Below are 57671 nucleotides of genomic sequence, written 5' to 3' on the forward strand. Positions count from 1 at the left end.
GTGGTTTAGCAGTAATGAAAGCAAAAGAAGAAATAGTAGCTGAAATAGAACAACGATGGATTGCAAACATAGGTGCAGAACGAATGCAAATGCTTAAAGAAGATCTAACAACATTCGTTACTAAAGAAAATACAGGAAAATTATCATCGAGCATACGACCTGTTTGGTAAACAAAAACTCCATATAAAAAACGAATCCACTTTGATTATTCTTTTTCAAAATGGATTCGTTTTTTACAGCTTTATTAAAATCATTGATTCCTTTAAATTTTGTTTTAAATATATGGGATACCCATATTTTATACATTATATAATTCCGTAACTCTCTGCACGATCAGCTCTGCCGTATTCTCCTCTGGCGGCATCAACAAGTTTGTAACTGGCCCATACACAACAGGATTTAATTCCACTTCATATCCACCATATGCATACTCCTCTTTTGTCGGTAAGTAACCAATATATCCATTCGTATAGCCACCAAAGAAAGCTAGTTCATTTTGAAGACTCTCTTTCATTTCTAAAGCATTTTCTGAAAAAGGTTCCATCGGTATTCCAGAGAATATACCATCATTAATTTGAAACAATTGAATTTCTAAATCGATACTTAAGTGCCTAATGTTTTTCCTATGCTTATCTAAAACAATAGCAAGCCATTCGTCAGTATTCACACCCCACTGCTTCTCAGCTAATTGGGCCATTCTTTTTATCTCTTCAATTTCTGGAATATCCTTTAACTTCATTTGCATCATCGTCGAAATAGTTCTTAGATTTACAATTGTGCTATATGTAACTGTTGGTAATATCGTTAATACATGTCCGCTAAGTATGTAAGCCATTTGTGTTAATGCTTCTCTTGAACCGCGATAATTTGCATTTACATTACCAGTAGCACCTTGAACAATAATAACAGGACAGTTTACTATCTTCTCCAGAATCTCTCTCGTCATTCCAGGATAATCCGCTGATAATACATCGCTATCCCCTTTTAAAACATTCGGATGAGCAGTACAAAATACAACAATCCCAGCTAACTCCTTTGAATCAGCATGTCTCATTGCTAAAACACCAATTCGTTTATCTACAATACCCTCTATATTTATGCCCATCTTTGCTTTTCCATCAGGTGTCCTCTCTCTTCGGTTTACTCCAATATCGCCTGTCGTAACACCCCAACCAACTTCACATAAACGCATATTATTATTCGCAGTAATAGCACCCTGCACTACATTATTTAGTAAAATCGTTTTATATGACTTTACTAAAGGATGATCACCGACTGTTTCCGGACCAGAATGAGTATGTGTATAAACGACAGTTATTTGCTGCAACGGTACATTAAGCTCACTAGCTACTCGTTCACGAATCATCGTCGTATCTTCTACTAACATTCCGATATTATCAATACTTATAAACACAGTTTTCATTTCATCTTTTTCAAATACAAAAATTGTCCCATAAATGTGCTCTTCAATATTATTAATCCCTGTATCTCTATGATATCCGATAAAATCAATACCTATAGGCGGCGTAATATCCACCTTGCATACCCCTACTTTGCTCATTTGAATCGCTCCATTTCTCTATGTAACTCCCTCTCTTCAAGAATAGCATATTTACCATTTTCAAAATAAAAAGAACGGACAAGAAATCCTATGTCCGTTCTTTTCATCACACATACTTCCGATGCACCATCTTCCCATCATAAGAAAACACAACGCCCTTACTTTCCACAATGGACTCCATATGCACCGTTCTACCCCATAACTGATGCAGATAAGGTAATACCTTTTCTAAGTATTTTAAATCGAGCTCAATTCCTTCGTAACTATGTTTAATGTACAATTCACCATTCTTTAAGTAGTCTCCATCTTCTACTACTAAGTACGGGAAACCTCCATTTGTGCGCATATTTACGAGTTGATCGCGTACATGCTCCCATTCTTTATCAATTACTTTATATTCTTTTCCTTGGCGCTGGAATAAGTACATATCTTCTCTCATTACAAGTTTTTTATTTAAATAGTTTCTTAGGAACGATACATCCCATTCAATTTCCCGTACTTCAAAGATTTTGTCACGACCAGAACCAGGTTTCACACCGCGTCGTTTCATTTCTTCTGTCGGGTTGTTATAGCGCTCTTCAATATCTTCGAACATTTTAATACCGAGGTAGTATGGATTAATACTTGTTTTTGATGGCTGTACGACACCTGCATTTAATTTCGCAAATTCAATTGCTTCACCAGATGTTAAGTCCATTTCACGAAGTATGCGTTGATGCCAGAAGGAAGCCCAACCTTCATTCATAATCTTCGTTTCAAGCTGTGGCCAGAAGTATAACATTTCTTCACGCATCATCGTTAATATGTCGCGCTGCCACTCTTCTAGCTCACGGCTATATTCTTCAATAAAGAGGAGTAAATCTTTTTCTGGCTGCGGTGGGATTTTCTTCTTTTTATGCATATTAGGTCGTTCTCTCTTTTTGTTTCGATCATCTAAATTCCATAAATCATCGTACTGTGATATCTTTTTCTTTTCTACATCCTCTTCTAAATCTTCAATACTCCATGCAAGTTTCGGACGCATAAGCGATGGATCAATATGTTCTTGAATGGCAAGTACGGCATCTAAAAATGTTTCTACCTCTTCTCTTCCATACTTATGTTCATACGCCTTCACACGATCTGCTGTCGCTGCCATACTCTCCACCATATCGCGCTTCGTATTAGAAAAACGAATATTATTTTTGAAGAAATCACAATGTGCTAAAACGTGCGCCACGATTAATTTATTTTGAATTAAAGAATTCGTATCTAATAAAAAGGCGTAACATGGATTAGAGTTAATAACGAGTTCATAAATTTTACTAAGTCCTAAATCGTATTGTAATTTCATTCTGAAAAATTGCTTTCCAAAACTCCAATGCGAAAACCTCGTCGGCATCCCATATGCACCAAATGTATAGATAATTTCCGCTGGACATACTTCATAGCGCATCGGATAAAAATCAAGACCAAATCCAGTCGCAATTTCCGTAATTTCAGCAATCGCATATTGTAGTGCTTTATCATCACTTGCTCTCATTATTTTCCCTCCTTACACTTTCCCTTAAGAAAGTGTATGATGAGGAACAAGCTTTCATGAGGATTGATTGCATAATAAAAAGACACCCTCTTAAAAAACGAGAATGCCTCTTTCTAATTAACCTTCAATGATCTCCATCTTCTCCGTAATCGGTGTACGAGCTTTTCCTTCTGGTGCTTTATCGAAATAGCCGATATGAAGAATTCCAATGATGCGTTGGCCTCGTGTTAAACCAATTCCTTCTATAAATAGTGGATTATAGTTTAATCCACCTGATTTCCAAACACAGCCTAATCCGCGTTCCCAAGCAAGTAATTGGAAGTTTTGCATAAATGCACATGTTGCAGCGTAATCTTCGTCACGTGGAATTTGACGCGGATCTTCATTAATGTAAACAACGATTTGTGCAGGCGTACTTAAGAAACGATCAGATAAAGTTTTGCCGCGTTTTGCTCTTTCTTCTTCTGTGAAAGAGTTTAATACTGCGTCTACTAATTTCTGACGGCCTTCTCCAATGTATAATTTACAATTCCATGGCTCACGATGTTTATGATTCGGTGCCCATGTTGCGTCGTTTAATAGTTCAATTAATAGCTCTTTTTCTACTGCTTTATTTGTAAATGTACGAACAGAGCGTCTTTCTTTAATAACATTTGCGATGGAAGTATATGTAGTCATATTTTTCTCTCCCTTATTTTTATCTATATGTATAATTCCGTTATTGATATTGATTTTCAATTTCGATTATAACCTAGTTTTTCACTATTAATCAATGTTTTATGTTGGAAAACCATGAAAAACTTCTTTTTATACTGTGAATAAAAAAACTTAACTTGTTCACAAGTTTTTCACATTTTATGGAAATGATATGTGTAAGTTTTCCACATTACCCATCTAGGAGGAGTTTATATGTACAAGAAAATCGCAGTAAGTATGACTATGGCAGCATTATTGTGCGGGATATCTGTCTTTCCTGCTTCCGCTGCCACGCCAAAAGAAGTAACAATGCACCATCATAAGCCTATTTCAGAAGAAGAAATGCAGTCGCTCGAAAAACTCGGCTATAATAAACATGAAATTTGGAAAGCTGCCCACATTGCAAGAATAAGTAAAAAAGAAATTAAGGACGTTTTAGCTTACTATAAGCAAAATAAATCTTGGGAGAAAACAGCACAGCATTTCGGTGTAGACCCAAGTAAATTGAAAAAGCATCATATGAATAAAGAAACGAAAAAAGCACTACTGCAAAAATTAGCAAATATGCAAAAGTCCACACCAGATGGACTGAAACAAAAAATGAAAGAATATAACATCGGCTTACGCCAACTTACCGTGTTAACAATCATCTCTCAAAAAAGTAATACCCCTCTTGACGATGTACTAAAAATGAAAAAAGATGGGATGGATATTAAACAAATTGCGGAAAAATTAAATGTTAAAAAAGAAGATATACGGGCAGAAATGATTAAATTAGTGAAGTCTATTAAAGAAAAGAAAACAAATTAGCCTGTCAAAAAGGAAGAGATATTCAATACTCTTCCTTTTCTTTATCCCGCTATTTGTGGGTAGTAAAACTCCCACCTCAAAATTCGGCTGGAGCAAAAAAGTTAGGTGGGAGTCGTGCTGCCCGTAAAATCCAGATTATTAGCCTTCACTTTATGAACTTTCAATTTTCAAGTATAAATTCCCGTCTTTCCCAAAAACTAACACAAGTAAATGATGTGTGTAAGGGGTGAGGAAATGTTCCGTGTATCATCTAAAAAGAAGAAAAAAGCACTCTGTTCTATTCCGGAGTTTATCCACACTATGAAAGAATCCAGTGATTTCGTGTCTTATAACGTAGTAGACGATGGAACATTGTGTTTGTTTTATTATAAATCTACAGCTGAATCACTCCTCATTAATCGATTCATTTTAACACCTATTAAAAGAGAATTAGATCACATTGAAAATATAAGTGATATAGCAAATATCGTAACACTTGAGGAGATTATCACCAATCCTTCTATTGATGATATCCGTGAAAAACTGTTAGGTGGATATGTACTTTTGCAGCTAACAGTTAATTCCAAAACAGCCGAATATGCACTTCTTCGCGCTGAAAGTTTAGCTTTAGGTACACGGTTATATAACGATACAGAGAATGAATATAGTGTCATCGGTCCAAAAGTCGGCTTCGTTGAGAATATCGATACAAATATACACTTACTTCGGCGAAATATCGTAACAGAACAATTAGTTTTCAAAGAAGTTATAGTTGGTTCTATATCAAAAACAAAGGTCGTAGTTGCTTACATCGAAGGCATTACAAATGATCAGCACGTCAATACTGCAATGCAGCGCCTACAAGGCATTGACTTTGATGTTCCTTTCGATGCGACTATGATCGAACAATTTATTAGCGATAATAGTAACTCTCCCTTCCCTGTTTTACTACCTACAGAGCGCTTAGATCGTTCTGTTTATGCACTCATTAATGGTGGTGTTGTCATTTTAACAGATGGTTCTCCTTACGCATTAGCTGGCCCGGCGACGTTACTCGATTTTTTTGTCTCTCCAGAAGATTATTATTTACCATGGATAGCAGGCTCATTTCTTAGATTGGTTCGTTTTTTCGGAGCAGCATTCTCTCTATTTTCATCAGCTATTTATACAGCTGTATTAACGTATCACTATCAAATGATTCCCGCAGATTTACTTGGACCAATTATTTATTCCCGAGCCAATGTACCATTTCCACCTGTTTTGGAGGCACTTTTTTTAGAAATTACAATCGAATTACTGCGCGAGGCTGGAGCTCGTTTACCGACTAAAGTTGGTCAAACGATTGGTATTGTTGGAGGAATTGTCATTGGCCAGGCATCTGTTGAGGCTGCTTTAACGAGTACTATTTTATTAATTGCGGTTGCGTTATCTGCACTTGCTTCTTTTACAACACCAACAGTAAAAATGTCTTCCACTATCCGGATATTACGATTTCCTCTCATCATTTTAGCTGGAGCATTTGGAGGTGTAGGGCTAATCGTCGGATTTGTATTCATATTAGCTCATTTAATTCGCTTAAAATCACTTGGATCACCTTATTTATTACCTTTATATCCATTTCGCGGGTTAGGTACAGCTGAGGGGCTCCTTCGTCTTCCATTTAGTCAAACTGCAGGACGGGCTTCTTTTCTAAGACCAAAGAAGAAATGGCGCTATGATCCAAACCAAGCGAAAGAAAAACGCGACGGTGAGGAAAAATGAAAGATATTTTATTACGCTCTTCCATTATCATTTTAATTTTTCTATCCGGCTGTACACAATCTAACATAGTAGATACACAGCGGATTATTCATGTGGGTGGATTCGATATAACGAAAGAGAAGAAATTTCGTGGGACGATTCTCTATCCAGATTACACAAAAGGAGTGCAATCAAAACCAGAAACTCAATCCACTACCGCTGGTACCATTGAAACAATCTCTTCACTTCTAAACGCAAAATCACCACATACGATTGCTGTAGGTCAAATGCGCGTTGTCCTATTTGGAAAATCATTCGGTGAACGTGGAATCGGAGATATTATTAACAACTTACAACGTGATCCTAACATTGGCCGAGATGTGCAGCTAGCGCTTGTAGACGGTTCAACAGAAGAATTACTTAAACATGTCAAAACAAATGGATCGCTATATCTATCTGATTTATTGGAGCAAAATATAGAAACGGAGACAATCCCTCGGATGGCTTTAAATATTTTTCTATATGATTTTTATTCATCTGGCTGTGATCCATTTCTTCCTTACATTCAAGTTGCAGAAGACAAGTCTGCTTCCATTAAAGGACTCGCTTTTTTAAAAAAGGATAAAGTAGCTATGTATACAGATAAAACAGGATCTTTTTTATTTAAATTACTCATTAATCCAACTAACAATGGACGTTACGAAGTTCCGATACGTCAAGGTAAACATAAAGGCTTAATCGCAACCCAAAACTTATCTGGAAATAGTGTTTGTTCCCTTTCCGACGCCGGTGACATTCCGAAAGTTCACATTCGACTGAAATTAAATGGACTTATAAAAAATGCCCCTGACTGGCTTGATTTATCAAAGAGCGAAAATGTAACTTACGTAAAAAAACATGTAGAAAAGACACTTGAAAAACATTTAAACGAATTAATAAAACAATTCCAAGAAAAAGAAATCGATCCGATAGGTATACAAGAAGAAATTCGTAGTCATTCAAGAAAATGGACTATAAAACAAATTCAAGAAATGTACCCTAATGTAGACGTTGCTGTTCATGTGCAAATCAATGTCGTGCAATCTGGTATCGGAGAATAGTGAGGTGCTGTAATGGCTGGACAAGATAAAACACATACTGTTTCCCCTTATTTCACATTTCTTCTATTACACTCCCTTCAAATTGGAGTAGGTGTGTTAGGATACCAAAGGATTATTGCGCAATATGCCGGTTATGATTCTTGGATTTCTCTTATTGTTGCGGGCATTGCAACTCATATCGTGCTATTTTGCATGCTTAAAATGTTAGAAAAAGATAATGATTTAATGAATATTCATACGACATGTTTCGGAAAGTGGATTGGAACATTTTTGTCCGTATGCTTTGCTGCATACCTTCTATTATTTTGCCTTACTGTCCTTCGTACATATATTGAAGTCATTCAAGTTTGGGTCTTCCCTACAATTAAACCGTGGAAATTAACTTTATTATTTTTACTTGTGACTTACTACGTAATTAAAGGTGGTTTTCGCTCTGTAACAGGAATATGTTTTTGGGGCGTCGTAATACCGATTTTCGTCCTATTTTTCTTAGTTTTCCCAATGAAATACGCGCATGTCCGTAACATTCTCCCAATTCTAACTCATTCACCTTTAGAAATTCTAACTGCAGCGAAATCATCTGCATTAGAATTTCTTGGATTTGAAGCAATTCTTGTTTTTTATCCATTTATAAAAAAAGAAAAATCATTAAATAAATGGGCGCACGGTGGTATTGCTTTTACAACAATTCTATACGTAATACTAGCCATTGTTTCCCTTATGTACTATAGCCAAGGACAACTACATCATACAATTTGGCCAACATTAACAATGCTAAAAATCATAAAGATTCCTTTTATCCAAAGGTTTGAGTACATCATTATTTTCATGTGGTATCTTATTATTTTACCTAATCTTTGTTTAACAATTTGGTCTTCTTGTTGCATTAGTAAAAGGTCTTTTCACGTACCATTTAAAATTACACTTCCATTTTTTATTGCAGCTATATTTATTTCATCCTTATTTTTCACAAACCGTGAAAGTATCAATACATTAAATACAGTACTGTCTCAAGCTGGTTTATATATTGTATACGCTTATATCCCAATTTTATTTCTATTCCATTCACTACGATGGCGCTTCAAAAATCAGTCGAAAAAATCTTCACCCGACACACCATGATATTTGATACAATTTGGTTAATACATTTGTAAAGGGGACAAGCGAATGAAAAAGTATGTATTTTCTTTACTTGCAGTACTGAGCCTAATTCTCGTTGGATGCGGGAGTACTAGTACAAATGACAAAAAATCTTCTGAATCAAAAGAAGAGCATGACCACGCATCACATACTCAGCAAGCTGATATTCAAGAAAAGACAAAAGGAGTCGACACACTCCCTACCTTCCTAGACAAGCTTGATCCGCAAATGAAAGATATCTACACTGTCGCTGGACAAAATGCAGAGCTATTAGATTGGATTCCATGTTACTGCGGTTGCGGTGAGAGTGTAGGACATAAAAACAATAAAAACTGCTTTATTCGTGAAATTAAAAAGAATGGTGAAGTTGTTTGGGATTCCCACGCAACAACTTGTGTCAACTGCCTAGAAATCGCGGTTGAATCGGCTTCCATGAAACAAAAAGGAAAATCAACGCTCGAAATTCGTAACTATATCGACAATAAATACAAAGAAGGGTATGGCAAGCCAACACCTACGCCAATGCCAAAAGCATAAAAACGAGGAAATCCCTCGTTTTTCTCTTTTCATTCACCTTTTTTCTTAACAAATTCTTTCAAGTGTATTTCTCCTTACTTGTCACACACTATATATAACTCCTCGGTAAGGAGGGTACACAGTGCAAACATATAACGACTATGATAAAGCTCTCTATTACACGTATTGCTGTAATTGGGATAAATTACTCGTTCTCATGGTTCAAACGAACGATCAATTATTTTCTAAGCGTATTGAGCATTTTTTACACGCTTATCAATACAGTAAAGAACTACCAGAAGTTGATAAACAATTGCAGCTCCTATTTCAATATATTGACCACGCATCCCAAAAGTCACATGTAGAAGAAGTAGAGCAAATTCAAATGTAAAATATAGCGCTATTCTCTTTATGAGAATAGCGCTTTTTTAAAATGTTTATATCAATAAAAGTTTCTCCTTATAAAACTTTTATTGATAAACATATTTTTTCTTTCTTTTCCCTACCACTTCATACTATAATTTAGTATGTAACTATTATAAGTGAGGTATAAAATATGGGACGAGAAAAAAAGCAAGAGTATGCTTTATTTGCTGCATGGGGAGCTTCGTTTATTGCTACATTAGGAAGTCTATACTTTTCCGAAATTATGAAATTTGAGCCTTGTGTCCTTTGTTGGTATCAACGTATTTTTATGTATCCATTTGTTTTATGGCTCGGTATCGCTGTAGTAAAGAAAGACTATCGCATTGCAAGTTATTCTTTACCAATCGCAAGTATTGGTGCTTGTATTTCTTTATATCACTATGCAATTCAAAAAATCGCAGCATTTTCAGCTGCTGGGGCAGCTTGCGGCCGCGTACCTTGTACGGGAGAATACATAAACTGGTTCGGCTTTGTGACAATCCCGTTTTTAGCACTTATCGGCTTTATCACAATCGCTGTTTGTAGCTTCATCGTAATTAAAAACAAATAAGGAGATGAAAGAATGAAAAAAATGCTTATATTTGGCGGTATTATTATCGCCTTGTTTGCAGCAATTTTCGCTGTAACACAAATGGAAGAAAAAAATGCTTCAACAAGCCAAAAAATTGATAATGCTACTAGTCAAACAGATGGTTCTGACTACTACACAAATAAAATCTCTCTTTCAGATCTCCAAAAGAATTTAAAAGAGAAAAAAGAAGAAACAGTATACTTTTATCAAACATCTTGCGTTCATTGCCAAAAATTATCTCCTATCGTAGTACCAATGGCTAAAGACTTGAATGTTGATATGAAAGTTATGGATATTGAAAAATTAGATGCTCCTTGGGATGAATATAAAATTAAAGGAACTCCAACAATCATTCATTTTAAAGACGGTAAAGAAGTGAGCCGTATTAGCGGCGAACAACCGGAAGACAAATTAAAAGAGTGGCTTGAGCAAACGAAAAAATAATAAGAAAAGGAAACTCCTTCTATACATGAAATGGGCGTAAAATCCCACACTAATGTATGAGGAGGGGGTTTTATGCCAGAAGTGAAATGCTCTGTTTCCAATTGCTCATTTTGGGGACAAGGTAACCTTTGTCAAGCAAGTGCAATCGTTGTTCAACCTGATGCACAAGAAGCAGGTCAAATTGAAAACAGTTCATATACAAACGCTACTTTAACAAACGAGACGCTTGAAAGTTCTGTAACAGCGAGTGTAGAAACGTGTTGTCATACATTTAAACCGAAATATTAAACGTAAAAGCATACGATTAGTCGTATGCTTTTTTACATTCCTCTCCAAACATCATGCATCATAAAAAAGTACAAAATAACGAGAAGGACCGTCCCGCATAAAGTAATGCGCCGATATACACTCTTCTCCCCTTCCCTCGCTTTAACAAATGCCCAAATAAATCCAACGAACAATATTAAATCAATATATGGAACATAAAAGGAGAAGACGAGTAACGCATATAAATACACGATAAATAAACAAGTCGTGATTAAGAAAATTTTAAATGCAAATTCACTTTTCATAATGTGACCGCCCCCCAGTCTGTACTGTATTATATTCAGCAAAACATAATAGTTGCTGTTTCAATTTTTTTATCTCACTATTTACAGGCGCGCGATTGGTATGAAATCATTAAAACCAACTAAACTTCATCACAAATAAGCTACCGCCTATACACGGTAGCTATTATGGAACATTATATTTCCTTTTATATATGTTACTTAAAATCGAATAAGGTAATTGCTCATAACGAATTTTTTCTCCCGTTACATCTACAATATACAAATTGTTTCCTATATAATAGGTTCCATCTTTTCGTTTTGAATACACTGTATATTTTTCATTTGGCAATACCGTTTTTACTTTCGTCAATTGTCCATTTGGTTCTTGCCAATATATATTTACACGATCTACTAACGTAAGCATTCCAATTTGTTCTTCTTCTACTTTACGACCATTCCAACTCACAACCCGATAACCAAGCTTATACGCTTCATATTCGGGACTCGTATGAAAACGAGAAATAATTACTTTCGTCTGTAATTGTACCCGGTCGTATAACCATTGTATGTCCCGATCGTGCATGCGAATACAACCATTCGACTCCCTGCTTCCAATCGTCCATTCCCGATTTGTTCCATGAATTGCATATTCCTTTTTATCTAGACCTAACCACCTCGTACCGAGAGGGTTATTCGGAGCACCCCCAGCTATTTTTTTACGATGGTATTCTTTATTTTTATATTTAGTTATAATACAAAAATTACCCTCAGGCGTCGGGGTCCTGTCTTTTCCTGTCGTTATCGGAAATGTCTTAGTATAGTTTCCATCTTCAAAAAAAGACAGCTGATTCGTCGTAAGGTTAACTAATATTAAATGATCTGTATTAGCAAAAACGCTAGCTGGCAGGCAGAAAAATAGGATTACGATAAACCATACTTTCTTCATCTAAATCCTCCCTAGCACTAACATCATAATAAAGTGAAACTTTACTCGTTGGGGGATTTTGTCCATCCCCACTGAGGATTAGCCTTCACCAATCGAGCATTTACGGACATTTATCTCCCACCTAACTTCCTTGTATTCACCGAATTGTTAGGTAGGAGTCTTACTGCCCGCAAATAGCGGGATAAATACAATTAACTTTACTTTGCTCTTATAAATGAAAACTATCCATTCACAATTACTCCACCATTTACATGCATCATCTGTCCCGTTACATATGCCGAATCACTAGACGCTAAATATACATATGCAGGCGCTAATTCATACGGCTGACCAGGCCTTTGCATAGGAACATTACTCCCAAACTGTGATACTTTTTTCTCATCAAAACTGGATGGAATAAGCGGTGTCCAAATTGGGCCTGGTGCAACACCATTTACACGAATTCCCTTTTGTACTAACGACTGAGATAGCGATCTTGTAAAAGCGACAATCGCTCCTTTCGTTGCAGAATAATCAATCAACGTTTCATTTCCTTCATACGCAACGATAGATGCCGTGTTTATAATTACATCCCCTTGCTTTAAATGAGAGAGGGCTGCTTTTGTAACATGAAAATAAGAAAAAATATTAATACGGAACGTTTTTTCTAGCTGTTCCGCTGTAATATACTCTAGTCCTTGCTGCGGATATTGCTGTGCGACGTTATTCACAAGAACATTTAGCCCCCCTAGCTGCTGGGCGGTCTCTTCTACAATCTCTTTACAATGTTGTTCATTACTCAAATCTCCCGGCAATAATACACAATTCACGCCTTCTTTTTCCACAAGTTGTTTCGTCTCAGTTGCATCTTCGTCCTCATCTAAATAAGCAATCGCAATATTTGCTCCCTCTTTTGCAAAAGCGATAGAAACAGCTCTTCCAATCCCGCTATCTCCTCCTGTAATTAATACATTCTTTCCTTTTAACTTTTCACTTCCTTTATAATTTGGATCTTCAAACTTTGGAAGAGGATTCATTAACGATTCAATACCAGGTTGTTTATTTTGATGTTGTGCTGGCATTGTTAAAAAGTTTTTTTGCTGCGGCATAACTTCCTTCAACTCCTTTCCCCTTATAATGCGCACAATAAAAAAAACTACTTACACATTAAAGAACCGCAATGCACACACAGTTTTACGATTAATATTCGAATTTACGACATAAAATATGAGTTGTTCTAAAGTTTTTATGCAAAACTATTGCAAAATAGTTAAAAAACGAATATTATATATAACTGTTGTGAAAATTATTCGTAAAAAGAAAGGATGTTTATATGTTTAACCTTTCAAAACATAAAACTTCTATTAAAACTGAAATTATGGCAGGTATTATTACCTTTTTAACAATGGCATATATCATTGTCGTAAACCCTGTCATCCTTGGGGATGCAGGTGTTCCGTTTGAACAAGCATTTACAGCTACAATTATCGCTGCTGTTGTCGGAACATTATTTATGGCGATCTTTACTAATTTACCAATCGCAATTGCACCAGGTATGGGATTAAATGCTTACTTCTCTTATTCTGTTGTAAAAGCCCATGAAGGCATGACTTTCGCAATTGCATTCTCTGCTGTATTCGTAGCAGGTATGATTTTAATTTTGTTATCATTCACATCTTTCCGTACGAAATTAATGGAAGTAATTCCTGAGAACTTAAAACATGCACTTACTGCTGGTATCGGTCTTTTTATTGCTTTTATCGGTTTGCGCTTAACGGGAATTGTTACAAAAAATGATGCAAACTTAGTTGGGCTTGGCGATCTTCACTCTGCTCCAGTTCTACTAGCATTAGCTGGCCTTGGAATTACAATTATCCTTATGTCTTTAAATATAAACGGGGCACTATTTATCGGAATGTTATTAACTGGTATTATCGCTTACTTCACAGGTCAATTAACATTCTCAAGCGGCGTTACATCAATGCCTGGATTACCAGAAGGAATTATCGTTTCAAATCCAATTACTGCTGTATCTGATGTAATTAACTACGGATTATACGGCGTTGTCTTCTCATTCTTCCTTGTTACACTATTTGATACAACAGGTACACTACTTGGCGTTGCACAACAAGGTGGATTTATGAAAGATGGAAAGCTTCCAAAAGCAGGACGAGCTCTTCTATCTGACTCATTCTCAGCAACAATTGGAGCTATGTTCGGAACAACACCATCAACAGCTTACATTGAATCATCTGCTGGTGTTGCAGCTGGTGGTCGTACTGGTTTAACAACTGTTACAGTAGCTGTTCTATTTGCATTAGCAGCATTCTTCGGACCGTTAGTGAGCGCTGTTTCTGGCGTTTCAGCTATTACAGCACCATCACTAATTATCGTTGGTAGTCTTATGATGGGCTCAGTTCGCCACATCGATTGGGATACATTCGATGAAGCATTCCCAGCATTTTTAGTAATCTTAAGCATGCCACTTACATCAAGTATCTCAACAGGTATTGCACTTGGATTTATTTCATACCCACTTATGAAAGTGGCAAAAGGACAATTCCGTGCTGTTCACCCACTTGTGTATTTATTCGGGATCTTGTTCGCTTATCAATTAGTTTTCTTACCACATTAAAATCCCTCGTTGTGAGGGATTTTTTATTTACAAAAAAACATTTGACAACAGCATACACTTATGGAATAATTCGAAATAGTTAAATATTCGATGTCTTATCAAGAGCAGGTGGAGGGATGAGCCCTACGAAGCCCGGCAACCGACCCATTTATGGGCACGGTGCTAATTCTTACAACACATTGTGTTGAAAGATAAGAGTAATATGATAAGACGTCTTTTCTATATGAAAAGACGTTTTTATTTTCACTCCCTCCTCTCTTTTCTTAATTTAGGAGGGATTTTTTTATGAAAAAATTATGTTCCACCGTACTCATTATTCTCTTACTCGCATTAACAGCTTGCACAAATGAACAAGATGCTATCTCTTCACAAAAGCAACAAACGGTGAAGAAAGAAACTACTACAGCAGCAAATCATTTACAAACAGAAATTCCAAGCCAAGTAAAAAAGCCATTAAAAATCGCATTAATTATGCAAATGTCCATCGGAACTTTTTCCTCTCAATATATTGAGGGTGTCAAAAAACAAGTCGAGCTATTCGGCGGCAGTGTGCAAGTCTACAATTCTGATAATGATTTAGCAAAAATGGCAGCAAATCTAGATACTGCTATTAATTCAAAAGTTGATGGTATTTTAATTGATCACGGTCGCTCTGAAGCACTAAAACCCGGAGTAGAAAAAGCATTACAAGCGAATATTCCTGTAGTTGCATTTGATAACGACCTACGCTTACCAGGCGTAACGATTATTGATCAAGATGACTATAGTCTTGCATGGAAATCATTAAAAACGTTAGCGGAAGATCTGAATGGACAAGGGAATATCGCCGTCGTATGGGTTGGCGGATTTGCTCCAATGGAACGTCGCAATGTTATCATTGATGCTTTTTATAAACGTTATCCAAATATAAAAGAAGTTGCACGCTTTGGTACCGCTAGTAATAACACACCACTTGATACGCAAACACAAGTAGAGGCTTTACTAAAAAAATATCCGAAAAAAGGTGATTTACAAGCTATTTTCGCTTCGTGGGATGAGTTTGCTAAGGGGGCCGTCAAAGCACTCGAACAAGCTGGTCGTACAGATATAAAAGTATACAGCATTGACTTAAGTAATGAAGATTTACAACTCATGCAAAAAGAAAATTCACCTTGGACTGCTACGGCTGCAACCGATCCAGCTGAAGTCGGTAAAGTTCAAGTGCGTTTCTTATACAAGAAAATCGCTGGTGAACAAACGCCAGATATTTATTCACTAGAACCTTATTTAGTAAAGAAAAATAGTTTGCCACAAGAAAATATAACGATGGATCAATTATCAAAACATATAAACGGTTGGGGAGACTCGAAAGATGCATATTCACCTTGGATGAAAAAATTAGAGAAGGAGAAAAAATGATGACATTCTCTCTTCAAAACATTACACATTCTTATCACATCTCTACCCCTGTACTAGAAAATGTTTCTATTAACATACAAAAAGGAAAAGTTCACGCTTTACTAGGAATGAATGGTGCAGGAAAAAGTACTTTACTAAAAATAGCAACTGGTGAAATTCAACCAGTTGCTGGGAATATAAAAATTGATAATCAGTCTATTTCCTTTACTTCACCACGCGATGCAAAAAAACATGGTATTTCTTTCGTAACACAAGAAGTGGATCACGGACTTATTCCTGGATTATCTGTATTAGAAAATGTACTAATCGATCATTTAGCAATGCAAAATAAAGTACTATTTTCAAAGTCAAAATTAGTCTCACTCGCTAAACAACATTTGCAAACTGTACAGGCTGATTTAAATGTTTCGGAAGATGTTTCAAACTGCTCATTACATGAAAAACAATTACTTCTTATCGCAAGAGCTTTATCCAACAATACAAATTATCTTTTATTAGATGAGCCTACTTCTTCTCTTGGACCGAAAGAAGTTGAAACCTTCGGGCAACTATTAAAAGATTTAACATTGAAAGGAATTGGCATCATCTTAATTTCTCATCGTTTATCAGAGATTCGAAATTTCGCGGATGATGTAACCGTATTACATAACGGTAAAGTTGCACTTTCTGAAGCGATCACAAAGGTTACAGATCAACAAATTGTGGAAGCGATGACTGGAAAACAACTTACACTTCCTATTAATACAGCGCCAAAACGAGGGAGCGAAGAATTATTTAAAGTACAAGAACTTCCATTACACAAAGACCATTGTCCCCTTTCTCTCACCGTACGGAAAGGTGAAACTGTTGTGATATACGGATTAATTGGCAGTGGCAAAACAACACTTGCTGAAACGTTATTTGGTACTCGTCATACTTATCACGCAGAAATAGATGGTCAAACAATAACAATTAAAACACCGCGAGATGCGATTAAAGCAAAGATCGCACTTGTACCAGAGGAAAGAAGAAAACAAGGCGTATTTCTTTCGGAAGATATTATAAGCCACACTAATTTACACCAATCAGGTTGGAGACGAAAGCAAACCGAAGTAAATAATGCTACTACAGCAATTTCTTCTTTCAGCATTTCACCCAATGACCCAAAAGCATTTATTCATTCACTTAGCGGTGGAAACCAGCAAAAAGTCTCCATTGCAAAGTGGCATGGATTCAAACCGAATCTATTTCTTTTGGACGAGCCAACTAAAGGTGTAGACATAGCTGCAAAACAAGACATTTTTCAATTCATTCGTAACATTACTGAAAACGGAAGTTCCGTAATTTACTTCACAGGAGAACAAGATGAAGCACTACATATCGCTGATCGCATTCTTATACTCGCAAACGGAGAATTTGTAGGTGAATACTTACCAGACGAACTATCTCCTGAACAGCTTTTACATTTATCTGAAGGGAGTTATTCCATTGAATCTCGTTCATAAAACAAAAACTAAGAAACTATATTTACCTACTCATCTTTTTTATCAATTTAGTACGATTGCTATCATTATAGGTGTTACAATTTTCTTCTCTATCGTCAACGATTCTTTTTTAACATACAACAATATTAGTGATATTTTACGTTCCATTTCTATCGTAACGTTACTTGCAATTGGTGTTACCTTTACATTAATTGTAGATGGATTTGATTTATCAGTCGGCTCTACCGCTAGTTTAGCAACTATTGCCGCTGCTTCCTGTCTCATTTTATATCGACAAGAACTATTAGTCACACTCCTTGTTCCTATTCTTTGTGGGCTATTAGTTGGATTATTAAATGCACTACTCGTTATCCGAATTAAACTACCAGATTTACTAGCTACATTAAGTATCATGTATATCGTGAATGGACTACACTTAACATTTTCAAAAGGATCTTCTATTTATGAAGGAATGTCTGGTGCCAAAGGACATTTTATTCCATCCTTTTTATTTATCGGTCAAGGTTCTGTGTTAGGAATTCCAGTCCCTGTCATTATCATGCTTATCGTCGTTTTAATTGCATATGTATTTTTAGAAAAAACAACGTACGGTCGTTTCTTTTATATGACAGGTGGGAATCGAGAAGCTGCTAGACTAGCTGGTATTCCTACTGATCGTTACCGTGTATATGCTTATATGATTAGCGGTTTACTTGCCTCTATTGGCGGTATTATTCTATGTAGCCGCGTTGGAACAGGACAAGTTTCAGCTGGCGCCCCATTATTAATGGATGCAGTTGCAGCTGCCTATATCGGTTATGCAATGTTCGGTGCTAAGAAACCAAATGTCATCGGAACATTTCTTGGTTCCGTATTAATTGGAATCATATTAAACGGCCTTACAATGATGAACGTTCCTTATTATGCGCAAGATATCATTAAAGGCAGTATTTTAATTGCAGCTTTAGCCTTTTCATTTATTAAAAAGAAGCGTAAATAAAAAAGTAGCGCATCGAATTCCGATGCGCTACTTTCCTTTTGCAACAATCACACGAACTACTTTCAACGCAAAAAGCAAAAGACCGTTCGCTATTGCTGTAACACCTAAGAAGATTGCTATCATAAGCTCTCCCATTCCGTTATTAAATATAAAAATAATAGAAGAAATGAAAGCCAAAATAAACAATATGAACGCTGGTATATATTTAATAAAAGGCTTCTCAAATGATCTTTTAGAAAGAAGAAATGTAATTAACAATGTCATAATAAAAACAAAATATACCGCAAATAAAAAAGTCATATGAAAGCCTCCTCTACGACCAAACTACTTAAAAGAGGTTAGAAACCTTTAATATTTCTCATTTACCTGCAATTCTTTACTATACTTTTGAATGAACACTGATGAAATAACCATTACCATTCCTATACTAAAACCAATAAGCTGATCTAATAACATTTCATCATGAATGAACCAGCGCAGTAGAAATACGCCACCAAAAATAAGCAACATTGTAAATCCAGTATGTCTAAGCCCTTTATATACATTTTCCATATGTATCACCTCTCTACATACTTTTATCCATATTATACCATAATCCCAAAATGTATATAACCAACATTCGGTATTGAAACCAATAATAAAAAAGGCTGCAGAGAACTCCTTCTCCACAGCCTAATTATTATTTTTGCAAAAACGCCTGTAAATCTGCAAATTGTCTCTTTGCATCTTCATAGCCTTGCTCATATAAACTTTGTAATTTAGCCGTATCCTTTTCCATACGATCTACTTGAAGCGGCACTTCTGGGCGAATAACAAATAAATTACCAGCTTGCTCTTCTTTTTCAATGTAGTGAAGTGTTTCATTATACACTTCATAACGATTCAGCATCGTATTTACAAGGTTTGGATACTTCTTATAAGCCTTTGCTGCAATCCAACCAAATTTTGATTTTTTCTTCGCGTAACCATGATTTCTCGTCAAAATAACGACTGATTTTTTAAATCCATCTTCCTGTGCTTTACGAACTGGAATCGGATCTGAAATCCCGCCATCTAACAATTGCTTACCTCGGTAGTTTACTGCCGGTGCAATGAAAGGTAATGAACTAGATGCTTGCAATAAATTTAGTGCATCATCATTCGTTCCCTCTTTTTCAAAATAAACAGACTGTCCTGTTTCACAATCAGTTGTTCCTACAAGGAAACGCTCTGGACTATTAAAGTATGTTTCAAAATCAAACGGTACATGCTTTTCTGGAATTTCATGAAAAATGAATTCCATATCAAATAGCTGACGTTTTTTCCACAAGTTTTTATACGATAAATACTGCGGATGTGATGCATAATCAATATTTACTGTTTTATTTCTATTTCTTTGTCTGGAAAGATACGACGCTGCATGACAAGCACCAGCTGATACACCAATTACATATGGAAAATATAAATCTTGTTCCATAAAATATTCTAATATCCCGCCCGTATATACACCACGCATACCGCCGCCTTCTAATACTAACCCCGTATTTTCAAGCATGTTATTCTCTCCTCTTTATATATATTGACTCTTTAATTATTCACTATGTTAAGTATCTTTTTCTATTATATATGAGTTCTTTCAGAAATTATATTGAAAAGGCTTGAAATGGAGGGGTTTTTTCTTCCAATTATATTTCCAAATGACCAGAGACATCCTTTATAAACCTTTGAATAAAATCTTGCTCTTCTTTCGTATATCCATCTAAAAGTAACAGCCACTTTTCTTCAGCTTGTTTATGCAATTTTTCATGAGCTTTATATATTTCATTTCCTCTTTCCGTTAAGCGGAAGAAAATTTCTTTTTGATTATCTAACATTTGCATTTTCTCAACGAATTGCTTTTGAAACAACTTTGTACAAATTTTAGAGATTGCGCCTTTCGTCATTCCCATTTCTGTTGCAATAGCAGTTACATTCATCAGACCATTTTTTCCGATACACTCGATAACATGTAACTCAGATAAAGACATACCACTTACACCTGTCTCACGAAGAAACTTCTCATTATTTTCTTTCAAATGCTCTTCTTTTTTATGAAAAAGTGTACGAATATCCGATAGTATTTCCATTTGTTTCGCTGTACGTTCCAATCCATTCGCCTCCTAAGTTTCCAAAGAAACAATTTAACTATATACCATTTTAAAATCATTTTTTCATCTTTACAAGTGAGAAAATCATGTTAAAATTAATTTAGTTTCCAAGGAAACCAAATGACAAGGAGGTTAACATTATGGAAAAAACCAAACTGAATTTCATTTTATATGTTGTCTGTATGAGTGCCTTACTCGGTTCCTTCGCTCAAAATATTTATACACCTATCTTGCCGAGGATTCAAAATTCGTTTCATACTTCTCTTTATCTTGTAAATTTAACCGTTTCACTTTTCACATTCGTTCTTGCGGTTATGCAGCTCATATACGGACCTTTAATTGATACAAAGGGAAGAAAATCTGTCCTTATCCCTAGTTTAATCATTAGTACAATCGGCTCAATTGGTTGTGCTTTCTCACCGAACATTTACTTATTTCTATTTTTTAGAGCTGTTCAAGCTATAGGAATAGCGGCTATACCTGTAGTTGCAGCAACGATTATCGGTGATTTATTTGAAGGAAAAGAACGCGGAGAAGCGATGAGCCTTTATCAAATGTTACTTGCTCTCGCACCTGCAATCGGTCCTCTCATAGGTGGCTATCTCGGCAGTATAAATGGCCACTTATCTGTATTTCTTTTTTTATCTACAATTGGCATCATCTTATTAATTATAAACATTTCACTACTTCCAGAAACAAAACCAAATGTAATTGAGAAACCTAAAGCAAAAAAGAATTACTGGCTTATCTTAAAAAATAAAACTGGATTTTCCATTACACTTATTGGCTTTATTCAATTTTGTATATATTTCTGTTTCCTCGTTTTTTTACCTAGCATATTAACAAATATATTTCATCTAAGCGCAAGCGAAATTGGTCTTATGTTTGTACCGATGTCCCTTTCTCTTATGTTAGGAAGCTATTGCTACAAATTTTTGCAAAAACATTTCACAACAAAGCAGGCTTTATTCATCACTAGTTTCTTCAACATTATATGTGTCACTTTATTCTCTTTCACATATAGCATCAATACCCCATCCGTAATTATCGTTACCTCTTTATACGGTTTTAGTATGGGACTTTCTATGCCGACTCACACTACTTTATTAACGGAAGAATTCGTACAAGAACGCGCAACTGCCATCGGTATGTACAACTTCATTCGCTATCTTGGTATGGGTACAGGGCCTATTGTAGGTGGGTTTCTTTTATTTAATCAAAATTACTTTTGGATTTTCTTCCTAGGGGCAATTATATTTCTACTTATAGTTTTACACGCAATGAAAATGCTACATTCCCATGCTGCACAAAGAGCTTAAGAGACCTATAGATGGTCTCTTAAGCTCTTTGATCAGCAACGATATGAATATCAATATACTTCGTTTGTCTCATAATTTCATTTACAATAGAACCTTTTCGTATTTCTTCCCACCGTGTTCTCGCCGATTGCCCGAGTAAAACTTGTGTCACCTGTAGTCTTTTTGCAACTTCAATAATAACATCAGCGGGCTTTCTTCCCTTTGCTTCTTCTAATACAAAGCTCGCATCAAATTGATTCGTTAGCGATTTCCATTCTTCAATCGTTTGCTTTTTGCCAGCTGAAATAGAATCTATATTTTCTCTTTCAACGTTTAACACATACAATTCAGCATTTAGCCGATCAGCCATGCGCCAACCTCTCCGTATTAATTTCTCTGCTGTTGAACTGTATTGTACACAAACGAGAATTTTTTCTTTCACACCGATCGGTTCTATTACTGTTTGGCTAATTTTCTCATCCATATCATCTGCAACTTCTCGAAGTGATAACTCTCTTAATGCCCCTAAATTATTTATCGTAAAGAAGTTTTGTAAGCTTTGCTCTATTTTTTCTTCCTTATATATCTTTCCATCTATTAATCTCTTCCGGAGTACCTCAGGTGTTGCATCAACAAGCTGAATTTCATTTGCTTTTTGTAAAATAAAGTCTGGAATACGCTCTCGTACTTTGACATTCGTAATTTGAGCTACAATATCATGAACGCTTTCTAAATGTTGAATATTAAACGCTGATAATACAGATATACCGGCATCTAACAATTCCTGCACATCCATGTAACGTTTCTTATTTTTCGACCCGGGAATATTACTATGCGCAAGTTCATCCACAACAACAATTTGTGGTGCCCGCTTTATAATTCCTTCTACATCAAGCTCATAAAATACTTTCCCTTTATAATCTATTTCTTTTAAAGGAACTTTTTCTAAATCAGCAATTGCTTCTTCCGTCTCTTTTCTACCGTGTGTTTCAATTAAACCAACTACAATATCAATACCGTCTTTTTTCATCTCTCTTGCATCAAATAGCATTTTATAACTTTTCCCAACTCCAGGTGCAGCCCCTACGTATAGCTTTAACTTTCCGCGATTTTGCTGCTGAATATATTCTAAATACTCTTCTGGCGTTCGCCTTTGAAACGTCGGTTTATAGTCATCCGCATACAAAACACTCACAACCTTTCTTTCGAAACAACGCTACCTCAATCCGTTAGATTGAGGTAGCACTGTTACTATTTCATTAATTTCTGCAATTCTAAATTTAGCTTTAAGACGTTTACACGATCCTCTCCAAATAAACCGAGTGCAGCTCCTTCTGTTTGATCCTTAATCAATTGATCTAGCTTTTCTTTCGGAATATTCGTTAATTTTGAGATGCGATCTACCTGTACGGAAGCCGCCTTCGGACTAATGTCAGGATCAAGCCCTGAACCTGAATTCGTCACTAAATCTATCGGTACTTCTGTAACTGGAACGGCCCGGTTTTGTTTCTTCCAGTCATCAATACTTTTCTCAACTCGTTTTGCTAAATCCGGATTAGACGGTGCATAGTTATTTGAACCAGATGCTTCTGCTTTATATTCTATACTAGAGACACGTCCATGAAAATAACGTGGATCTGTGAAATTTTGACCGATTAATTTTGAACCAACTACTTCATCTTTATCATTATATATAAGACTTCCATCCGCATTATCCTTCATTACCGCTTGCGCAATACCAGTTACAATAAGCGGGTATACAAGGCCGCACAAGACTAAGAACGTAAAAGTAATACGAATAATTGGTGAAAGTATACTTTGTTTTTCCGCCATCTTTTTTCCCCTCTTCCTTATATGAACAAGCCGACAATCATATCAATTACTTTAATTCCAATGAATGGAACGATCACTCCGCCAAGCCCATAAATGAGTAAGTTTCTGCTAAGCAATGCATTAGAACTCATCGGTTTATATGCGATACCTTTCATCGCTAGCGGAATAAGTAACGGAATAATAACCGCATTAAATATTAATGCTGATAAGATTGCTGAAAGCGGTGATGTTAATTTCATAATGTTTAATGCTTCCATTTGCGGAATCGCAAGTGTAAACATTGCTGGAATGATTGCAAAGTATTTTGCAATATCGTTCGCAATACTAAACGTCGTTAACGCACCACGTGTCATTAACAATTGCTTACCGATTCCTACAACCTCAATAATTTTCGTTGGATTCGAATCTAAATCAATCATATTTGCTGCTTCTTTCGCAGCTGTCGTCCCACTATTCATTGCTAATCCAACGTCAGCCTGTGCTAATGCCGGAGCATCATTTGTACCATCACCTGTCATCGCTACAAGTTTCCCTTTATCTTGCTCTGCTTTAATAACTGCAATTTTATCTTCTGGTTTACACTCAGCAACGAATTCATCTACCCCTGCTTCTTTTGCAATTGTTGCTGCTGTTAATGGGTTATCCCCTGTACACATAACCGTTTTAATCCCCATTTGGCGCAATTGTTCAAAACGCTCACGCATACCAGGTTTTACTGTATCCTTTAAATAAATTAAACCGTAAATACGATCATCCACTGCAACTAAAAGTGGTGTTCCGCCTTCTTTTGAAATTAAATCTGCTTTTTGATTCACATCTTTCGGAATCGTTCCGCCTTGTGATTGAACCCATTCAATAACGGCACCGACAGCACCTTTTCTCACTTTCGTTCCATCCTGTAAATCAACACCGCTCATTCTTGTTTCTGCTTTAAATGGAACAAATTCACCTTGTTCTGCAATTTCTCTATTATATGATATAGATTTCGTTTGTACATATTCTATAACAGATCGACCTTCTGGTGTTTCATCTAAAACTGAGCTAATCGCAGCCCATTTTCCTACTTGCTCAATCGTTTCATTTCCTACTGGTAGCAGTGTATGTGCCATCCGGTTCCCGAAAGTAATCGTACCTGTTTTATCTAAAATAATTGTATTAATATCACCCGCAGCTTCTACTGCTTTCCCTGACATCGCTAATACATTAAACTTTGTTACGCGGTCCATCCCAGCAATGCCAATTGCTGATAATAACCCACCAATTGTCGTTGGAATTAAACAAACTAACAATGCTACAAGTACAGCTGTATCAATTTGAAACCCTAAATAGTTTGTAAAAATCGGCAACGTCACAACGACGATTAAGAAAATTAGAGTTAAACTCGTTAATACTGTATTTAAGGCAATTTCATTCGGCGTTTTTTGACGCGCAGCTCCTTCTACTAAAGAAATCATTTTATCAATAAATGATTCGCCAGGATTACTCGTAATTACAATCGTAATCTCATCACTTACGACCATCGTACCGCCTGTCACTGAACAAAAATCGCCACCCGCCTCTTTTATTACAGGAGCTGATTCCCCTGTAATTGCAGATTCATCGACAGACGCTAAACCTTTAATCACTTCACCATCATTTGGAATCATTTCTCCTTGTTTTACAATAACAACGTCACCTTTTCTCAGATCAGTTGCTGAAACTTGAACAATATCTCCATTTTCTTTTACAACATTTGCAAACACATCTTTCTTCGATTGTTTTAAAGAATCGGCTTGCGCTTTACCACGCCCTTCAGCTAAAGCTTCTGCAAAGTTAGCAAATAAAACTGTAAATAATAGAATGAGAGAAACTGTTATATTAAACCACCCTGGTACACTACTAGAACTACTTGGAAGAAAGGATAAAATTAACGTAATGATAAATCCAATTTCCACAACGAACATAATCGGATTCTTTATCATTACTTTCGGATTCAATTTCGCAAAGGATTGTTTCATTGCATGTGTCACGATATCACGATCCATCGTTTTTGCTTGTCTAACCTCATCTTCTACAGCATGTATTTGTGATTCATTTACTCTTTTTTCTTTTACTACTACCGGTCTCATCATTTACCCTCCATTACTTCAATGTAAGAAATTCTGCAATTGGGCCAAGTACTAACATCGGGAAGAATGTTAACGCACCAACAATTACAATTGTTCCGATAAAGATCCCTCCAAATAAACCATTATCCGTACGGAATGTCCCGACTGTTTCTGGTACTACCGTCTTCTCTTTCAGTGAAGCTGCAACAGCTAGCATCGTAATTAAACTGAAATAGCGTCCTAAAAACATAACTAAACCAGTCGTAATATTCCAAAACGGTGTATTGTCTGCTAAACCTTCAAATCCAGATCCGTTATTCGCAGCTGACGATGTGTACTCATATACAACTTGCGTTAAACCGTGGAAACCTGAATGAGAAATTGCATCCGTTCCTAAGCTTGTTGAAAGAGCTAATGCTGAAAGCCCTAAAATAAGCAATGGATGAAATAAAATCGTTACCGCAATCAATTTCATTTCCTTACCTTCAATTTTCTTACCTAAAAACTCCGGTGTCCGTCCAACCATTAAACCAGATATAAAGACTGCAATAATTGCATACATAATAATGTTCACAAAACCTGCTCCAACACCGCCGTATACTGTATTTAACATCATATTTACGAGTGGAACTAGACCACCAACTGGTGTTAACGTATCATGCATCGTATTAACGGCCCCCGTTTCCGCAGCTGTCGTTACTGTCGCATAAAGGGAAGAAAATACTGTTCCAAATCGGACTTCTTTTCCTTCTGTACTTCCTTTTACATGTTCGATACCCATTCCATTTAACGCTGGATTCCCATGTAATTCAGATGTAGTAATCGTTATAAATCCTAGTAAAAATACCATGAATAGTGAAACGAAAAGGATACGACCTTGTTTTTTATTTCCTACCATTCGTCCGTACGTAAATGGAAGTGCTGTTGGCAATAACATCATAAGCATCATTTGCAAAATATTACTCATTTGCCCTGGATTTTCGAAAGGATGTGTAGAGTTTGCTCCGAAAAATCCACCGCCGTTATTTCCGAGTTCCTTAATGGACACGAATGATGCAACAGGCCCACGTAATATACTTTGCTTTGCCCCATCGATTGTTTGTGCTGTAACCGCCCCATCTAACGTTTGTGGTACACCAAGTGCGACAAAGACTAACGCCGCAATAAATGCGATAGGAAGAAAAACTCTCGTTAACGCTCTCGTAAAATCAACGAAAAAGTTACCAAGTTCTTTTCCAGCGAGCCCTCTTATAAATGCCATAACGATGGCTAACGTCGTTGCTGGTGCCGCAAACATTAAAAATGTAATCCCGATTAATTGTGATAAATAAGATAAACCATTTTCACCGCTGTAATGTTGTAAGTTTGTATCAGCCATAAAACTAATCGCTGTATTAAAAGCGAGCGTAGGCTCCATCCCTTCAATATGCGCTGGATTTAATGGCAATACACCTTGTAATCTGAAAATGAAATATACGACGACAATCATAAATCCATTGAGTAGAACTAATGATAATGCATACTGTTTCCACGTTTGATTGTATCCTTTTACACCTGTAATTTTAAAAATAAGTTTCTCAAAAGGCCCGAATACTTTATCTAGCTTCTTGCTACCTTGAAAGGCTTTCTCTAAATAAATCCCCGTTGGCTTTGCTACTAAAATAAACAAGAGCATTGTAATAACGACTGCAACCCAAATCATAATGAATGATTCCCCCTAATTAAAACTTTTCTGGATTTAATAATGCGTATACTAAGTACACCGTAATCGCTGCAACAATAACCGATAAGGCAATCATCATGATTGCTTCCCTTCTTTCACAACTTTATCTGACCAACTTGCAAGACTTGCCATCGATGCGACTAACCCAACAAAAATACCGATCATTACAACATCTAACATAACTACCCCTCACTTTTGTTAAATTTTACCATCTAGTTATCAAAAAAAGAACACTAAGCTCTACTTAGTGTTCGAAACGAACAACACAAAGTAAACCTCCTCTCTAAACGCTTACGAGGTTAGCTGTCGGATTCGGGCCTAAAGAGTAGCCCTACTTTCAAAATTGAAAGATTCACCCCAAGTGACAATGCACAAAATTGGTTCCCCCGCTCCATTTCTGGAACTCAGCGATTTTAGGTTTTTTTTGGAAATTTTATGAATGATTTATGAGAGTAAATATACTCCTCTAAATTTAACTTGTAAAGGGGTAAATTACTGAAAATAAGAAAATATCCATCTATTTAAGCGTTTACATTAGTTGTTATTAATATTTTTTCATCTGTTTTCTCGTCTTTCCTTTCTTTTTCACAGAAATGATCTTTTAAATACGAAATAAAAAGAGCGAATTACATGAAGTGCATAGCTTGTTGCACTCAGCATTCGCTCTTTTTTCATTCAACCTTTATTCTCCACGCAAAAAAGCACGCAAATTTCTCCCTCGAATATAAACTTGTGATAATTCCGCATGTAACTGCTCATATTCGGTAATATCCGCCTCTAAATACAAAACATCTTTTGATGGTAATATAATATATGGACCTGGAAAAAGAGGATCGAGCACTACCAATTCGTGAACTCTCTCTACCGATATCGCCCAACGATTCGCTATATCTCCTAGTAACAACACTTTCATCTTCATTTCCCCCACCTTATTCAAAAAATAAAAAAGAAATATTATCACAGTTCGTAAACACTACAAATTTAGCTCCAATTGTTTCATAGAGCCTGGCCGGATAGCGTTTATTCTTTGTAACAACAGTAATAGGCGCTTGAAAAGAAAAACGAATGTGTTCTGTGAAGAAACTAACTATCGGAAGCTCATCCCCTAGTAAAATCACCTTCTTAATACGTGTGCAAATACTAGTAAAATCCTTCTCCTTATTACAGCTATAAGCTGATTCAAACCCATACTCTCTAACTTCAGCCGCTATCTCTTCATTGGCTGTAAAAATAATTAACTCATGCTGAAATGCTACTAGCTCTCTTAAACTCTTTACCTTGTTTTTTTCTCCAACACAAATAAGTGTTAGTTCCATGTACCTCATCCTCCTTAGCATAAAAGAACTCAAACATAGATTGATATTCTCCTATACTAATCAGACCGATGAAGTGATGTATCCATCATGGCACCGTCCTCTCTCAAGACGCTTACGAAGTTAGCTGTCGGATTCGGACTTTGAGAGTAGCCCTACTTTCAACATTGAAAGATTCACCCCTAGTGACGACGCACAAATTGGTTCCTCCGCTCCATACATTTGGACTCAGCGTATTACAAAAAATGTATTCTGGCTGATATATTACTCCTGTATTTGGAAAAAGTAAACACAAAAAAAGCCAGTTAACAAACTGGCTTCTCGTATCTTTATACATGCGTCTTATTCAATTTATATGCAAAATGATTCGTCGGCCCATGACCACTTCCAATATTCAATGGCTCTTCAATTGCTATACTAATAAATCGTTTTGCTTCTTGAACTGCCTCTTCCATCAAGTAGCCTTTCGCAAGTCCTGCTGTAACCGCTGAAGCAAATGTACACCCACTTCCGTGCGTTTGCTTCGAAGGAATTCGTTCACTTCTAAATTCAATAAACTGCTCACCATCAAAGAGTAAATCAATTACTTCATTACCTTGATATTCTGCATGTCCGCCCTTCATAAGCACATATTTAGCCCCTAATTCATGCAATACTTTTGCAGCTTCCTTACTATCTTCTACATTATGAATCTCCATTCCAGTTAACACTTCTGCTTCAGGAACATTCGGTGTGACAACAGTTGCTACTGGCAATAAATATTCTTTTAATGCTTGTACTGCTTCTTGTTGTAATAATGACGCACCGCCTTTAGCAATCATAACAGGATCTAGCACAATATTATTCCAGCCAAATTTCTTAATATGCTCTGCCACAATTTGAATAATTTCACTACTAAATAACATTCCCAGTTTCACAGCATCTGGCGTTAAATCCGTACCAATTGAATTCAGCTGCTCCGTAATCCCTTCTAAAGAAACAGGATATACCCCTTGAACGCCAAGCGTATTTTGAGCAGTAATTGCTGTAATAGCCGTCATTCCATACACACCAAGCTCTTGGAATGTTTTTAAATCCGCCTGAATCCCAGCGCCGCCTCCGCTATCAGACCCTGCAATTGTTAAAGCTTTATTCACTTTCATCCCACTCATCCTTTTCTACCCAAAATAGCGATGATAAATTGTTTTCGCTTCGCTTATATCTTTCGTGCCATGTACAAGTACACGGCCATCTTTAAAAGCAACTAATCTCTTTTCTTCAACCGAAAATGATAATAAATATGGATTTACATTCAAATCATTCACGCGATCATTCAGCAATTTTTTATATTGTTCAAAATCCATTTCCTCTTTATGAGGTGGTCTAATTTGAACTGTATTTCTCCCGCATAACACTGCTGTTTTTGAAGTGTTTTCCTTATTTAAATATGGATATACTGCCTGTTCACCACACGATAGACAATTATGTTTACGAAGCTTTCGCACATTCATACATGAATATTCATTTTTCCATACATCAAATGATACAAGCCCATCTCGAAGCGAGTCATAATCTTCTACTAACAGTTTAAGTGTTTCCGTTACTTGATGAGAAACGACAAGAGACACAGCAGGCGATATAATCCCCGCTGTATCACATGTCGCTCCCCCAAGCGGAATCGATTGTAATAAACAAGATAAACATGGCGTTTTTCCTGGAAGAATAGTATAAGAAAGACCGTAACTCCCTACACATGCCCCATAAACCCATGGAATAGAATATTTTTGCGATATATCATTCACAATGAAACGTGTTTCGAAATTGTCAGTCGCATCGATGATTACATCAACATTTGTAACGAGTTCTTCCAACTCTTCAGCCGTTACATCCTGAACGAGAGCTTCTACTCTTACTTCACTATTAACCTCTTCTAGACGTTTTTTTGCCGCTACAGCCTTCGGAAGATTATTCTCTACATCACTCTCTGCATACAATTGTTGTCTTTGCAAATTACTCCAATCGACATAATCACGGTCAACAATTGTTACTTGACCAACGCCTGCTCTTACAAACATCTCTGCGTTTGCACTACCTAATGCGCCTGCACCGATAATAAGTACATGCTTTGTCCTTATCTTTTGTTGCCCTTCTTCCCCAATTGGAGAAAATAGCTCTTGGCGAGAATATCGATTATTCAACTACGCTCATTCCTTCTAAAGGACTACTTGCTGTTGCACAACGTTTACGTGCAATACGACCTGCTTCAAACCCTAATCGTCCTGCCTCAATACCTAATTTCATTGCATATGCCATTTTAATAGGATCGTTCGCTCCAGATACTGCAGTATTTAATAACACACCATCTGCTCCTAATTCCATTGCAAATGCTGCATCAGCTGGACTACCAATACCAGCGTCAACGATAACTGGTACTGTCGCTTGTTCAATAATGAAACTTAAATTTAATGGATTTACAATACCAAGCCCTGAACCAATCGGTGATGCTCCTGGCATAATCGCGTGTACACCAAGTTCTTGTAATTTACGAGCTAATACAACATCATCAGATGTGTATGGTAGAACGATAAATCCTTCTTCTAGTAACATTTCAGATGCCTTTAACGTTTCTACTGGATCAGGTAATAACGTTCTATCATCACCAATAACTTCTACTTTTATCATGTCACAAAGTCCAGAAGCTTTTGCTAATTTTGCAATACGAACAGCTTCTTCAGCATTTTTTGCTCCTGCTGTATTCGGTAATAACGTATATTTTTTCACATCAAGTTTCTCTAATAAATTAGGCTGCTTCGCATCGAATATATCCATACGACGTACTGCGAATGTTAAAATCTCAGCCTCAGAAACATCAATTGCCTTTTGCTGCACATCAAAATCAGGGAATTTCCCTGTTCCTAATAAAAGTCTAGAATGAAATGAAAATTGTCCAATGTTTAACATAATCAACCGCCTCCTACGAAAGTTACAATCTCAATTTGGTCCCCATCAAAAACAGATGTATCGTTATGATCATCTTTTTGTAAAATATCTTTATTACGTTCTACTACAACAATTCTGTTATCTAACTCTAAATGTGTAAGTAGCCCAGCTACTGTTTTTATACTCTCTGGTACTTCAATTTGGTTACCATTAATTTTTAAATTCAAACTTCCATCCCCTTTCTAAACCGTTTTAGAAAGCAATGAATCTAGCAAGTGATTCTCCTGCTTTCCTTCTATTAAATCAGCCATATACTGACCAGAAACAGGACTTAATAAAATGCCGTTTCGATAATGGCCCGTACAAGCATATAAACCTTTTATTTCTTCATGCTCTCCCATATAAGGAGCTTCATGATTAGACTGCGGTCTTAACCCAGCCCACGTACTTTCCCATTCTGCTTCTTTTAAAGCAGGCAATATTGTGTAGGCACGCTCTAATATGGAAGTAATACTTTCTGGTTGTACAGACTTATTAAACGTATGAGGCTTCATTGTTGCCCCAATTACGTAACGGCCACCACGTTTCGGTGTAATATAAAAACGTTCTTGGAAAATAGGAGCTTTCAAGAGCGGTTTCTTGCTTCTTACTGCAACAACTTCACCCTTCACAGGATACGTGCCCCAATCACTATGGAAATAATGTAGTAATTTCGTACTCCATGAGCCTCCAGCGATAACGACTTTTTCACATGTGATTACACCTTCACTCGTAACAATTCCAGTCACTTTATTATTTTCAATACGAATATCAAACACTTCTGTTTGTTCATATATATCAGCACCGGAAATTGCTGCAGAATGTGCGAATGCTTTCGTAAGCTCTGGTGCAATAACTTGACCATCTTTCGGATAATATACCGCCCCTATAATTGACTCGGAAAGAAACGGCTCTTTTTCCCGTAAATGGTCCCCCGTTAGAAATCGGGAATCTTCACCTGTTTTCTGCTGCCAATCCATAATATGAAGAATTCTTTTCTTCTCATCTTCATTTTGAGCGATGCGATAAATGCCCTTTTCTTCATACCCAATATCGATGCCTGTTTTTTCACGTAAAACTGCTGCAAGTTGTGGAAATATAGCACGGCTTTCTCTAGCAAGCTCAAACAACGGATCATATGCATCCCATTCTGCCTGAACACCGAGCAAACCAGCAGCTGCTTTCGAAGCTTCAGATGCGATTCTTTGCTTCTCTACAATCGCTACTTTATGCCCTCTTTCTGCTAGAAAGTGTGCAACTGAACTACCAATTACACCTCCGCCAATAATCGCTACATCATACTTCTTACACATGTTTTTCCGCCCACTTTCTTATTGATTCCTTATAAGATTTCGCCTTGCTATACGGATTACTACTGCTTATAATCCCGGACATAACAGCAATGCCACTTACACCATTTGCAAGAACATCACCTGTATTTTCAGGGGTAATCCCACCAATTGCAGTTATTGGTATGGATAAACAACTTGCCATATGAGCAATTTCTTCTAATCCTCTCGCTGGCACACCTTTTTTACAATCTGTCGGAAATACATGACCATAAACGAGTGAATCTGCTCCATTTTTAAATGCTACTATCGCTTCATCTAGCGAATGTACTGAATAACCGACATGCAAATAAGAAAACTTTTCTTTTACTAACCTTACATCTGCGCTTCGATATCCTAGCTGAACACGCGGAATATTTAATAGAATAGCAATATCAATTCGATCATTTATCACTATCTTCGATGCTGGAAAGCCTTTCCCCAAAAGACTTTCCACACCTTCATACAATTCCTTCGTACTTTTCTCACGCTCACGAATATGCAAATAATCGATCTCACTCTCAATTTGCATCGCTACATTCACTAACTCTTCGAATGGCATATGGCCATTTGAGATTACATGGAGCTCATTTTTCATATTCATTCGCCTACTTTAAAATATTTTCAAATAATTCATCGGCTGGAATGATTTCTTTCGTCATTCCTGTGTCTTTCAACCATTTATTTTGTTTCTCCCATGACTCTTTTGAATCCGATAAGAATGGCTCATCTTTCGTTTCCATCTTCTCTAATAAAATTTTCATACTTTCTTTTTCAACTTCTGGTACAAGCGGGAAGTTTTCTTTTTCTTGATGATCTAATAAAATATTTAATGCTTCATCGGGTTTTTTCTTCATAAAGTCATACCCTTTTTGTGCCCCACGTAAAAAGGCTTGCAATGCTTCTTTATCTTTTTTCAACGTTTTATCACCCGTTACAAACACAAGCTCATGATAGTTCGGTACACCATAATCTGCTGGATTAAAGTATGCTGGTTCATGACCTTCATGACGCATAACAGGTACTTCATGGTTAATGTATGCCCCTGTTACCGCATCCACTTTTTTCGTAATTAATGCTGGTACTAAATCAAAGCCAACATCGACTACTTTCACTGTATCTGGATTACCACCAGCTTCTTTTACCATCGTTTTTAAATACATCTCACTTAAAGGTGTTCCAGAATATCCAACTGTTTTCCCCTCTAAATCTTTTGGCGATTGAATGCCTGCTGACTTCAGTGATACAACATGATTTAACGGTGAACGTACGACAGCTCCAATTGATTTCACTGGAATTTGTTCATTTGCTTTTGCCATGACAACATCTGGTTGATAATACAAACCAACTGTCACTTTCCCTGCTGCCGCTAGCGTTAATGGATCAGTCGGATTAGAAGGGAATTTAATATTCACCTTGACTCCTTCTTCTTTAAAGTATCCTTTTTCAATTGCCGTATAAATAAAGCTATGTACCGCATTCGGGTACCAATCAAGCATTACTGTTATTTCTTTTTCTGATTTATTCTTATCTGATGCCGAGTTACTCGAACATCCTGCAATCATTGCAACTAATAATGTAAACACAAAGATGCGTTTTAATAATTTCATGAATGTTTCCTCCAACTAATAAATTTCTTTTCTAATATCGAAACAAGTATGACGAAGAAAATAGCTAATAATGATAACAATACAATTGGTGCAAATACACCAGCTCCGTCTAACTGCGTCATCATTCTTTTACTGAAATATCCAAGCCCAGCTTGTGCACCGAGCCATTCACCAATCGCTGCCCCAATAACGCTAAGTGGTATCGCAATTTTTAACGCTGAAAAAAAATAAGGAAGAGCAGATGGCAACTTTAGCTTTAGAAAAACATCTTTTTTCGTTGCACCATATGTAACTAATAGCTCCTCCCATTCTTTTTTCGTACTGCGCAGTCCATCATACGTATTGACCGCAATTGGGAAAAACGTAATTAAAACGGTAACAACAACCTTACTCCAGATGGTATATCCAAACCATAAAACGAAGAGCGGTGCAAGCGCAGTGATCGGGATTGTTTGTGAAGCAACTAATAACGGATAAAATGCTCTTTCCATCCACGTACTCGCATTCATTAACATTGCTAGCCCTACGCCCAGTACGATAGAAATAACAACGCCTATTAAAACGACGTATAACGTTGCAGGTAAATGAACCGTAAATAATATATCTTTCAGCGCCCATATCTTCATTACAATTGCAGAAGGTGATGGCAAAATGTACATCTCATCTACAATTCTTGCTCCTACTTCCCACAGAGCAAGTAAAATTCCACTTAATATAAGGGCAGGTAATAACTCCTTCAAGCGATTCATCATACGAGTACCTGCCTTTGTAACATACTAAGGAGCTCTTCTTTAAGCGCTAACACTTCAGGCTTATATAAATCTTTTCTTGTTCGGTTACGATCAAGCGGCACAATTCGCTCAGTTAAAGTTGCTATCGGTTGATTTTCTACAACCAAAATTCGATTAGAAAGAAACAATGCTTCTTCAACATCATGAGTGATAAATAAAATTGTTTTTTCCCACTCTTTCCATTGTTCAAACAACCATTCTTGCAAAGATGCCTTCGTTAAAGCGTCCAATGCGCTAAACGGTTCATCTAACAATAATATCTCCCCTCCTGTTAATAAAGTTCGGATAAAAGATACGCGTTGCCTCATACCACCAGATAAATCTTTCGGATATTTTTTCTCGTACCCTTGTAAACCAAATTTATGTAACAGTTCTTTCGCTTTTACTTGCGCTTCTTTCTTCTGCACACCTTGGCACTCTAGCGGCAGGGCCGCATTCTCAATAATCGTCCTCCACGGCAAGAGCATATCTTTTTGGGGCATATACCCTACAGGATGACTCTTTGTTTTTGTCAGCTCTATCTGTCCAGTACTTGCCTCTTCTAAGCCTGTAATAAGACGAAATAAAGTACTTTTCCCGCATCCACTCGGCCCGATAATACTTACAAACTCTTTATCTTGTATAGAAGCATTTAATTCATTGATGATTGGTTTCTCATCATAATGAAAGGTAACATTATGAAACTGTAGTATGTTCTTGCTCCTCAAAACCCCACATCTCCTTACGATAAGCCATATCCCAGAATAAATATTCAAATCGGCTGGAATATAAGAAAATCTCCTCTAATCGGTCTAGCTCTTTCTCTGACTTTCCAACTGCCATTTCATTTAATAAATCTATTAACCAAATACAAAGGTTACCGTATTCTTCAGAACTATATCCTTGAATCCACTCTCCAAAGAACTCATGATCTCTTGCTCCAGGAATATCATTTAAACGCTTTCCGATCTCCCAATAGCTCCACATACATGGAAGTAAAGCTGATATTAATTCTGCAAGTGTGCCATTTTGAGATACAGACATCATGTAATTTGTATAGGCTAAATTTTTAGCAGATGGTTTCGCAGATTCTATCTCCTCTACAGTAATGCCAAGTTTGTTTGCATACTGTTTATGGATCGTCATTTCTCCATTTAAAATCCCATCAATTTGCTCTGCAAATTTTGCCATAACTTGTGGATTCGTTGCCTTTACAACCCCAATTGCATATAGCTTTGCATAATCTAACAAATATAAATAATCTTGAATAATATAGTACTGGAATTTGTCTTTTTCCAACGTACCATCCCCCATACCTACTACAAACGGATGATTATGACTTTTCTCCCAAACAGGCTGCACCGTATCAAATAATCTTTCACAAAATTTCATTAATAATTCCCCTTCCTATATATCTATTTATCTCAATAAAAAAACCACTTCTGTATATAAGAAGTGGTTACAGCAAATAAAATTATAATTTATTCGTTGTTCCACTTCCCTTCGCTAGTATTATCTAGATCAGGTGTTGTAAGGGTTAAGGATTATTCCTCTCTCAGCACGAAAAGCACCCCTAGTGGTGTTAATATGAAATTTTCAAATAAAAAAGCCCCGTTTCTATACGCAAAGAAACGGGGACTCATTGTTAATGTCCGAATTGCTTCCCTACGCTAGCATAATCTAGATCAGGTAATAAAAAGGATCAAAGGCTTATGGCCCTACTCTCAGCTGGCAACACCAGCCCTCCTAGCAAACTATAAAATTATCACTGTCAGTATAACATCGCCATAAGACATCATCAACTGTTTTAATTTTCTTAATTGCGAATTAAATATTAACGTGTTAAACAAATATAAATGCGACCTCACAAATGATATATACAATATTTATATACGAATCTCTCTTCTGACATTATTTTTATTGATTTCATATTACATTTATGTGAATACGACCAATATATTATATCTTTATACTATAATAAAATTACAACTATACAACTAGAGGAGGTCTTTATTACATGAATATGAAAGCCACAGCTTTAACAGCAACTACTATCGCAATTGCTTCTTTACTTCCTTCTATGGGAGAATCCGATATACAAACAGCGGCTGCTAAGCAACCATCTACAGTAAAAACTGGATATGTAAAAATTGACAACGTTGCACTACATCAAAATAGCCATACAGACAGTGCAATAGTTGATACCATTCGATTTAATAGCCCGGTTACTATTCTTGAAACAGTTCAAGATTGGTATAAAGTATCTGTTAACAACAAAACAGGCTATATGAAAAAAGATGCAATTCTATTCAAAAAAAATGTTCAACCAAAGTCTCAATATATCGTAAATGCAAACGCATTAAACGTTCGTTCTGAACCTAATACAGAGTCTTCTATTCTAGATATATTACCAAATGGTCAATTCATTACCATTCAAGGTGAACAAGGAGATTGGTACAAAATATTACATAACGGTCAAATTGGTTACGTACAAAAAACATTTGTATCTAATGGATCCACACCTCTAGTAAAAGGTGTAACAGTACAAGGTTCTCCTTCTTATACTGTTGCAACACCAAAATTAAATGTACGTAGCAATGCTAGCACAAGTGGCACTCTACTTGGCTCATTACAAAATGGTACACAAGTACAAGTAGTAGAAACGGTAGGTACTTGGTATAAAATTCGTTTTGGCACAGGATACGGATATGTAGCAAAACACTATGTAGTGCAAAATCAAAATCAAGCACAAGCTAAAACAGCTCAACCTGCATCAATTCCAGCAGTTTTCAAATTCCCTACTCAAGGGAAAATCAGCTCCACTTTTGATATGCGCTGGGAGCAAATGCATTATGGTATAGATATAGCAGCACAAGGAAATGTCTCTATTCAAGCTGCTGCTGCAGGTAAGGTTGTGAAATCTTATTATTCGGCTAGCTACGGCAATGTCGTGTTCATCGCCCATCAAATAAATGGGAAATTATATACAACAGTTTATGCTCATATGAAGGATCGCACTGTACAAGCTGGTGATCAAGTACAAACTGGACAATTAGTAGGTCATATGGGAAACACAGGTCATTCATACGGGCAACATCTCCATTTTGAATTACATAATGGGGAATGGAATTTTGAAAAAACAAATGCAGTAAACCCACTGCCATATTTAGTTAGGTAAATTATATGCCACGCAATATACCTCTCTTTATTGAATACCTGGCCTTTTTAGGTTTAATCTGTTGTTTAATCATTTATAATACGAACACTGTATTTTTATCTATTATTATTGCTTTTGTTGCTTTAGAAATCATTATGGAAGCATTACAAATGCGGCTAAAACAAAAAATTGCCCATATTTATAATGTAATTTTTCTTTTAAGTGCTCTTATAACAAATATAATTAGTAATGGTTTTTATTTATCTACCGTACTTCCTGTATTCTTTATAGGTGTTTTATTATTCATAGCTAGATACGTTCATGTTCCTAATAACCAAAAACATGAACAAGAAGCTTAGAAAGAGGAGACACTGTGTACCAATCTTTCAAAGATAATCCAATGAAATATATATTGAATTTATATGAAAAAATGAATACTTTTTTTGGTATACAAGGAAGTTATACTGCACAATTTCTCCTTTATGGAATGTTATTTCTTATCTTAGTTACTTTCTCCTTGCTTTACTAACAAAAAAAGGATCTCACATAAACTTGAGATCCTTTTTAATTTATATTAATTTTTAATATGTAAAATACGGTTTATCCACAAGCATATTTTTCATAAATGAAACTAAGATTATATTTTTTCTCTAAGCTCATTCTTTGTTCATCGTCGCACCAATAGAAAAGAATATCATGAATCGTTGCATAACGCTTATTTTTAAGAAATAGTTTAAAGAATGATGGTAAACAATCATGTAATTGTATAAATATATAATTGCGTAGTATTTCTTCTTTGTATTCAATTCCCTTACAAATATACAGTAATTCTTCACAATAATATGCATGCTGTGGAACTTGGATCATTTCGAAAAATGGTACATAGGATAGTAGCTTTCCAATAAAATGACCATACCGATCCATTACCCCTATCGTCATATGCTCCATCATTTCTTTCATCACATATAAATAATCATCTACATGAGTTGTCTTTAAAGGGTCTAATCGATCGGAAATTTGTGAAAGTACAGCTCTTTGACAAGCTAAAACTGCTTGACTAGGTCCATAATATGATAGGAAGTCTGTACACTTACGATACTTTCGTAATAAGTCATGTGTGTATAAATCATATACAAAAGTATTACAATACATTGCCAGACTCATCATATCACTATTTAATTGCTCTTTTGACAGTGTTTTAGCTCGCTTACACATATAAAAGAATGTAAATTCCAATACTTCTTTATGAGATAATAGATGTTTGCAATCTGTTATACATTTCTCACTAAATTTAACTCGCTCCCAAATTTCTACATCCTCAGCTGTTAATTCACCAATACGATATTTAATAATTAAATAGTTTAAAGCAACTGCTTTCGTCAAAAGATCCCATGTTTCATACTCCAATGAAGTTCGGACAAATTCATCTAGCCCTTGGGTTATCATAAAAGCATTTGCCTCTTCATACCAACCAATCTCTTGACATAAACGAAGAATACGTACTAGAGTTGGAATTTCATCTTTATGAAACTGCGGTAAATTCTTTACTTTATTCATGCCATATACGATAAATGCCGCTAAATTTTCTTCTTTATAAAATTCTTTTTCTTTCCATACTAATATAGTTCGCTCTTTCCTTTCACCTTTTGGATGACAAGGTACAAGCAAAGAAAATAACTCAGCGAAATTATTTGGTTCTATATATGTATCTGTAACCAAATTCCAATTTGGATCGCCCTGTACAGCCCTCATATAATTCCCCTTCCCTTTTTATCCCGCTATTTGCGGGCAGTAAGACTCCCACCTCAAAATTCTGCGAATGCGAGGAAGTTAGGTGGGAGATAAAACTGCCCATAAAAGCCCGATTGGTTCAACTAATAATTATTGGGGGATGGACACCCCCCAATAATTAAAGTTTCACTTTATCTACGTAGGAAATATTAATTCATTATTACATCATTAACAACGAATATTGTTATATTCAAAATCTATAATAACACTTATATCTCTCAGTATATCATTTTTTCTCTTATTAAAAATTAGGAATGACAAATTTAAAAAAACTGTCAAAAATATTGACTCTATACTTATTATATAATGTCTCAGATACATCACGCTAACATATTAGTTTAATCCGTATATACTAGAATAATGTATCTGATCTTTATACATAATTTATTCCATATGCTCTGAGATTTCACTTAAAGCAAACCCTGCTTGATCATCTGCTGATTTTCTTATAGCTAAATCACCTAGTGCTAGCATCCCAACAAGTTGACCGCTCTCAACAACCGGTAACCGTCTAATTTGATATTGTGCCATTAATTCTGTAGCTTTTTCAATAGAATCGTCCGGAGAAACTGAAACAATGTTTGTTGTCATTACATTTGTAATTTGATTAGATCCAGGATGTTTTTCAGCAATCCCACGAACAACTAAGTCTCGATCAGTAACAAGCCCAACAACTTGTTTATTTTCAATAACAGGAATCAATCCAACCGATTCTTCCTTCATTTTTACAGCTGCCTCATATACATTGTCTAATGGTGTACAATGTACGATATGAGTACTCATAAGTTCTCTAACTTGCGTCATTTTTCATCTCCTCCTTTTAATACATACCATAGCTTTTCCTAAATCCCTTTATTTATTTCAGGAAAATAAGGTGATAAAAAGAGGCTTATACATAATAAAAAAGAGTCAGCAATATGCTGACTCTTTTTTTATGACCCGTACGGGATTCGAACCCGTGTTACCGCCGTGAAAGGGCGGTGTCTTAACCACTTGACCAACGGGCCATGGCTCCGCAGGTAGGACTCGAACCTACGACCGATCGGTTAACAGCCGATAGCTCTACCACTGAGCTACTGCGGAATATATATGGTGGGCCTAAATGGACTCGAACCATCGACCTCACGCTTATCAGGCGTGCGCTCTAACCAGCTGAGCTATAGGCCCATATACTTTACAGGGGCAGTAGGAATTGAACCCACACTGGAGGTTTTGGAGACCTCAGTTCTACCTTTAAACTATGCCCCTAAATGGTGCCGGCTAGAGGACTTGAACCCCCAACCTACTGATTACAAGTCAGTTGCTCTACCAATTGAGCTAAGCCGGCATAAAAAAAAAACAAAAAAATGGTGGCTCGGGACGGAATCGAACCGCCGACACGAGGATTTTCAGTCCTCTGCTCTACCGACTGAGCTACCGAGCCAACATAAAATGGCGGTCCCGACCGGGGTCGAACCGGCGATCTCCTGCGTGACAGGCAGGCATGTTAACCACTACACCACGGGACCATTGGTTGCGGGGACAGGATTTGAACCTGCGACCTTCGGATTATGAGCCCGACGAGCTACCGTACTGCTCCACCCCGCGACGATATTATGTTTTAAAAATAAATGGAGGAGGTAGAGGGATTCGAACCCCCGCGCGACTCTCGCCGCCTGTCGGTTTTCAAGACCGATCCCTTCAGCCGAACTTGGGTATACCTCCATGAAGGAAAAATTAATATCTTATTCATTTTTATATGTAACTAAACCACTTTTTAAAAAAATGGAGGAGGTAGAGGGATTCGAACCCCCGCGCGACTCTCGCCGCCTGTCGGTTTTCAAGACCGATCCCTTCAGCCGAACTTGGGTATACCTCCGACATATAAAAAATAAAGTGGAGCCTAGCGGGATCGAACCGCTGACCTCCTGCGTGCAAGGCAGGCGCTCTCCCAGCTGAGCTAAGGCCCCATGTTTTTGGGAAAATCGGGAAGACAGGATTTGAACCTGCGACCCCCTGGTCCCAAACCAGGTGCTCTACCAAGCTGAGCCACTTCCCGTTAATAAAAGCGCGCCCGAGAGGAGTCGAACCCCTAACCTCTTGATCCGTAGTCAAACGCTCTATCCAATTGAGCTACGGGCGCATATGGTGCCGAGGGCGGGGGTCGAACCCGCACGGTGGTCACCCACCGCAGGATTTTAAGTCCTGTGCGTCTGCCTGTTCCGCCACCCCGGCATGTCATACTGAAAATTGGAGCGGAAGACGGGATTCGAACCCGCGACCCCAACCTTGGCAAGGTTGTATTCTACCACTGAACTACTTCCGCAAGACATGTTTGAGTTATTTTATTAAAAGTGCGGGTGAAGGGAGTCGAACCCCCACGCCAAAGGCGCTAGATCCTAAGTCTAGTGCGTCTGCCAATTCCGCCACACCCGCATATTTCATTAAAATGGTGAGCCATGAAGGATTCGAACCTTCGACCCTCTGATTAAAAGTCAGATGCTCTACCAACTGAGCTAATGGCTCTTGCAATAAAAACTGGTGCCGACTAGAGGACTTGAACCCCCAACCTACTGATTACAAGTCAGTTGCTCTACCAATTGAGCTAAGTCGGCTAAATGGTGGAGGATGACGGGATCGAACCGCCGACCCCCTGCTTGTAAGGCAGGTGCTCTCCCAGCTGAGCTAATCCTCCGAATTGCCTGGCAACGTCCTACTCTCACAGGGACAAGGTCCCAACTACCATCGGCGCTAGAGAGCTTAACTTCCGTGTTCGGTATGGGAACGGGTGTGACCTCTCTGCCATCATTACCAGACTGTATTCATTTAAGACAAGAATTATCATAACTTATTCGACATTTAAAGTCAACAAGTTTTTTATATTCTTTCAAAACTAGATAACATTAGCTTCATATTATATGGTTAAGTCCTCGATCTATTAGTATTCGTCAGCTCCACATGTCACCATGCTTCCACCTCGAACCTATCAACCTGATCATCTTTCAGGGATCTTACTAGCTTACGCTATGGGAAATCTCATCTTGAGGGGGGCTTCATGCTTAGATGCTTTCAGCACTTATCCCTTCCGCACATAGCTACCCAGCTATGCCCTTGGCAGAACAACTGGTACACCAGCGGTGCGTCCATCCCGGTCCTCTCGTACTAAGGACAGCTCCTCTCAAATTTCCTGCGCCCACGACGGATAGGGACCGAACTGTCTCACGACGTTCTGAACCCAGCTCGCGTACCGCTTTAATGGGCGAACAGCCCAACCCTTGGGACCGACTACAGCCCCAGGATGCGATGAGCCGACATCGAGGTGCCAAACCTCCCCGTCGATGTGGACTCTTGGGGGAGATAAGCCTGTTATCCCCGGGGTAGCTTTTATCCGTTGAGCGATGGCCCTTCCATGCGGAACCACCGGATCACTAAGCCCGACTTTCGTCCCTGCTCGACTTGTAGGTCTCGCAGTCAAGCTCCCTTATGCCTTTGCACTCTACGAATGATTTCCAACCATTCTGAGGGAACCTTTGGGCGCCTCCGTTACACTTTAGGAGGCGACCGCCCCAGTCAAACTGCCCACCTGACACTGTCTCCCGGGTCGATAAGACCCGTAGGTTAGAATTTCAATACAGTCAGGGCGGTATCCCACCAGCGCCTCCACCGAAGCTAGCGCTCCGGTTTCAATGGCTCCCGCCTATCCTGTACAAACTGTACCAAAATTCAATATCAGGCTACAGTAAAGCTCCACGGGGTCTTTCCGTCCTGTCGCGGGTAACCTGCATCTTCACAGGTACTATAATTTCACCGAGTCTCTGGTTGAGACAGTGCCCAAATCGTTACACCTTTCGTGCGGGTCGGAACTTACCCGACAAGGAATTTCGCTACCTTAGGACCGTTATAGTTACGGCCGCCGTTTACTGGGGCTTCAGTTCAGAGCTTCGCTTACGCTAACCCCTCTCCTTAACCTTCCAGCACCGGGCAGGTGTCAGCCCCTATACTTCGCCTTACGGCTTCGCAGAGACCTGTGTTTTTGCTAAACAGTCGCTTGGGCCTATTCACTGCGGCTTTCCGTTAAGAAAGCACCCCTTCTCCCGAAGTTACGGGGTCATTTTGCCGAGTTCCTTAACCAGAGTTCTCTCGCACACCTTAGGATTCTCTCCTCGCCTACCTGTGTCGGTTTGCGGTACAGGCACCTTTTATCTCGCTAGAAGCTTTTCTTGGCAGCGGGGAATCAAAGACTTCGCTCCATAAGGAGCTTCCCCATCACAGCTCAGCCTTCACGATAAGCGGATTTGCCTACTTATCAGCCTAACTGCTTGGACGTGCACAACCAATCGCACGCTTCTTCTATCCTTCTGCGTCCCTCCATTGCTCAAACGATAAAGAGGTGGTACAGGAATATCAACCTGTTGTCCATCGCCTACGCCTGTCGGCCTCGGCTTAGGTCCTGACTAACCCTGAGCGGACGAGCCTTCCTCAGGAAACCTTAGGCATTCGGTGGACGGGATTCTCACCCGTCTTTCGCTACTCATACCGGCATTCTCACTTCTAAGCGCTCCACCAGTCCTTCCGGTCTGACTTCACTGCACTTAGAACGCTCCCCTACCACTGATACCATTGGTATCAATTCGCAGCTTCGGTGGTGTATTTAGCCCCGGTACATTTTCGGCGCAGAGTCACTCGACTAGTGAGCTATTACGCACTCTTTAAATGGTGGCTGCTTCTGAGCCAACATCCTAGTTGTCTAAGCAACTCCACATCCTTTTCCACTTAATACACACTTTGGGACCTTAGCTGGCGATCTGGGCTGTTTCCCTCTTGACTACGGATCTTATCACTCGCAGTCTGACTCCTAAGGATAAGTCATTGGCATTCGGAGTTTGACTGAATTCGGTAATCCGATGAGGACCCCTAGTTCAATCAGTGCTCTACCTCCAAGACTCTTACACTTAAGGCTAGCCCTAAAGCTATTTCGGGGAGAACCAGCTATCTCCAGGTTCGATTGGAATTTCTCCGCTACCCACACCTCATCCCCGCACTTTTCAACGTGCGTGGGTTCGGGCCTCCATTCAGTGTTACCTGAACTTCACCCTGGACATGGGTAGATCACCTGGTTTCGGGTCTACGACCACGTACTAAACGCCCTATTCAGACTCGCTTTCGCTGCGGCTCCGCCTCTTCAGCTTAACCTCGCACGGGATCGTAACTCGCCGGTTCATTCTACAAAAGGCACGCCATCACCCATTAACGGGCTCTGACTATTTGTAGGCACACGGTTTCAGGATCTCTTTCACTCCCCTTCCGGGGTGCTTTTCACCTTTCCCTCACGGTACTGGTTCACTATCGATCACTAGGGAGTATTTAGCCTTGGGAGATGGTCCTCCCAGATTCCGACGGAATTTCACGTGTTCCGCCGTACTCAGGATACATTCAAGAGAGAACGAAGTTTCGACTACGGGGTTATTACCCTCTGTGACGGACCTTTCCAGGTCGCTTCGTCTACCTCGTTCCTTTGTAACTCCGTATAGAATGTCCTACAACCCCAAGAGGCAAGCCTCTTGGTTTGGGCTAGATTCCGTTTCGCTCGCCGCTACTCAGGAAATCGCATTTGCTTTCTCTTCCTCCAGGTACTTAGATGTTTCAGTTCCCTGGGTCTGTCTTCCATACCCTATGTATTCAGGTAAGGATACCATACCATTACGTATAGTGGGTTTCCCCATTCGGAAATCTTCGGATCAAAGCTTACTTACAGCTCCCCGAAGCATATCGGCGTTAGTCCCGTCCTTCATCGACTCCTAGTGTCAAGGCATCCACCGTGCGCCCTTTCTAACTTAACCAAACTAAAATTAAAAAAATATGAGCTACACTGTTATCTAGTTTTCAAAGAACATACATTTAAACTTGAGAGATAGTTCTCTCAAAACTGAACGAAACAAAACAAGTCAACGTTTATTGATGAACTGCGTTCATCAATTCTCCATAGAAAGGAGGTGATCCAGCCGCACCTTCCGATACGGCTACCTTGTTACGACTTCACCCCAATCATCTGTCCCACCTTAGGCGGCTGGCTCCATAAAGGTTACCCCACCGACTTCGGGTGTTACAAACTCTCGTGGTGTGACGGGCGGTGTGTACAAGGCCCGGGAACGTATTCACCGCGGCATGCTGATCCGCGATTACTAGCGATTCCAGCTTCATGTAGGCGAGTTGCAGCCTACAATCCGAACTGAGAACGGTTTTATGAGATTAGCTCCACCTCGCGGTCTTGCAGCTCTTTGTACCGTCCATTGTAGCACGTGTGTAGCCCAGGTCATAAGGGGCATGATGATTTGACGTCATCCCCACCTTCCTCCGGTTTGTCACCGGCAGTCACCTTAGAGTGCCCAACTTAATGATGGCAACTAAGATCAAGGGTTGCGCTCGTTGCGGGACTTAACCCAACATCTCACGACACGAGCTGACGACAACCATGCACCACCTGTCACTCTGCTCCCGAAGGAGAAGCTCTATCTCTAGAGTTTTCAGAGGATGTCAAGACCTGGTAAGGTTCTTCGCGTTGCTTCGAATTAAACCACATGCTCCACCGCTTGTGCGGGCCCCCGTCAATTCCTTTGAGTTTCAGCCTTGCGGCCGTACTCCCCAGGCGGAGTGCTTAATGCGTTAACTTCAGCACTAAAGGGCGGAAACCCTCTAACACTTAGCACTCATCGTTTACGGCGTGGACTACCAGGGTATCTAATCCTGTTTGCTCCCCACGCTTTCGCGCCTCAGTGTCAGTTACAGACCAGAAAGTCGCCTTCGCCACTGGTGTTCCTCCATATCTCTACGCATTTCACCGCTACACATGGAATTCCACTTTCCTCTTCTGCACTCAAGTCTCCCAGTTTCCAATGACCCTCCACGGTTGAGCCGTGGGCTTTCACATCAGACTTAAGAAACCACCTGCGCGCGCTTTACGCCCAATAATTCCGGATAACGCTTGCCACCTACGTATTACCGCGGCTGCTGGCACGTAGTTAGCCGTGGCTTTCTGGTTAGGTACCGTCAAGGTGCCAGCTTATTCAACTAGCACTTGTTCTTCCCTAACAACAGAGTTTTACGACCCGAAAGCCTTCATCACTCACGCGGCGTTGCTCCGTCAGACTTTCGTCCATTGCGGAAGATTCCCTACTGCTGCCTCCCGTAGGAGTCTGGGCCGTGTCTCAGTCCCAGTGTGGCCGATCACCCTCTCAGGTCGGCTACGCATCGTCGCCTTGGTGAGCCGTTACCTCACCAACTAGCTAATGCGACGCGGGTCCATCCATAAGTGACAGCCGAAGCCGCCTTTCAATTTCGAACTATGCAGTTCAAAATATTATCCGGTATTAGCCCCGGTTTCCCGGAGTTATCCCAGTCTTATGGGTAGGTTACCCACGTGTTACTCACCCGTCCGCCGCTAACTTCATAAGAGCAAGCTCTTAATCCATTCGCTCGACTTGCATGTATTAGGCACGCCGCCAGCGTTCATCCTGAGCCAGGATCAAACTCTCCAATAAAGTTAGTTTGTCTAGCATCTAAAAATAAAAATTGACGTTCACGTTGTTTGTTTCGTTCAGTTTTCAAAGAACTTGTCTGCCGCTTCAAAAGCGACTTCATCATATTAACATCTTCATTTTTCGATGTCAACTATGTTTTTGAATTTCTTTTTTGTCGTTTTCTGCGTTTCCGCATCAGCGACGTTTATTAATATACCATCATGGTTTTTAAATAACAAGTATTTTTTATAAAAAAATACAAAAAGTTATCTATCCTACTTTCTTCTATAGAAAGAACCCTTATCCTTTCTACTAAAAACATTCATTTTGATTGTATACAAGTTACTATACACTATCATCAACCAGGCAGTATTTCACAATAACTTCCTAACCTATAGTCTTCTCCTTTTTTAATTTTATAATTACTATAGTTCTGCTTAAGAAGGACAAATAATCATTTAAATGTAGAGTAACAAAAAACGAGGCCACTATACTAGAACAAAACTTTAATTCCTGATTTTTCTCTCCAATCAGGAATTTTACTTCCACAAATAACAAACTTCCCCTCGAAATATTAAATTAAGATTATTGTTAGAATTTTTTTACATTTAATTAATGAAAGATATCCAATTTTTGTTATATAGTAAGAAAGTGCCCACAAAACTATAAATAAACTAATGGAGGAATTATTTTATGGATAGGTTAACAAAATTTTCATTAAAAAACCGAGCCGCTATTATTATCATGGTTTTTCTCATTTCCATACTCGGTGTTTATTCCGGCTCTAAATTACCTATGGAATTTTTACCAAGCATCGATAACCCTGCAATAACTGTTACGACATTATCTCAAGGGCTCGATGCTGAAACGATGACCAAGGACGTAACTGATCCCCTTGAAAAACAATTTCGTAATTTAGAACATATCGATGGCATCACTTCTTCCACACATGAAGGATTATCACGCATCGACATTGCATATACATCCAAGGCAAATATGAAAGACGCGGCACGCGAAGTCGAAAAAACAATTAATACGATTAAATTACCTAAAGATGTAACTAAACCTGTTGTTAGTCAATTAAACACTTCTATGATTCCACTCGCTCAAATTACCATCCAGAAGCAAAACGGATTTTCAAAAGCTGACGAAAAACAAATTGAGAAAGAAATCGTACCACAACTCGAAAGCATTGATGGTGTTGCCAATGTTATGTTTTTCGGAAAATCAACTTCCGAATTATCCATCGTACTTGATCCTAACCAACTAAAAGATAAAAATGTAACATCACAGCAAGTATTAACAGTTTTACAAGGAAAAGAAACTTCCACTCCAGCCGGAGCAATTACCGTTAATAAGGCAGAATACAATCTTCGTGTCATCGGGGATATAAAAAATGTAAATGACATAAAAAATATCACCGTTACACCTCAAGTAAAATTACAAGATGTTGCTCAAATTGAATTAAAACAACATTACGATACAATCTCGCACATAAACGGGGAAGAAGGAACAGGATTAATCATCATGAAAGAGCCGAGTAAAAATGCGGTTGCAATCGGAAAAGAGATTGATAAAAAGATTAAAGATATAAGCAAGCAATATAAAGATCAATTCTCTATTAAACTTTTAGCTTCAACTCATGAGCAAGTTGAAAATGCTGTTACTAGTATGGGAAAAGAAGTAATCCTTGGGGCAATTGCTGCAACTCTCATTATCTTAATCTTTTTACGCAACTTCCGAACAACACTCATCGCTGTCGTTAGTATTCCATTATCTATTTTATTAACACTATTTTTACTCCATCAATCTAACATCACACTTAACATTCTAACTCTTGGTGGCTTAGCCGTTGCAGTTGGACGTCTCGTCGATGATAGTATCGTTGTCATCGAGAATATTTTCCGTCGTTTACAAAAAGAATCTTTCTCTAAAGATATTATTCTCGATGCAACAAAAGAGGTCGCCGTCGCAATTACCTCTTCTACTTTAACGACAGTCGCCGTTTTTTTACCTATCGGTCTCGTATCGGGAGTAATCGGAAAACTAATGTTACCTATGGTGTTAGCAGTTGTGTATTCTATACTTTCTTCCTTAATTGTGGCATTAACGGTCGTTCCACTTATGGCTTTTTTACTGCTCAAAAAAACAAAACGTCGCAATTCACATTCTTCACCGCGATATGTCGCTACATTAAAGTGGGCTCTTTCTCATAAGTTTATCATTCTACTCACTTCTTTTTTATTATTTGCAGGATCAATTGCAGCCTACATACTACTTCCGAAAGCTAACATAAAGTCTGAGGACGATACAATGCTTTCCGTTAACATGACATTTCCAGGTGATTATGATTCTGAAGCTAAAAAACAAAAAGCCTTTGATTTCGAAAAGAAACTCCTCTCTAATTCTGATGTAACAGATGTTATTTTGCGAATGGGATCTAGCGCAGAAGATGCACAATGGGGACAGACAACTCAAAACAATCTTGCAACTATATTTGTAGTCTTTAAAAAAGGATCTAATATCGACCAATATATTAAAGAATTAAAAAAGGATCATAATACTTTTGAACCAGCTGAACTTGATTATATAAAAACGAGTTACTCTGACTCTGGAGGCGGAAACAACTTACAATTTAACGTAACCGCTACTAACGAAACAAATTTAAAAAAGGCCGCTAACATCGTCGAAACAAAACTAAAAGGTATGGACGATCTCTCTAAAGTAAAAACAAATATGGAAGACTCTAAAAAAGAATGGCAAATTCATATCGATCAAACAAAAGCGGAACTACATGGTTTAACACCAGAATTAGTAGCACAACAAGTATCATTCCTTATGAAGAAATCTCCTCTTGGGGAAATCTCAATCAATAATGAAAAAACAACTATTATGATAGAACATAAAAAGGCATCCATTAACAAACAAGAAGATATTTTAAATACAAACATACTATCACCTATTAACGGACCAATTCCTTTAAAAGACATTGCAACTATTTCAGAAAAACAACTTCAAACGGAAATCTTCCATAAAGATGGGAAAGAAACGATTCAAATTACCGCAGAAGCTTCAAGTGAAGATTTAAGCAAAGTAAGCGCAGAAGTAAACAAGGCGATAGCCGACTTAGATTTACCTAACGGAGCAAAAGTAAATATCGCAGGTGCTACTGAATCTATGCAAGAGAACTTCACAGATTTATTCAAAATTATGGGGATTGCAATCGGGATTGTATATTTAATTATGGTTATCACATTCGGGCAAGCACGTGCTCCTTTCGCGATTTTATTCTCTTTACCATTAGCTGCTGTCGGCGGTATTTTAGGATTAATCATTTCAAGAACACCTGTTGACGTAAATTCATTAATCGGCGCATTAATGTTAATCGGGATTGTCGTTACAAATGCTATTGTATTAATAGAAAGAGTGCAACAAAATCGGGAAAACGGTATGGAAACTAGAGAAGCCTTACTAGAAGCAGGATCTACTAGATTACGCCCAATTATTATGACAGCTATAACAACAATCGTCGCTATGCTACCACTCCTCTTCGGGCAATCTCAAGCAGGAAGTATGGTATCGAAAAGTCTGGCCGTCGTTGTAATCGGTGGTTTGGCAGTCTCAACCGTTCTTACATTAGTAGTCGTTCCCGTTATGTATGAACTATTAGATAAAATCGGGAGAAAAAGACGCTCCCGCAGAAAAATAAGCACTTCTACAGAAACACCTGATATTTAAACCAAAAGGCGTTATCTTCAATTATGAAGATAACGCCTTTTTTATCCCTCTATCTATCCATAATATAATCCATCACTTTTTTACCATACTTCTCTAGCGGCTCTCCAGAATCCACAATAAGATATTCACCATGTAAAGGCCTTTTACTGCCAGCCAGACATTTTTTAAATGCTACCTCTGATTCTACTTTTGTAATTTGACTTATCTTACGTTCACGCGTTTGTAACCTACGATTAATTTCTTCTATATTATTAAGATAACATTCAATATATTTATATGTAGCACCATGTTTCTGACATAAATCTATTCCTTTTTTAACCATCCCTTCATAGAGACATGGACTATCTAATATCACACTGTGCTCTTGCTCCAACAAAAAATCGATCAGTTTCCACTCAATATCATAGGAGACTCCCCCAACAACTGTCGATTCACTCCCTCTTACCGTTAATGATTTTAATAAATGTCCGTAAAAAACTCCCTGTTTATAAACAGAGAGTTCTTTTACGGACATTTATGCCGCTTTTACCTTCTTCGTCGTTTTACGACTTTTTTTCGCTCCTGTAAAACGCTTGTGTAATACAGATGCTACGAAACGAGAAATGATATTAAAGAGTAATACCATAATAATTAATACAGCTGCAGATTTTGTTGCAATTAACTTCGCATCCGGGATAATCCCTTCAGAGTTTAATTTCCAAATGTGAACAGCTAACGTTTCAGCTGGTCTAAATGGATTTAAAGGATGCGAGGGGCTCGAGAAGTCCGCTGCTGAATTTAAAATAGGTGATGTTAAACCCGCTGTATAAATTAACGCCGCAGCTTCACCGAATATACGGCCTGCCGCTAAAATAATACCTGTAATGATTTGTGGTAACGAAGACGGGATAATGATGCGGGCAATTGTTTGCCATTTCGTTGCACCTAGTCCAAGACTCGCCTCTTTTACATTATGAGGAACTTCAGAAATCGCATTTTCACAAACACGTGTTAAACCAGGCAAATTCAAAATAGTTAAAGCAAGAGCTCCACCCATTACTGTATATCCCCAGCCTGTCATGGTAACAAATACTAATAAGCCAAATAGTCCAACAACAATAGAAGGTAAAGACGCCATTGTTTCAATACATAAACGAACAAAACTTAAAAAACGACCTTGTTTTGCATACTCCGCTAAATATATTCCAGCCCCTAGTCCAAGAGGAATAGATATAATAAGTGTTATAACAAGCATGTAGAAAGAATTGAATAACTGTGGACCAATTCCCCCACCAGCTCTTGTATTGCTTGGTTCTCCGAATAAGAAACTAGGATCCCAAAATCCCCATCCCTTTTGCAGAATTTCGTACATTAAAAAAGCCAGCAAAGCTACAACTAAAGCTGCAACCCCATAAAAGATACCTGTCCAAACTTTATTTACCGTTCTTGCATTCATTATTATCGCTCACCTCTTTGACCAATCGCTCGAATTACTAAAATAAACAGGAATGAAATAACAAGTAAAATCATCGCTAACGTCCATAGCGCGTTGTTCCAAGCTGTTCCGTTCAATGTATTCGTCATATCCATTGTCAGAATACCTGTTAACGTTGCTGTTGGACTATATATTCCTTCCGGTAATTTAATCGTGTTCCCGATTACCATTTGAACCGCTAACGCTTCACCAAAAGCACGCGCTAACCCTAAAACTATACCTGTTAAAATTCCTTGTTTTGCAGCAGGAACAATAACTCGGCTAATCGCTTGCCATTTCGTCGATCCTAGACCGTAAGAAGCTTCCAAGTAATCAAACGGAACAGAGCGTATTGCATCAGAGGCAATACTAGCAATAGTAGGTAAAATCATAATACTCAGGACAATAATACCCGCAATTAAACTAAATCCCACTCCACCGAACGAATCCCGTAATAGAGGAACCAAGATCGTAACCCCTAATAATCCGTATACAACTGATGGAATACCAACTAATAATTCTAAAACAGGCTTTAATACTTTATTCCCAAACTTCGGCGAAATTAAATTCATGAATATAGCAAGAGCTATAGCAATTGGTGCACTAATGACAACAGCACCTAACGACACAAGCGTCGAACCGACAATAAAGATGACAGCACCATACGTACCTTGATCAGCATTTGGATTCCATTTTGTCGAAGTTAACACCTCAGAAAACGAGATACCACTTTGCGTGAAAGATTGAATTCCTTTGCCGCAAATAAACGCAATAATAGCTAATGTAATAAAAACAATAAAGATACCGCAAAACGTAACAAGTGATCTACCTATATATTCACTCTTTACGTAATTAATTTGTTTTTTCCCCTTCATCACAGGACAGACCCCACTTCATAGATTGCATTGAACAGGACTGGCCTTGCAGCCAGCCCCATAAAATTTTATTACTTATTTAATTTAGACATTGGGATGTAACCCATATCTTCTACTTGTTTTTCGAAATCTTTACCTTTTACATAGTCAATGTAAGCTTTTGTCGCTTCTTTTGCCTCACCTTTAGTTACCATGTACTCGTAAGACCAGAATGGATATTTACCAGCAGAAATATTTTCAACTTTCGGTTCAGATCCATCAATTTTAACCGTTTGTAACGCACCTTTTTTCTCACCAACCATGTAAGACATTGCTAAGTAACTAACTGAACCTGGAGTAGAGTTAATCGCTTGCTCTACAGCACCATTAGAATCTTGTGTTGTACCAGTTCCATCATTAATCTTCGCGTCTTTCATCACTGTCTTTTCAAAAGTAGCACGTGTACCAGATGAAGCCGGTCGGTTAATTACATTGATTTTTTCATCTTTTCCGCCTACTTCTTTCCAGTTCGTTACTTTTCCAGTGAAGATATCTTGCACTTGTTTTACTGTTAAGTTATCAACTTTTACATCTTTATTTACGACAAGTGCGAATGCGATACCCGCAACTTTGTTATCTACTAATTCTTTTGCTTTTTCAGCATCTTTTATTTTATCTCCAGCTGGAACATCTGAGTTACCAATTTGTACCGCACCAGATGCTACTTGGTTGATCCCAGTTCCACTACCGCCACCTTGAACTTGAATAGAAACTTTTGAATTTTTCTCCATGAATTTCTTTCCAGCTTCCTCCGCAAGAGGTTGAAGAGCTGTAGAGCCAGCCGCTGCAATCGTACCTGATAATTCTTGTTTTGCATCGCTACCTTTAGCAGCTTCCTTATTATCCGTACTTTCTGCTTTTCCACATCCAACTAATGCACCTGCAACAACTAAAGCCGCTAAAGAAAATTTAATACCCTTTTTCATAACCATGTCTTGTACCCCCATTTGGATTATCACTTTTCGAATTCATCTTCTTTCGAACACAAATTCATTGTAGGACAACAATATTATGTGAGTGTTAAGCAATTTTTAAGTTTAAGTAAATAGAGATAACATCCCCTAAAAGCTAGACATTCCAACATTTACAGTTGAAAAAGCCAACAAAACCCACACTAAACACGTAGTATTGTAAATTTAATCTTAACAATGTAAATTCAATGTAAATGATTTTCTGTATTTTTCCCTTTAGGTTAAAACTACATTTACAATTCCCCTATATTTTTAAGCTTTTACACTCTTACTTTAAGAAGAATTCCAGTAATATTTTTCGGTACAACTAAATAAATTGGAACAATTCTAAAAATATTTGAATATTTTTAAAGTACTAATTGACAGCATCATTAAATGTAGTCTACTATATTAGTATCAAAAAGTTTACCTAAGGAAACTTTTTAAACTAAAACTAAAAATATAGAGATGAGGTAACTTTTATGGTATCGGCTAATACTAAACCCCTTTCCGAATTCAGAACAGGGGAATTTGTACAAATTGAGAAGATACAATTAGAAGGAACTATGAAACGACGTTTATTAGATTTAGGCTTTTTTCCTGGAGCGACAATTAAAGTATTACAACGCAGCCCACTTGGAGACCCAGTCGCTTATCAAGTAAGCAACACAACTATTGCACTGCGTAGTGAAGAAAGCTCCCTTATTTTCGGGGTATTAATAGGAGATGATTTCAGATGAGTAACCATCGCATTGCGTTAGCTGGTAACCCGAATACCGGGAAAAGTACATTATTTAATACTTTAACAGGCTTAAAACAACATACTGGAAACTGGACGGGGAAAACTGTTTTAAAGGCTGAAGGGGAATATAAGCATGGCGGAAATATATATACAATAATAGATTTACCTGGAACTTACTCACTGTATTCAAATTCGGCAGATGAAGAAGTAGCACGAGATTATATTATATTTGAAAAACCAGAAGTAACTGTAGTTGTTATAGATGCAACTGCAATGGAAAGAAATTTAAATTTAGCACTCCAAGTGATGGAAATGACAAACGATGTGGTCATTTGTATTAACTTAATTGATGAAGCGGAGAAAAAAGGAATCATTATTGACGAAAAGAAATTAGCAAAATCACTCGGTGTACCTGTAGTGAAGATTTCTGCTCGCAACCGAGTAGGCATTGGTCATTTGCTAAATGTCATCGCTAAAGTAGCAAATAAAAAACTAATTCCAACACCAATTAAAATTACTTATAACGATAAAATCGAAAATATGATTCAGGAATTAGAACCACAAATTTATAAAGTATTCGGTGATACGTATCCAGCACGTTGGATTGCATTACGTATATTAGATGGAGATAAGAATTTCTTAACTACACTTCAAAAACACCATAACGAACCACTTGTAAGGGAGGTTATAATCAATGGAATCTCACTCAGCCAGTAAAGCTCTTCCACTGGACTATATTGTTCAACATGCACAAACACTTTCAAAAGAAGATATACGAGATGATATTGTCGGAGATATTTATCGAACCTCCGCAAGTATATGTAAAGAAGCTGTTCAATATACAAATACCGATAAATTGTATCGTTCTGAAAAACTAGATAAAATTTTCACATCTCCAATCTGGGGATTCCCAATTATGCTCGGTATTTTATCTATTATTTTTTATCTTACAATTGCAGGCGCTAACGTACCTTCTGATATGATCGCTAAGTTCTTTGGCTGGGTAGAAGGATATTTAACATCTTGGTTCCAAGCAATGCATGCACCAGAATGGCTACATGGCATTTTAATACTTGGTTTATTCCGCGGTATCGGTGCTGTTATTAGCGTTATGTTACCACCTATGGCAATCTTTTTCCCTATGTTCGCGCTATTAGAAAACTACGGATATTTACCACGTGTCGCATTTAACATGGACCGCTTATTCAAACGATCTGGTGCACATGGCAAGCAATCTTTAACAATGGCAATGGGATTCGGTTGTAATGCAGCTGCCATCATGTCAACACGTATTATTGAATCACCACGTGAACGTATGCTTGCAATCTTAACAAACAACTTCGTTCCTTGTAACGGTCGCTGGCCTATGTTAATTTTAATGGCTTCATTATTTATGGCTGCTGGTTATACAGGTAGTATGCAAACACTTGTTACTGCTGGCGTTGTAGTTGGAATGGTTGTAATTGGTGTCATTATGACATTAACCGTTTCTTGGGTACTATCAAAAACAGCTTTAAAAGGTGTTCCGACTCACTACACACTTGAGTTACCACCGTACCGTAAGCCAAAAGTTTGGAATACAATTGTACGCGCAACACTCGATAAATCAATATATGTTTTAAAACGAGCTGTAGTTGTAGCTGCCCCTGCAGCTGCATTAACTTGGTTACTTGCTAATATTTTCATCGGTGACACAAGCTTACTTATGTATTTTGTAAACTTCCTAGATCCATTTGCTAAAATGTTAGGACTTGACGGATTTATTCTAGCAGCGTTTATTCTTGGACTACCAGCTAATGAAATTGTTATTCCGATTTTATTAATGTCTTACTTATCAACTGGTGCTTTAACTGAAATAGATGATTTTAATCAAATTAAAAATCTATTCTTAGAACACGGTTGGACTT

General features: G+C 37.8%; 55 protein-coding genes, 19 tRNA genes, 3 rRNA genes and 5 riboswitches (2 of these 82 running past the window's edge). Of the genes, 21 read left to right on the forward strand and 56 right to left on the reverse strand.

Going from position 1 to position 57671, the window contains the following annotated elements; all coding sequences use genetic code 11:
- On the forward strand, positions 1–170 hold the end of the coding sequence (locus tag NSS74_RS19815) for a MarR family winged helix-turn-helix transcriptional regulator (protein WP_131247296.1). Its footprint begins 304 nt before the window's first position; 170 of the gene's 474 nt are visible here — the last part of the coding sequence; its start codon lies off the left edge, out of view; it ends in the stop codon at positions 168–170.
- A 128-nt stretch (positions 171–298) separates the two neighbouring features.
- On the opposite strand, the gene NSS74_RS19820 is transcribed toward NSS74_RS19815, so the two are convergent.
- The 3 genes from NSS74_RS19820 to NSS74_RS19830 all read right to left on the reverse strand — a co-directional run bounded on the left by NSS74_RS19820 (position 299) and on the right by NSS74_RS19830 (position 3761).
- Positions 299–1561 carry a neutral/alkaline non-lysosomal ceramidase N-terminal domain-containing protein gene (locus tag NSS74_RS19820; protein ID WP_340814157.1) on the reverse strand — a complete coding sequence of 421 codons (1263 nt, stop codon included), beginning with the start codon at positions 1559–1561 and terminating at the stop codon, positions 299–301.
- A gap of 106 nt (positions 1562–1667) precedes the next feature.
- Positions 1668–3083, reverse strand: a complete 1416-nt coding sequence (gene spoVR, locus NSS74_RS19825) for a stage V sporulation protein SpoVR (RefSeq protein ID WP_002029894.1) — start codon at positions 3081–3083, stop codon at positions 1668–1670.
- Between the two features lie 117 nt (positions 3084–3200).
- Entirely contained in the window at positions 3201–3761 is a 561-nt protein-coding gene (locus NSS74_RS19830) for a nitroreductase family protein (protein ID WP_012260353.1), read from the reverse strand.
- 231 nt (positions 3762–3992) lie between these two features.
- Between NSS74_RS19830 and NSS74_RS19835 the strand changes: the two genes are divergently transcribed.
- The 9 genes from NSS74_RS19835 to NSS74_RS19875 all read left to right on the forward strand — a co-directional run bounded on the left by NSS74_RS19835 (position 3993) and on the right by NSS74_RS19875 (position 10793).
- Positions 3993–4589 carry a hypothetical protein gene (locus tag NSS74_RS19835; protein WP_002140453.1) on the forward strand — a complete coding sequence of 199 codons (597 nt, stop codon included), beginning with the start codon at positions 3993–3995 and terminating at the stop codon, positions 4587–4589.
- Between the two features lie 234 nt (positions 4590–4823).
- The gene (locus NSS74_RS19840; protein ID WP_340814160.1) at positions 4824–6329 is read left to right on the forward strand and encodes a spore germination protein; all 1506 of its coding nucleotides are present in this window, start codon (positions 4824–4826) and stop codon (positions 6327–6329) included.
- Positions 6326–7408: a spore germination protein GerYC gene (gerYC, locus tag NSS74_RS19845; protein WP_340814161.1), complete on the forward strand. Its 1083-nt coding sequence runs from the start codon at positions 6326–6328 to the stop codon at positions 7406–7408. The genes NSS74_RS19840 and gerYC overlap by 4 nt, the downstream gene beginning before the upstream one ends.
- 12 nt (positions 7409–7420) lie before the next feature.
- Positions 7421–8530, forward strand: a complete 1110-nt coding sequence (locus NSS74_RS19850; protein ID WP_002029888.1) for a GerAB/ArcD/ProY family transporter — start codon at positions 7421–7423, stop codon at positions 8528–8530.
- A gap of 45 nt (positions 8531–8575) precedes the next feature.
- A complete protein-coding gene (locus tag NSS74_RS19855) occupies positions 8576–9085 on the forward strand; it encodes a PCYCGC domain-containing protein (protein WP_002125374.1) in 510 nt (169 codons plus the stop codon).
- Between the two features lie 121 nt (positions 9086–9206).
- Positions 9207–9455, forward strand: coding sequence for a YhdB family protein (locus tag NSS74_RS19860; RefSeq protein ID WP_001195459.1), 249 nt, complete (start codon positions 9207–9209; stop codon positions 9453–9455).
- Positions 9456–9620: 165 nt separating this feature from the next.
- Complete coding sequence (locus NSS74_RS19865) at positions 9621–10040, forward strand: disulfide formation protein C (protein ID WP_002125372.1); 420 nt, start codon at positions 9621–9623, stop codon at positions 10038–10040.
- A 12-nt stretch (positions 10041–10052) separates the two neighbouring features.
- On the forward strand, positions 10053–10505 hold the full coding sequence (locus NSS74_RS19870; RefSeq protein WP_002029885.1) for a thioredoxin family protein: 453 nt from the start codon (positions 10053–10055) through the stop codon (positions 10503–10505).
- A gap of 72 nt (positions 10506–10577) precedes the next feature.
- On the forward strand, positions 10578–10793 hold the full coding sequence (locus tag NSS74_RS19875) for a DUF1540 domain-containing protein (protein ID WP_012260348.1): 216 nt from the start codon (positions 10578–10580) through the stop codon (positions 10791–10793).
- Positions 10794–10825: 32 nt separating this feature from the next.
- Here NSS74_RS19875 and NSS74_RS19880 read toward each other — a convergent pair whose 3' ends face one another.
- From NSS74_RS19880 to NSS74_RS19890, 3 genes are all read right to left on the reverse strand, one after another.
- Positions 10826–11077 (reverse strand): hypothetical protein, encoded by a 252-nt coding sequence (locus NSS74_RS19880; protein ID WP_002029881.1) that lies wholly within the window; start codon positions 11075–11077, stop codon positions 10826–10828.
- Between the two features lie 163 nt (positions 11078–11240).
- The gene (locus NSS74_RS19885) at positions 11241–12002 is read right to left on the reverse strand and encodes a L,D-transpeptidase (protein ID WP_002029880.1); all 762 of its coding nucleotides are present in this window, start codon (positions 12000–12002) and stop codon (positions 11241–11243) included.
- A gap of 221 nt (positions 12003–12223) precedes the next feature.
- Positions 12224–13090 carry an SDR family oxidoreductase gene (locus tag NSS74_RS19890; RefSeq protein ID WP_002087502.1) on the reverse strand — a complete coding sequence of 289 codons (867 nt, stop codon included), beginning with the start codon at positions 13088–13090 and terminating at the stop codon, positions 12224–12226.
- A 224-nt stretch (positions 13091–13314) separates the two neighbouring features.
- On the opposite strand from NSS74_RS19890, the gene NSS74_RS19895 reads away from it, so the two are divergent.
- The 4 genes from NSS74_RS19895 (at position 13315) to NSS74_RS19910 (ending at position 18477) form a co-directional block, all read left to right on the forward strand.
- Entirely contained in the window at positions 13315–14616 is a 1302-nt protein-coding gene (locus tag NSS74_RS19895; protein WP_002029878.1) for an NCS2 family permease, read from the forward strand.
- 92 nt (positions 14617–14708) lie between these two features.
- Positions 14709–14814, forward strand: a riboswitch (SAM riboswitch).
- 87 nt (positions 14815–14901) lie between these two features.
- Positions 14902–16014: a sugar ABC transporter substrate-binding protein gene (locus NSS74_RS19900; protein ID WP_002125355.1), complete on the forward strand. Its 1113-nt coding sequence runs from the start codon at positions 14902–14904 to the stop codon at positions 16012–16014.
- The gene (locus NSS74_RS19905; RefSeq protein WP_340814162.1) at positions 16011–17498 is read left to right on the forward strand and encodes a sugar ABC transporter ATP-binding protein; all 1488 of its coding nucleotides are present in this window, start codon (positions 16011–16013) and stop codon (positions 17496–17498) included. The genes NSS74_RS19900 and NSS74_RS19905 overlap by 4 nt, the downstream gene beginning before the upstream one ends.
- A complete protein-coding gene (locus tag NSS74_RS19910; protein ID WP_001054974.1) occupies positions 17482–18477 on the forward strand; it encodes an ABC transporter permease in 996 nt (331 codons plus the stop codon). The genes NSS74_RS19905 and NSS74_RS19910 overlap by 17 nt, the downstream gene beginning before the upstream one ends.
- A 27-nt stretch (positions 18478–18504) precedes the next feature.
- Here NSS74_RS19910 and NSS74_RS19915 read toward each other — a convergent pair whose 3' ends face one another.
- The 4 genes from NSS74_RS19915 to NSS74_RS19930 form a co-directional block, all read right to left on the reverse strand.
- Entirely contained in the window at positions 18505–18777 is a 273-nt protein-coding gene (locus tag NSS74_RS19915) for a hypothetical protein (protein WP_000143386.1), read from the reverse strand.
- A gap of 48 nt (positions 18778–18825) precedes the next feature.
- Positions 18826–19029, reverse strand: a complete 204-nt coding sequence (locus NSS74_RS19920; RefSeq protein WP_000432819.1) for a hypothetical protein — start codon at positions 19027–19029, stop codon at positions 18826–18828.
- 127 nt (positions 19030–19156) lie between these two features.
- The gene (locus NSS74_RS19925) at positions 19157–20011 is read right to left on the reverse strand and encodes a patatin-like phospholipase family protein (protein ID WP_002140445.1); all 855 of its coding nucleotides are present in this window, start codon (positions 20009–20011) and stop codon (positions 19157–19159) included.
- A 130-nt stretch (positions 20012–20141) separates the two neighbouring features.
- The gene (locus tag NSS74_RS19930; protein ID WP_002125351.1) at positions 20142–20603 is read right to left on the reverse strand and encodes a MarR family transcriptional regulator; all 462 of its coding nucleotides are present in this window, start codon (positions 20601–20603) and stop codon (positions 20142–20144) included.
- Positions 20604–20743: 140 nt separating this feature from the next.
- Between NSS74_RS19930 and NSS74_RS19935 the strand changes: the two genes are divergently transcribed.
- Entirely contained in the window at positions 20744–21922 is a 1179-nt protein-coding gene (locus tag NSS74_RS19935; protein ID WP_340814164.1) for an MFS transporter, read from the forward strand.
- Between the two features lie 19 nt (positions 21923–21941).
- Here NSS74_RS19935 and kdpDN read toward each other — a convergent pair whose 3' ends face one another.
- From kdpDN to tenA, 18 genes are all read right to left on the reverse strand, one after another.
- Entirely contained in the window at positions 21942–23096 is a 1155-nt protein-coding gene (gene kdpDN, locus NSS74_RS19940; RefSeq protein ID WP_088038509.1) for a KdpD-like non-kinase potassium sensor, read from the reverse strand.
- A 56-nt stretch (positions 23097–23152) separates the two neighbouring features.
- Entirely contained in the window at positions 23153–23734 is a 582-nt protein-coding gene (gene kdpC, locus NSS74_RS19945; RefSeq protein ID WP_060749977.1) for a K(+)-transporting ATPase subunit C, read from the reverse strand.
- 17 nt (positions 23735–23751) lie between these two features.
- On the reverse strand, positions 23752–25842 hold the full coding sequence (kdpB, locus tag NSS74_RS19950) for a potassium-transporting ATPase subunit KdpB (protein WP_002140441.1): 2091 nt from the start codon (positions 25840–25842) through the stop codon (positions 23752–23754).
- Between the two features lie 13 nt (positions 25843–25855).
- Positions 25856–27523: a potassium-transporting ATPase subunit KdpA gene (kdpA, locus tag NSS74_RS19955; protein WP_340814165.1), complete on the reverse strand. Its 1668-nt coding sequence runs from the start codon at positions 27521–27523 to the stop codon at positions 25856–25858.
- A 19-nt stretch (positions 27524–27542) separates the two neighbouring features.
- A complete protein-coding gene (gene kdpF / locus NSS74_RS19960) occupies positions 27543–27623 on the reverse strand; it encodes a K(+)-transporting ATPase subunit F (RefSeq protein ID WP_000972378.1) in 81 nt (26 codons plus the stop codon).
- Positions 27620–27724, reverse strand: a complete 105-nt coding sequence (locus NSS74_RS19965; protein ID WP_000887888.1) for a SipW-dependent-type signal peptide-containing protein — start codon at positions 27722–27724, stop codon at positions 27620–27622. The genes kdpF and NSS74_RS19965 overlap by 4 nt, the downstream gene beginning before the upstream one ends.
- 94 nt (positions 27725–27818) lie before the next feature.
- Positions 27819–27964: riboswitch (cyclic di-AMP (ydaO/yuaA leader) on the reverse strand.
- 262 nt (positions 27965–28226) lie between these two features.
- On the reverse strand, positions 28227–28457 hold the full coding sequence (locus tag NSS74_RS19970) for a hypothetical protein (RefSeq protein ID WP_016101779.1): 231 nt from the start codon (positions 28455–28457) through the stop codon (positions 28227–28229).
- Positions 28458–28473: 16 nt separating this feature from the next.
- Positions 28474–28860, reverse strand: coding sequence for a hypothetical protein (locus NSS74_RS19975; RefSeq protein ID WP_002010661.1), 387 nt, complete (start codon positions 28858–28860; stop codon positions 28474–28476).
- A 93-nt stretch (positions 28861–28953) separates the two neighbouring features.
- Positions 28954–29101: riboswitch (cyclic di-AMP (ydaO/yuaA leader) on the reverse strand.
- Positions 29102–29186: 85 nt separating this feature from the next.
- Positions 29187–29999: a bifunctional hydroxymethylpyrimidine kinase/phosphomethylpyrimidine kinase gene (gene thiD, locus NSS74_RS19980; protein ID WP_002125335.1), complete on the reverse strand. Its 813-nt coding sequence runs from the start codon at positions 29997–29999 to the stop codon at positions 29187–29189.
- 15 nt (positions 30000–30014) lie between these two features.
- Positions 30015–31034, reverse strand: a complete 1020-nt coding sequence (locus NSS74_RS19985) for a thiazole biosynthesis adenylyltransferase ThiF (RefSeq protein WP_002125334.1) — start codon at positions 31032–31034, stop codon at positions 30015–30017.
- Complete coding sequence (gene thiG / locus NSS74_RS19990) at positions 31027–31797, reverse strand: thiazole synthase (RefSeq protein WP_002186754.1); 771 nt, start codon at positions 31795–31797, stop codon at positions 31027–31029. Before thiG ends, NSS74_RS19985 begins: the two co-directional genes overlap by 8 nt.
- A gap of 2 nt (positions 31798–31799) precedes the next feature.
- Positions 31800–32003, reverse strand: coding sequence for a sulfur carrier protein ThiS (thiS, locus tag NSS74_RS19995; protein WP_002010653.1), 204 nt, complete (start codon positions 32001–32003; stop codon positions 31800–31802).
- Between the two features lie 15 nt (positions 32004–32018).
- Positions 32019–33128: a glycine oxidase ThiO gene (gene thiO, locus NSS74_RS20000; protein WP_002140430.1), complete on the reverse strand. Its 1110-nt coding sequence runs from the start codon at positions 33126–33128 to the stop codon at positions 32019–32021.
- Entirely contained in the window at positions 33121–33741 is a 621-nt protein-coding gene (gene tenI / locus NSS74_RS20005; protein ID WP_016101785.1) for a thiazole tautomerase TenI, read from the reverse strand. The genes thiO and tenI overlap by 8 nt, the downstream gene beginning before the upstream one ends.
- A 10-nt stretch (positions 33742–33751) precedes the next feature.
- Complete coding sequence (locus NSS74_RS20010; protein WP_340814167.1) at positions 33752–34753, reverse strand: ABC transporter substrate-binding protein; 1002 nt, start codon at positions 34751–34753, stop codon at positions 33752–33754.
- Positions 34750–35502 (reverse strand): ABC transporter permease, encoded by a 753-nt coding sequence (locus tag NSS74_RS20015; protein WP_002029858.1) that lies wholly within the window; start codon positions 35500–35502, stop codon positions 34750–34752. Before NSS74_RS20015 ends, NSS74_RS20010 begins: the two co-directional genes overlap by 4 nt.
- A complete protein-coding gene (locus tag NSS74_RS20020) occupies positions 35502–36251 on the reverse strand; it encodes an ABC transporter ATP-binding protein (RefSeq protein ID WP_012260337.1) in 750 nt (249 codons plus the stop codon). Before NSS74_RS20020 ends, NSS74_RS20015 begins: the two co-directional genes overlap by 1 nt.
- Positions 36220–36915 (reverse strand): thiaminase II, encoded by a 696-nt coding sequence (gene tenA, locus NSS74_RS20025; RefSeq protein WP_002140424.1) that lies wholly within the window; start codon positions 36913–36915, stop codon positions 36220–36222. The genes NSS74_RS20020 and tenA overlap by 32 nt, the downstream gene beginning before the upstream one ends.
- 89 nt (positions 36916–37004) lie before the next feature.
- A riboswitch (TPP riboswitch) is annotated at positions 37005–37108 on the reverse strand.
- Between the two features lie 60 nt (positions 37109–37168).
- A riboswitch (TPP riboswitch) is annotated at positions 37169–37281 on the reverse strand.
- 259 nt (positions 37282–37540) lie between these two features.
- Between tenA and NSS74_RS20030 the strand changes: the two genes are divergently transcribed.
- Complete coding sequence (locus NSS74_RS20030; RefSeq protein ID WP_002029853.1) at positions 37541–38701, forward strand: SH3 domain-containing protein; 1161 nt, start codon at positions 37541–37543, stop codon at positions 38699–38701.
- 5 nt (positions 38702–38706) lie between these two features.
- Positions 38707–39039, forward strand: coding sequence for a hypothetical protein (locus NSS74_RS20035; protein WP_002010638.1), 333 nt, complete (start codon positions 38707–38709; stop codon positions 39037–39039).
- Positions 39040–39280: 241 nt separating this feature from the next.
- Here the strand turns inward: NSS74_RS20035 and NSS74_RS20040 are convergent, their stop codons facing one another.
- The 24 genes from NSS74_RS20040 to NSS74_RS20155 form a co-directional block, all read right to left on the reverse strand.
- Positions 39281–40432 carry a DUF3965 domain-containing protein gene (locus NSS74_RS20040; RefSeq protein WP_012260335.1) on the reverse strand — a complete coding sequence of 384 codons (1152 nt, stop codon included), beginning with the start codon at positions 40430–40432 and terminating at the stop codon, positions 39281–39283.
- Between the two features lie 423 nt (positions 40433–40855).
- Complete coding sequence (locus tag NSS74_RS20045; protein ID WP_002010634.1) at positions 40856–41275, reverse strand: CBS domain-containing protein; 420 nt, start codon at positions 41273–41275, stop codon at positions 40856–40858.
- Positions 41276–41406: 131 nt separating this feature from the next.
- Positions 41407–41478 (reverse strand) — tRNA-Glu (locus NSS74_RS20050).
- A 1-nt stretch (position 41479) separates the two neighbouring features.
- A tRNA-Asn gene (locus tag NSS74_RS20055) sits at positions 41480–41554 on the reverse strand.
- A 7-nt stretch (positions 41555–41561) separates the two neighbouring features.
- A tRNA-Ile gene (locus NSS74_RS20060) sits at positions 41562–41638 on the reverse strand.
- Positions 41639–41648: 10 nt separating this feature from the next.
- A tRNA-Trp gene (locus NSS74_RS20065) sits at positions 41649–41719 on the reverse strand.
- A gap of 3 nt (positions 41720–41722) precedes the next feature.
- Positions 41723–41798, reverse strand: a tRNA-Thr gene (locus NSS74_RS20070).
- 20 nt (positions 41799–41818) lie between these two features.
- Positions 41819–41894 (reverse strand) — tRNA-Phe (locus NSS74_RS20075).
- A 9-nt stretch (positions 41895–41903) separates the two neighbouring features.
- A tRNA-Asp gene (locus NSS74_RS20080) sits at positions 41904–41979 on the reverse strand.
- Between the two features lie 2 nt (positions 41980–41981).
- Positions 41982–42058: transfer RNA gene (locus NSS74_RS20085), tRNA-Met, on the reverse strand.
- 24 nt (positions 42059–42082) lie between these two features.
- Positions 42083–42175, reverse strand: a tRNA-Ser gene (locus tag NSS74_RS20090).
- Positions 42176–42236: 61 nt separating this feature from the next.
- A tRNA-Ser gene (locus NSS74_RS20095) sits at positions 42237–42329 on the reverse strand.
- 18 nt (positions 42330–42347) lie between these two features.
- A tRNA-Ala gene (locus tag NSS74_RS20100) sits at positions 42348–42420 on the reverse strand.
- Positions 42421–42435: 15 nt separating this feature from the next.
- Positions 42436–42509, reverse strand: a tRNA-Pro gene (locus NSS74_RS20105).
- 10 nt (positions 42510–42519) lie between these two features.
- A tRNA-Arg gene (locus NSS74_RS20110) sits at positions 42520–42593 on the reverse strand.
- A 3-nt stretch (positions 42594–42596) separates the two neighbouring features.
- Positions 42597–42685 (reverse strand) — tRNA-Leu (locus tag NSS74_RS20115).
- A gap of 16 nt (positions 42686–42701) precedes the next feature.
- Positions 42702–42776: transfer RNA gene (locus tag NSS74_RS20120), tRNA-Gly, on the reverse strand.
- A gap of 29 nt (positions 42777–42805) precedes the next feature.
- Positions 42806–42886, reverse strand: a tRNA-Leu gene (locus NSS74_RS20125).
- A 14-nt stretch (positions 42887–42900) separates the two neighbouring features.
- A tRNA-Lys gene (locus tag NSS74_RS20130) sits at positions 42901–42976 on the reverse strand.
- A gap of 13 nt (positions 42977–42989) precedes the next feature.
- A tRNA-Thr gene (locus NSS74_RS20135) sits at positions 42990–43065 on the reverse strand.
- A gap of 4 nt (positions 43066–43069) precedes the next feature.
- A tRNA-Val gene (locus tag NSS74_RS20140) sits at positions 43070–43145 on the reverse strand.
- Positions 43146–43150: 5 nt separating this feature from the next.
- A 5S ribosomal RNA gene (rrf, locus tag NSS74_RS20145) occupies positions 43151–43266 on the reverse strand.
- Between the two features lie 102 nt (positions 43267–43368).
- A 23S ribosomal RNA gene (locus NSS74_RS20150) occupies positions 43369–46290 on the reverse strand.
- A gap of 146 nt (positions 46291–46436) precedes the next feature.
- Positions 46437–47988 (reverse strand): 16S ribosomal RNA (locus tag NSS74_RS20155).
- Together the 16S, 23S and 5S rRNA genes with 19 tRNA genes alongside form the textbook arrangement of a ribosomal RNA operon.
- A 672-nt stretch (positions 47989–48660) precedes the next feature.
- Here NSS74_RS20155 and NSS74_RS20160 point away from each other — a divergent pair.
- Positions 48661–51705: an efflux RND transporter permease subunit gene (locus NSS74_RS20160; RefSeq protein ID WP_240380806.1), complete on the forward strand. Its 3045-nt coding sequence runs from the start codon at positions 48661–48663 to the stop codon at positions 51703–51705.
- 49 nt (positions 51706–51754) lie between these two features.
- Here the strand turns inward: NSS74_RS20160 and NSS74_RS20165 are convergent, their stop codons facing one another.
- From NSS74_RS20165 to NSS74_RS20180, 4 genes are all read right to left on the reverse strand, one after another.
- Positions 51755–52219 carry an AAA family ATPase gene (locus NSS74_RS20165; protein WP_240380808.1) on the reverse strand — a complete coding sequence of 155 codons (465 nt, stop codon included), beginning with the start codon at positions 52217–52219 and terminating at the stop codon, positions 51755–51757.
- Positions 52220–53140, reverse strand: coding sequence for a phosphate ABC transporter permease PstA (gene pstA, locus NSS74_RS20170; protein WP_002010630.1), 921 nt, complete (start codon positions 53138–53140; stop codon positions 52220–52222).
- 2 nt (positions 53141–53142) lie between these two features.
- Complete coding sequence (pstC, locus tag NSS74_RS20175) at positions 53143–54033, reverse strand: phosphate ABC transporter permease subunit PstC (protein WP_002090872.1); 891 nt, start codon at positions 54031–54033, stop codon at positions 53143–53145.
- 71 nt (positions 54034–54104) lie between these two features.
- Positions 54105–55004: a phosphate ABC transporter substrate-binding protein PstS family protein gene (locus NSS74_RS20180; RefSeq protein ID WP_000245113.1), complete on the reverse strand. Its 900-nt coding sequence runs from the start codon at positions 55002–55004 to the stop codon at positions 54105–54107.
- 500 nt (positions 55005–55504) lie between these two features.
- Between NSS74_RS20180 and NSS74_RS20185 the strand changes: the two genes are divergently transcribed.
- The 3 genes in view from NSS74_RS20185 to NSS74_RS20195 are tightly spaced (each overlapping or abutting the next) and all read left to right on the forward strand, a layout consistent with a single transcriptional unit that may run on beyond the window.
- Positions 55505–55762, forward strand: a complete 258-nt coding sequence (locus NSS74_RS20185; protein WP_002090873.1) for a FeoA family protein — start codon at positions 55505–55507, stop codon at positions 55760–55762.
- Complete coding sequence (locus NSS74_RS20190) at positions 55759–56481, forward strand: FeoB small GTPase domain-containing protein (protein ID WP_002010621.1); 723 nt, start codon at positions 55759–55761, stop codon at positions 56479–56481. The genes NSS74_RS20185 and NSS74_RS20190 overlap by 4 nt, the downstream gene beginning before the upstream one ends.
- A protein-coding gene (locus tag NSS74_RS20195; RefSeq protein WP_063218673.1) for a nucleoside recognition domain-containing protein crosses the window boundary here: on the forward strand, positions 56459–57671 show its 5' portion. Its footprint extends 188 nt past the window's final position; the window shows 1213 of its 1401 coding nt (coding positions 1–1213); it begins with the start codon at positions 56459–56461; its stop codon lies off the right edge, out of view. The genes NSS74_RS20190 and NSS74_RS20195 overlap by 23 nt, the downstream gene beginning before the upstream one ends.

This window comes from Bacillus sp. FSL E2-8868 (assembly GCF_038005505.1).
GTDB classification, from domain to species: Bacteria; Bacillota; Bacilli; order Bacillales; family Bacillaceae_G; genus Bacillus_A; species Bacillus_A mycoides.

Coding starts and splice junctions, on each gene's coding strand:
- NSS74_RS19820 (WP_340814157.1), bottom strand. CDS start 1,561: ATGAGCAAAGTAGGGGTATGCAAGGTGGATATTACGCCGCCTATAGGT.
- spoVR (WP_002029894.1), bottom strand. CDS start 3,083: ATGAGAGCAAGTGATGATAAAGCACTACAATATGCGATTGCTGAAATT.
- NSS74_RS19830 (WP_012260353.1), bottom strand. CDS start 3,761: ATGACTACATATACTTCCATCGCAAATGTTATTAAAGAAAGACGCTCT.
- NSS74_RS19835 (WP_002140453.1), top strand. CDS start 3,993: ATGTACAAGAAAATCGCAGTAAGTATGACTATGGCAGCATTATTGTGC.
- NSS74_RS19840 (WP_340814160.1), top strand. CDS start 4,824: ATGTTCCGTGTATCATCTAAAAAGAAGAAAAAAGCACTCTGTTCTATT.
- gerYC (WP_340814161.1), top strand. CDS start 6,326: ATGAAAGATATTTTATTACGCTCTTCCATTATCATTTTAATTTTTCTA.
- NSS74_RS19850 (WP_002029888.1), top strand. CDS start 7,421: ATGGCTGGACAAGATAAAACACATACTGTTTCCCCTTATTTCACATTT.
- NSS74_RS19855 (WP_002125374.1), top strand. CDS start 8,576: ATGAAAAAGTATGTATTTTCTTTACTTGCAGTACTGAGCCTAATTCTC.
- NSS74_RS19865 (WP_002125372.1), top strand. CDS start 9,621: ATGGGACGAGAAAAAAAGCAAGAGTATGCTTTATTTGCTGCATGGGGA.
- NSS74_RS19870 (WP_002029885.1), top strand. CDS start 10,053: ATGAAAAAAATGCTTATATTTGGCGGTATTATTATCGCCTTGTTTGCA.
- NSS74_RS19875 (WP_012260348.1), top strand. CDS start 10,578: ATGCCAGAAGTGAAATGCTCTGTTTCCAATTGCTCATTTTGGGGACAA.
- NSS74_RS19880 (WP_002029881.1), bottom strand. CDS start 11,077: ATGAAAAGTGAATTTGCATTTAAAATTTTCTTAATCACGACTTGTTTA.
- NSS74_RS19885 (WP_002029880.1), bottom strand. CDS start 12,002: ATGAAGAAAGTATGGTTTATCGTAATCCTATTTTTCTGCCTGCCAGCT.
- NSS74_RS19890 (WP_002087502.1), bottom strand. CDS start 13,090: ATGCCGCAGCAAAAAAACTTTTTAACAATGCCAGCACAACATCAAAAT.
- NSS74_RS19895 (WP_002029878.1), top strand. CDS start 13,315: ATGTTTAACCTTTCAAAACATAAAACTTCTATTAAAACTGAAATTATG.
- NSS74_RS19900 (WP_002125355.1), top strand. CDS start 14,902: ATGAAAAAATTATGTTCCACCGTACTCATTATTCTCTTACTCGCATTA.
- NSS74_RS19905 (WP_340814162.1), top strand. CDS start 16,011: ATGATGACATTCTCTCTTCAAAACATTACACATTCTTATCACATCTCT.
- NSS74_RS19915 (WP_000143386.1), bottom strand. CDS start 18,777: ATGACTTTTTTATTTGCGGTATATTTTGTTTTTATTATGACATTGTTA.
- NSS74_RS19920 (WP_000432819.1), bottom strand. CDS start 19,029: ATGGAAAATGTATATAAAGGGCTTAGACATACTGGATTTACAATGTTG.
- NSS74_RS19925 (WP_002140445.1), bottom strand. CDS start 20,011: ATGCTTGAAAATACGGGGTTAGTATTAGAAGGCGGCGGTATGCGTGGT.
- NSS74_RS19935 (WP_340814164.1), top strand. CDS start 20,744: ATGGAAAAAACCAAACTGAATTTCATTTTATATGTTGTCTGTATGAGT.
- kdpC (WP_060749977.1), bottom strand. CDS start 23,734: ATGGCGGAAAAACAAAGTATACTTTCACCAATTATTCGTATTACTTTT.
- kdpB (WP_002140441.1), bottom strand. CDS start 25,842: ATGAGACCGGTAGTAGTAAAAGAAAAAAGAGTAAATGAATCACAAATA.
- kdpA (WP_340814165.1), bottom strand. CDS start 27,523: ATGATTTGGGTTGCAGTCGTTATTACAATGCTCTTGTTTATTTTAGTA.
- kdpF (WP_000972378.1), bottom strand. CDS start 27,623: ATGATGATTGCCTTATCGGTTATTGTTGCAGCGATTACGGTGTACTTA.
- NSS74_RS19965 (WP_000887888.1), bottom strand. CDS start 27,724: ATGTTAGATGTTGTAATGATCGGTATTTTTGTTGGGTTAGTCGCATCG.
- NSS74_RS19970 (WP_016101779.1), bottom strand. CDS start 28,457: ATGAAAGTGTTGTTACTAGGAGATATAGCGAATCGTTGGGCGATATCG.
- NSS74_RS19975 (WP_002010661.1), bottom strand. CDS start 28,860: ATGGAACTAACACTTATTTGTGTTGGAGAAAAAAACAAGGTAAAGAGT.
- thiD (WP_002125335.1), bottom strand. CDS start 29,999: ATGAAAGTGAATAAAGCTTTAACAATTGCAGGGTCTGATAGCGGAGGC.
- thiG (WP_002186754.1), bottom strand. CDS start 31,797: ATGTTAAACATTGGACAATTTTCATTTCATTCTAGACTTTTATTAGGA.
- thiO (WP_002140430.1), bottom strand. CDS start 33,128: ATGTGTAAGAAGTATGATGTAGCGATTATTGGCGGAGGTGTAATTGGT.
- tenI (WP_016101785.1), bottom strand. CDS start 33,741: ATGAAAAATGAGCTCCATGTAATCTCAAATGGCCATATGCCATTCGAA.
- NSS74_RS20010 (WP_340814167.1), bottom strand. CDS start 34,753: ATGAAATTATTAAAACGCATCTTTGTGTTTACATTATTAGTTGCAATG.
- NSS74_RS20015 (WP_002029858.1), bottom strand. CDS start 35,502: ATGAATCGCTTGAAGGAGTTATTACCTGCCCTTATATTAAGTGGAATT.
- tenA (WP_002140424.1), bottom strand. CDS start 36,915: ATGAAATTTTGTGAAAGATTATTTGATACGGTGCAGCCTGTTTGGGAG.
- NSS74_RS20030 (WP_002029853.1), top strand. CDS start 37,541: ATGAATATGAAAGCCACAGCTTTAACAGCAACTACTATCGCAATTGCT.
- NSS74_RS20035 (WP_002010638.1), top strand. CDS start 38,707: ATGCCACGCAATATACCTCTCTTTATTGAATACCTGGCCTTTTTAGGT.
- NSS74_RS20040 (WP_012260335.1), bottom strand. CDS start 40,432: ATGAGGGCTGTACAGGGCGATCCAAATTGGAATTTGGTTACAGATACA.
- NSS74_RS20045 (WP_002010634.1), bottom strand. CDS start 41,275: ATGACGCAAGTTAGAGAACTTATGAGTACTCATATCGTACATTGTACA.
- NSS74_RS20160 (WP_240380806.1), top strand. CDS start 48,661: ATGGATAGGTTAACAAAATTTTCATTAAAAAACCGAGCCGCTATTATT.
- NSS74_RS20165 (WP_240380808.1), bottom strand. CDS start 52,219: ATGTCCGTAAAAGAACTCTCTGTTTATAAACAGGGAGTTTTTTACGGA.
- pstA (WP_002010630.1), bottom strand. CDS start 53,140: ATGAATGCAAGAACGGTAAATAAAGTTTGGACAGGTATCTTTTATGGG.
- pstC (WP_002090872.1), bottom strand. CDS start 54,033: ATGAAGGGGAAAAAACAAATTAATTACGTAAAGAGTGAATATATAGGT.
- NSS74_RS20180 (WP_000245113.1), bottom strand. CDS start 55,004: ATGGTTATGAAAAAGGGTATTAAATTTTCTTTAGCGGCTTTAGTTGTT.
- NSS74_RS20185 (WP_002090873.1), top strand. CDS start 55,505: ATGGTATCGGCTAATACTAAACCCCTTTCCGAATTCAGAACAGGGGAA.
- NSS74_RS20190 (WP_002010621.1), top strand. CDS start 55,759: ATGAGTAACCATCGCATTGCGTTAGCTGGTAACCCGAATACCGGGAAA.